Source organism: Psychrobacter sp. PAMC 21119, from assembly GCF_000247495.1.
Classification (GTDB): Bacteria; Pseudomonadota; Gammaproteobacteria; order Pseudomonadales; family Moraxellaceae; genus Psychrobacter; species Psychrobacter glaciei.
Genome location: NZ_AHVZ01000010.1, coordinates 57672 through 115342, shown reverse-complemented (window position 1 = coordinate 115342; position 57671 = coordinate 57672). Strand labels below are relative to the sequence as shown.

Here is a 57671-nt window from a genome sequence, read left to right as displayed (position 1 = left end):
CAAATCGTAGAGTTGCCAGGTATCACAAATACTGCACAGCAGCAGAGCTGTATACTTCATAAACTATATGACGAGGGTGTCATTAAAGACGAATACGAAGACACTCACTTGCTAGCGCTGATAGGCACTGGTCAAGGCGCGCTTCATACGGTTGATAAACCGATTCGCACGCCAGCTGATATGAAAGGTCTGCGTATTCGCCAACCTTCTGCGGTTGCGAGCCACATTATTGAGGCGACGGGCGCTGCACCTGTCGGCATGCCTGCCAGTGATACTTATACCTCGCTTCAGCGCGGTGTCATTGACGGGCTCAGCTTTACTTGGCAACCCATTCAAGCGTTTCGCCTTGATGAGCTGATCAATACGCACACCAATATTCCTTTTTATAACTCTACCTTTGTTATTAGTATGAACAAAGATAAATATAACAGCTTGCCCGATGACCTTAAAAAAGTAATTGATGATAATTCTGGCGCAGAGCTGGCAGCGCATATCTCTAAGGTATTTGACGTCAGCAATGCCAAAGCGATGGCTGCTGCTAAAGAAAAAGGCGATATTATGATTGATATCCCTGATCCACTCAATGACCCAAATTGGAGAGGCCCATTAATGGAGGGCTCTCAGCATTACCTAGATGAAGTAAATGCGACTGGTCTAGACGCTGACAATGTATATGAAAAGGCAAAAGCAGCGAGTAGTGCCTGCATGGTTTAGATGATGTTCGAAAATAAATCTTTTGATGCGATAGCCAGTTAGCTTATAGAATCACATACTGGCTACGCTATTTGATAACGCTGCGCTATTGCGAGTATTTGTTCGACCACGTTATGTTGCTCGCTCATCGGTAATTGCTCTGTGGTTCCAATAATAGTGATGGCGTATTCTAACGGTAGCGCTTCGTTAACAGTTTCATCACTACTCGTAGATGGTTTAGCAGCACTACTGGCAAGCTGCGGTAAGATAACAGGAATTGTAATGGCATTAATACCCATGAGCATGTCGCCCGTCACTGTTGCATAGCCTTGAGTACGAATTTTGGCTTGCAGTTGAGTAAAATATTGCCACATCTCTGGCATGTTAGCGGCGGCATCGCTCGTATGCCATTCGGCCTTAACCAATGGCTGAATGACGGCATCTGGCTGATAACTGGCAAATAACTGCCCTGTCGCCGATGTCGTCAGTGGCATACGCGAACCGATGCGAGTAATGATACTGATTGGACTGTCTGGCTCAACCGACTGAATGATAATAGGGCCTTCACTAAACCATTTGGCGAGTTGCACACCGCAATTTAGGGTATCTTTAATCTCATTAGCCACCTGCGTGAGACGTGCCAAAAGATTGTTTTGGTTGACTCCAGTATGTCCTAATGATGCCAGTGCATTCACTCTATCGCCAAGACCATAGCGACCATCATCGAGCTTACGAGCATAGTCTTTACGAATGAGGCTGACTAAATAGCGATGACACTTCGCCGGATGCATTTGCATGGCTTCAGCGATATCCTTTAGCATCATAGGCTCATTGCGGTCGATCAGCACATCTAGAATCGATAGCCCAATTTCAAGCGACTGAACGCCACTTTGGTTTTTACTGGTGACAGAACTATCTAAAAGGGTTTGGGCTGCTGGCATGATTTGCTCAATGAATAATTTACTTAGTTAAATGTCAATTTAAAGCTGGAATGAAGATTTAACATCATCACGCTTGTTTTAGGGCGTGTTGAACATTCACAACATATCATAATAAAAGGAATTAATAATGATGACACTTTATGGCTACTTTCGTAGCAGCACCTCTTATCGTACCCGTATCGCCATGAACCTAAAAGGTTTAGATTACGATGATATCGCAATCAATTTGGCACAAGATGAGCAGTTAGAGACTGCCTTTAAAGCGATTAACCCGCAAGGATTGGTGCCAGTCCTACAAGTTAATGATTTACTATTATACCAAAGTCCAGCTATCTTGGAATGGTTAGAAGACGTCTACCCTGAGCAGCCATTATTGCCTAAAGATGCTGCTGGACGTATGCATGTGCGCGCGTTGAGCGCCATGATTGGTTGCGATATTCATCCGCTTAACAATCGCCGTATTTTACAATATTTACGTAATGAGTTATCAGTAGACGAGGAAAATGTGATTGCATGGTGCAATCGCTGGATCAGTGAAGGATTTGCCGCTTTAGAGACACGTTTGGCAGCGGATAGTCATCGCGGACAATTCTGCTATGGTGACAATCCTACTTTTGCAGATTGTTATTTGATTCCGCAAGTTTCTTCCGCTCGCCGTTTTAAAGTAGATTTGAGCGCTTATCCTAACATCGTCGCTATTGATGCCCACTGCCGTACCCTAAAAGCCTTTGCAGATGCTGACCCTATGATGCAACCCGATGCCCCTAAGCCCCTAAGCCCCTAAGCCCCTAAGCCTCAATAAATCACGAACCCGTTATTGAAAGAATAAGCACGTTGCAAAATGGGTTCTATAGTCGACTCAATACAAAAAGAACACAGCTTAAAAAGAACATAGCATTGCTGGGATTGATTTTCGAAGCCTCTGTCTGCGCAGGCACAGCAAGCAAGAAAAATTGATATCAGCAGTGCATGATGTATTGATATTACTTTTCACTGACTACACCCTCTTGTTTTATTTTAATAGACCCTATTGATTTTGAACTGATTATAGGCGATAGTTACTGACTTTAGCACAACTGCTTTAATATTGTTTTCAAAGCAGTTTTTTGTAAAAAACCGACGACTGGTATCAGAAAACCGATAAAAGTTCTAATAATGTGAGCTAATTCAGTGTATAGTTTAAATGAACTTGGTAAGGACACTATTTAATTTAATTAATCAAACTTTAGAATCTAATTGAATTCATCAAAGTTCATATGTTATGAAATTTTCACAGCCTCTATCACTTAAGTTTTTCTACAAGGATCCGTATGAAACACACCACAAAGGCTCTAATAGCAGCCATGACTCTATGCGTTAGCGCAAGCGCCGTCGCCTCTAGTCACCGTGAAGCCCCTTCCATTACCAAAACCCCTAAAGTCGATGCCACTGACTTTTATATGTTCAATAGTTATGAAAATAATCGAGCCGATTACGTCACGATTATTGCCAACTATTTACCGCTACAAGACGCTTACGGTGGACCTAATTACTTCGCATTAGACGACGATGCCTTGTATGAAATCCATATCGATAACAACGGTGATGCTGTCGAAGATATTACCTTCCAGTTTGACTTTACCCAAAACTTAAACAGTATCGAAATCGACTCAGATGGCAACCCATCGACAGCAAATGTCGCCATTCCTTTGTCCAACGCTGGTGATGCTTCGGTTGCTGCTAACGTACAAACCAGTGAGAGCTATGACGTCACGATGGTCAAAGGCGATCGCCGTAGTGGCTCACGCACTGATTTGGGCAATTTCAAAAAACCATTTGACTATATCGGTACCAAATCGTTTGCTGACTACCCTACCTATGCACGCAGCTTTATTAAACCGTTAAACTTGGGTAGCTGTGGTCAAGGTCGAGTATTCGTTGGTCAACGTGCTGAGAGCTTTGCAATCGACTTGGGTAGAGTGTTTGATTTAATCAACCTAAACCCATTAGGTGCACGTAATGGTGGTACTAACATTCTGGCAGATAAGAACATTACTTCTATTGCCATGGAAGTGCCTAAAGCTTGCTTAGTCAACGCGACTGGTAACGATCCTGTCATCGGTGCTTGGACAACGGCTAGCGTGCGTCAAGCAACCTTGGTAAATGGCAATCCTGCTTCAGGCATCAGTACAACGGCCAAAAAAGGCGGTGCATGGACGCAAGTGTCACGACTAGGTATGCCATTGGTCAATGAAGTGGTTATTGGACTTAAAGATAAAGATAAATTCAATGCGTCAGAGCCAAAAGATGATGTGGCAAAATTCGCGCCTTATGTCTTTTATCCTACGCTTCCTGCTCTAATTCAGACTTTATATCCGCAAGCACCAGCACCAACGAATTTCCCTCGTCAAGATTTAGTCACCGCCTTTTTAACGGGTGTTCCTACGATCAACAAACCTGCTAATCCAAAGCTCGTACCAGCAGATATGTTACGACTTAACACTAGCACGCCTGCTGTTGCAGCTGCCAATCAAAATGACTTAGGTGTGATTAGTATTATTCCAGGTCAGAACGATGGTCGCCCAAGTGCAACTGCTAAAGATGTGGCAGGATTTCCAAACGGTAGACGTCCTGGTGATGATGTCACTGACATTGCGTTGAGAGTGTCTATGGGTGCTTTATGTCATGCTGGATTGCCTGCAGACGTCACTTGTGTGCCTGCGGATGCTAAAGCTGGCAAAGCATTGTTCACAGATGGTGCAGTCAAACCTGCAACCGAGTTTGACTCTGTCTTTCCTTATCTAAAAACGCCTAACCCAGGTAGCCGATAAGCTGAATCTAACCCAAGGAGAAATACTATGCGCTATATAATGTTAGCCGTATTGATCACTGGATCAGCTGCACTTTCTGGTTGTTTCAATGATAATGACAACAATGACTTTGACTCGTCAAATCAGGTTGATAAGGCTGTTGCGGCAGACCAAGCGAAAGCGAAGTTAGCCGTTAATAATACCTCTGCTGTGATTGATGCTAGTAATAATGTCGACACTGATGAGCCTCAAGATATTGATCGGGTGATGCTGCCTGAAGCCAATTTGGCAGAACCTGTCGCAGTATCAGGCGCCAATGCCTCGCTGTAGTTTGACCTGAAGTTATCCAAGCACCTAATCAGTTTACTGATTGGGTGTTTCTTTATGTTTTGAGCCGAGATATTTTATGCATTGGATTAAATTCCCTATCGGATTATTACTGTTATTACCTCTCAGCAGCCAACTGCTTCACGCTGCCCCCTTTATACCAAAAGACGATCAACAAATTCTAGCGACCCTGCCTACAGATTCCCCAGCGCCGCGCTATCTAAACGCTGCTGACTTTCGCACTGACACACACACAAATAACCCAGCACAAACCAGTCAATTACTAGAGCGCGCTTATCTACAAGGTGATCCTCGAGCATTGGGTCAGGCACGCGCGCAGTTAGATCAGAGCACAGACCAGAGTATAGATACGCTAATGCTACGAGCACGAGCATTGCAATCAGATCATAAATTTGCTCAAGCAAAAGAGTTACTAACACAGATATTAGAACAAGAAGCGACTCATCCAGATGCTCTATTGACTCTTTCTTCTTTACTGGTCGTCCAAGGTCAGTTTAAAGACGCTCTGAGCTACTGCAACAAACTTGATGATCCTGAATTGCGTGTTTATGAGTTGGCTTGTCAAGCTCAGATACAGAGCATGACTGGGCAGCTTGAACAGGCAAAACAAACACTCAGTGGACTGGCGGCGATCGCACCTGGGTTAGATGCATCAACTGCTCGCTGGATATACTTGATGCAAGCAGATGCCGCATTACGTAGCCAAGATACTTCGCTTACCAATCAGATTTTTAGCGTGATGGACGATCAAACCGTACCGGCGCTGATGGCTCGCGCTGACTGGCTATTGAGTATCGGTGAGTATGAAAAAGTGCGCGATATGCTCCGAGAGCATACGGATAAAGACGCCTTGCTACTACGTCTTATCACTGCTCAAATGGAATTAGGCGACCTTCAAGCACAGAAAAACTTGGCATTGATGAAAGAACGCATTGAGGTATGGCAGATACGCAAAGAAAACGCGCACATGCGCGAACAAGCGACTTATGCTTTGCTGGCCAATCAAGTGGACTCAGCACTAAAATTGGCTCAAGATAATTGGCAACAGCAGCGTGAAACGGCTGATATCGTGCTCTATGCGAGCGCAGCTATCAAAGCTGGCAGCCAAGCAGACATCAAGCTAATACGCCAATTTATGACAGACACGCAATTCGAATATCCTGCACTGGAGCAAGCGCTACGCTCAGGTAAAATCAGTGATTGTCTAAATTGCCAAGTTGCCACTACGCAAACGTCCAACACTCAAGCCAAAAGCATGCAAACCGTAAACACGCAAGGTATGAATAAGGAGAAGCTTTTATGAATGCGCTTCGCAAACTTATTGGAAGTCATACTTATCGTTACCTGACGCTGCTGTTATTGGCGCTGACGTGTTCAGTGGCACAAGCGCATGAGTCTAGTACCGCCTACTTAAACCTCAATCTAAGCGACTCTGAGAATACGGCAGAGAGTACGGCAGAGAGTAAATATGATGCAGAGTATGAGCTTTCACTGCGCGACTTAGCATTGCTGATTGATATAGATCCAAACAAAGACAGTCAAGTCAGTTGGGCAGAAGTAAAGTCACAGACATCGCTGATAGAGCAACTGATTCAATCCAAAATAAAACTAGAAAGTAACGCACAAGCGTGTCAAATTACAAAATTTGCGCCATTAGCTATTAATACACGTGGCGGGTTTAATTATTTATATAGCAATTTTGCCTTAAGCTGTGCTCAGCCCATCGATAATCTTGATTATCAGATATTGGCAGGTATCGATGCCAACCACCGACTCATCCTGACTCAGGCTAATGATGACACCGCCCTACAAGTGCTGGCAGTAGGCCAAAGCCCATTAGGAGCGCAGGCAAATACTGGCTGGATGTCTACCGTGACTAATTTTCTCAAAAGCGGTATACACCACTTGCTAATTGGTTGGGATCATCTGCTATTCTTATTTGTACTGCTCATTCCTGCGGTGTACGTGCGCAAACAGAAACAATTGATTGCTGTCACTAAGCCAAAAGCGGCGCTGCTTGAAGTGTTTTGGATTGCGACTTCGTTCACACTCGCTCACTCCATTACACTCAGCTTGGCGGCACTACAAATCGTTAGCATACCGCCACGCTTTATCGAATCTTTGATTGCATTGTCTATTGCCTTTGCCGCGCTCAATAATGTCGTGCCATTACTACGGGTACGAGCAGTCTATCTGGCCTTTGTTTTTGGACTGATTCACGGTTTTGGTTTTGCCAATGTATTGGTAGACTTGCCACTTGCTACCAGTGCACGTGTATTAGCGTTGTTGAGTTTCAACGTAGGCATTGAGATGGGACAGTTGGTATTTATCGCTTTGGTGTTTCCAATAGCGCTACTATTACGTCACACACAATTTTATAAATGGATTATATTTTATATCGGTTCGCTGATTAGTATTTTAGTGGCACTGTGGTGGTTTTTTGAACGGGCATTTTAGATGATTGCCGTTTTCTTCCTTTTAACCTGATTCAAAAAATAAACCCTAGGGCGTGTCATCATTTAGATTGTGAGACTTAAAATGAGGAAAATTGCAGCCAAACAAGGAAGGAATTGCCGTAAATATGAACATATTGACAAGATTTCTGACGATGTTTGGCTAAATTCAGCCATTTTAAGACCACTAAATGTATTGATGTGCTAATTGATGACACGCCCTAGCATCTTCTTGATGGTAGGGCGTCTTTTTTACGGTGATATTCCAAAAGCTTACTCATTGACGAAAGCAACTTTAGTGAGACCTGCATTACTGGCAGCAGCCAAGACTTGCGCCACCATATCGTAGCGAGTGTCTTTGTCTGCACGCAGATGAATACTAGGATCTAGCCCATCACTTGCTGCTTGCGCAAACCGTGTCTGTAGTTGCGGCAATGACAGCGACTCTTCATCCCAAAACAGCCCATTATCTTGGTTAATACTGATTTGTAATATGTCATCAGGCAAATCATTAATCGTAGCACTGGTCTTGGGCAGATCCAATGGCACAGTTGGGTTCATCACTGTCGCCGTCACTAAAAAGATAATCATCAGCACCAGCATGATATCGATGAGCGGTATCAGGTTCATCTCGCTCAAACCTTGAGTGTCATCATCTCCTAGATGAAACGCCATGCGTGTCTCCTTTTTTATAGCCAATAAATTGCAAGGATCTAACCGTTTGTATTCGTTTTATCTGTCGTCACTGCTGGACGCATCGATGCACCTAAGAGACCGTGAGCAATATCATTGGCTAAGAATAACGTTCGACGATTCATACGCGCAATGATGTTATAAAAAATCACAGCGGGAATCGCAACGGCAAGACCAAGCCCCGTCATGATGAGCGCCTCACCTACTGGACCTGCCACTTGCGCAAGCCCTGCCTGCCCGCTTATACCGATACTGCGTAGCGCATGAAATATACCCCATACCGTGCCAAATAATCCAATAAAGGGCGCAATAGCGGCAGTCGTACCTAGTAGCGGCAATCCTTGCTCACTGCGATGTCGATAGCGACCAATCAGTTGCAATAAAGTCTGCTCGGTCATCAATCTGCGCTCCTCTGCACTGGCTTGCAAACTAGGCGGCACTTGTTTTTGCAATTGCTGCGCTAAATCAGCCGCGACAGTTTTAGCCAGTTGGCGACTATAATACAGCCGCAAAATTCCTGTGACCCAAGAAGCAACCGATAACGCAAAAAGTGCAAAAAATAAAGCCTTGGTAATAATATCTGTGTATTGCCAATAATCCATAAGATCCATACATCTTCCTTAACGTAATTATCTTGACGTAATTATAGTAGATTCACTTTAAAAAAATACCATACTGCTGGGATGAGTTTTTCTAAGGCTCTGAAGTACCAAGCACACAGTAAGCAAGGAAATTTATACCAGCTGGATGTTACGCTTGTCGTTTTTTTATATTGATCTGACGATAGATCGTGTTGTTCACTTAAAAACAGCTGCTATCATTGTCATCGGCGAAAGACCTTACAAATTCTATGTTAATTGTTAAATGTCGGTCTCTCATATACCAATGACATCGGTACGATGGCATCCACTGCTACGCCGTTTTGTATAAACGGATTGAGTCGCCCGCCCTCTACTTGCGTGGTTGCGATGGCATCAATGGTGGTACTGCCTGACGACTCAAGTAATTGCGCATCGGTAACAGCCCCTTTTTTGTCCACATGCAGCTCTAATATGACAATGAAGACGTCACCCAAACGAGCATCAATACTGCGCCAGAAAAGCGCTGGGAAACTAGTGAGGGGTTCATGCTCAGCCATCCAACTACCATCATTTGCTAAGAAAGGTGCAGCCTCGTCACTTTTATTGACCTTATTATTTTTATCAGCCTTCTCATCTATAGCGGCCTGATCAGTGACTTGCTTTTCGGCTTGGGCAGCAGCTAACTTCAGCATGTTGGCAATTGCTTCATTGGCTGCTTGTATGCGCCATTGCTCTTGTTCGGCGAGCTTTCGGTTGGTTTGTTTTCCTAGTTCACGTTTCTGTCTGGCTTGATCACGGTTGAAATGCGCTGTCACAGCTCGAGCTCGCATCATTTCCGTTAGATCTTGCTCTGTGTCGTCTGATTCATTTGATGCGTTCGATATTTTTCTTGATTCTACTGTCGTCAATGGTGACACTAATGAGGAGTTTTCGAGAGAATTTTCAGGATTACTTTCTAAATTGGGTGATTTTTTAACCACATCAGTATTTGCTGTTGAAGGTATTGGCGCTTCTTTTGTTTCAGTTTTTAATGTTGCAGCTGATGACGTCTGAGCAGATGCTACGACTTTTTCTAATGGTTTGATTGGTTGAGTCTCAGAGACGGGTTGTTTTTCTGAGACAGGTTTGGATTGAGGTTCTGTACTTGGCCTATTAGTAGGAGGTGACGCTAATGTTATTAGCTCTAGTTGAATGGTCTCTGGTTTATTTTTTATTTCGGGAGGTTTTGGGGCATCGATAGATATCATTGCCCATACCGTGACACCGTGCAAGGCAACCACAAAAATGGTGACCCAAGCATTGAGAGGACGAGTAAATGGATTTGGTAGTATCATGATGATTAGAATACTCATTAAAAACAAACCTGTATATCGATTTCTTTAATAAGTGCTTAGATAGTTGAAAGCGAATGATCTAATACTTTTCACTCTCTATCCTATTGATATACTCACCTTCTTAAACTTGGCAAGTTGATCAAAAAAATGATTGTATGATAATCAAGATTTATACGACTATTATCTTCATTGTATTAGGGTCTGTTGAACATTCAAATGTGGAACTGGCAGTGGCTATTTTTTAGACAATACGCAGTGAAATTTTTGACGCCTAGTCATTCTAGGTTAGACAATTTCGCCATGTATTGGCAAAAAATAGCCACTGCCCTGAAAGGCTGATACTAAAATCACCTCAAACGTTGTTGTAAACCTAGCTAAGGTCTCGACATTATCGTCGGTTTACGCCTAGTTTGATGTAATTTTAGCGATCAGCAGTCCTAATATTTGAATGTTCAATAAACCCTAATATCATTCAAACCTCTACTGGCTTTTTTGTGTCTGGTATTTATGAGCATGTTTATGACATCATTTGTCTTCAGCTTTTAAATGAGGACATGCCCTAATACAAACCACGGCCATCTTCAGGTTTGAGGCGTAAGAAATACAGTCCTGAGAGAATCGTTAGTATTCCCAATATCCAATACGTCGTCTGAAACGCAGCCAAGGTATCAATCTCAAACCGCTCTCGTAATAGATTCAGTAGCGCAGCTCCAAAGGCAATACCAAAGCTAATCGCGAGCTGCTGATTAACAGCCATCAAGCTGTTACCGCTACTGGTTTGTACGCCTTCCAAATCACCAATGGTAATGGTGTTCATCGCGCTAAACTGCATAGAGTTACAAGCACCCATTACGGTCAAAATAGGGATGAACCAAAGCCACTGTGAGGCATCATTAAACTGCGCCAACATAATGATGAGCGTACCCATAAAAAACGTATTGTAGACCAATACCGTGCGATAACTATAACGCTGAATAATTTTACTCACCCAAGGCTTGATACCAATCGCCCCAACCGCGATAGGCGCTAGTAGCCAACCTGCCTGCGACGGTGAGTATTCAAACACCACTTGTAATAGTAACGGTAGTAGAAACGGCACGGCACTAATGCCTAAGCGCGTAAATAAGTTACCCGTAATCCCAATCTTAAAGGTACGAATGTCAAATAGGGTCAAGGGAAATAGCGGCGCTTGACGGCGTTTGGCATACCAGATATAAGCACCTATCAGCAGGCTTGCACCCAAACCACAGAACAATCCATAAAGCTCTCGCCCTGCCTGTGAGCCAAACTCTACCGCCAGCGTAAACCCACAAGCCGCTGCGGCAAACAATAAAAACCCTGTCCAATCTAAGTGCTTAGTATCTTCAAATAAAGCTGGTACCAATTTTTTGCCCATGATAAAACCAAAAATACCCATCGGTATATTGATCAAAAATATCCACTGCCAGCTAGCATATTGCACGATATAACCGCCGAGCACTGGCCCTACCAAGGGTGCTACCAATGCTGGAATCACCGCAAAGTTCATCACGGTCAATAGCTTATTGCGAGGATATGACTTGACCAATATCAACCTAGCAACAGGTGTCATCATCGCACCGCCAATGCCTTGTATCACACGTGAACCAATTAAAAAGTCTAAGGTTGGTGAAGCTGCGCACAGCAATGAACCAATACAGAAGACGATAATCGCGGATAAAAACACCCGACGTGTGCCATATTTGTCCGCTAAAAACCCACTGATTGGAATAAAAACAGCCAAGGTTAACGCATAGCTAATCACAGCCCATTGCATCTTAAGTGGTGACTCACCCAGTGCTTGTGCCATTTGTGGTAGAGAGGTATTCAAAATAGTGGCGTCTAAAATTTGCATGAACAGCGCCACTGCCAGCACATAGGGTAGGTATTTATTTTGTGTGGAGGTTAGCGTTACCATACTGACATCACCATATCTTAAGGCTAAGGTATTCAAAGAGCGTGCTCGTGAGCGACTACCTTTATCTCTAAAGACCGTTAAATTGTGCGTAGTATAGAAACAATGGCAGAGTAGTTAAAGGTGAGCAAAGTAACCAAAGGACTTTTTATCCTAAAAACCACTACATTAATTACACGACAGGACTTTAATAGGTTGAGAGATAGCCGTTATAGTAGAGCACACATTCAGTCAGTCTCATATAAATTGGATACATGAATTAAATAATTCATTAGGTTCGCTCAGTCTACTGTTTATAGTGCTTTTGCCTGATTTTTTTATCCAAATTATCTTGAACGGGCTATTTTTAGTAAAATTATATTTTGTGACACAATAACAAATAGGATCTCTGATGAGTAATGATAACAATCAATCAACGACCAATAATAATGTAAAAGAAGCGACTTATACGCCACCTAAGGTATGGACACAAGATAAAGAAAGTGGCGGTAAATTTTCTAGTATCAACCGCCCAACGGCTGGCGCGCGTCATGAAAAAGAGCTGCCAGTAGGCGAGGCGCCATTACAGCTATATTCACTAAATACGCCAAATGGTGTCAAGGTTAACATCTTATTAGAAGAGCTGGCTGAGCTTGGTGTGGAAGGTGCTGAATATGACGCCTACAAAATTGACATCTCAGAAGGCGATCAATTTGGTTCGGGCTTTGTGGCGATAAACCCTAACTCAAAGATTCCAGCCTTGGTCGATCATTCTGCCGATACCGCTGGCGAGCCTATTGCGCTTTTTGAGTCCGGTGCTATCTTAATGTATTTGGCAGAAAAATTTGGTCAGTTCATACCTGTAGCCGCTGGTAAAGCGAGAGCAGACTGCCTCTCTTGGCTAATGTGGCAAATGGGTAGTGCGCCTTTCTTAGGCGGTGGTTTTGGTCATTTCTATGCCTACGCCCCAGAGCCGATGGAATACCCCATCAATCGCTATGCCATGGAGACCAAGCGCCAGCTCGACGTACTCGATAAACATCTAAAAGCCAGCACATACATGTGCGGCAATGACGAGGCAGATTATAATATTGCGGACATCATTATTTGGGCATGGTACGGACAATTGGTTTTGGGTAAGCTTTATGAAGCTGCTGAATTCTTGCAGGTCGATGATTATAAAAATATACAGCGCTGGGCGAAGCAAATTGCTGAGCGTCCTGCGGTAAAACGGGCAGTCGATCTGTCACTAAAACCAATGGCTTAAGTAATTAAGCATCATAGCTCTTCATTAGAAAAATAAAAATAATGAGACTGTCAAACAAGGCTGGTAGGCAATTTGCTTATCAGCCTTTTTTTAACATATTGATAGTGCTATATTTATGTATCGATATATTAAATTAGCAGTATACTTGTATATTTACATAATGGTACATTAGTACAACAGATAGAAACATTGATACGTTAAGATAACAGGTCACCGTCTTAAAGGGCGTGTGTTTATAATTCTTCTATTGATGAGTAATTATTATGAAGAGGCATAAAGTTCCAAGTGCATTATTGTTAACTGACTACAATGCCAGTTGCTATATCAATATTCATAAAAAATTTAATGCAAAAAATATGACTCATTCTGAAAATCAAGCTAAAACAACAACAAAAATAAGCCTATTAATGTCAAAAAATAAAATTTTATTACCCATACTGACGGCACTGACTATCACATCATTTAGCTCTATGAGCCACGCTCATGCTGCCGCCGTTGAATTTACCAACCAAGATTGGCAGGTTGCTTGTGATAATACCCGTACTTGCCGGCTGGCAGGATACCAAGCAGAGAACAATAGCCAGTTGCCCGTCTCGGTATTGCTGGTGCGCCGTGCGGGGGCCAATGCCACCGTAGACGGTCAGGTTAAGTTTGGCGGTGCTAAAGAAAGCGCTGCGAAAGCCTTGATGCAACTGGGTAATCGCCATCGCATTTCTTTAGTTATCGACGGCAAAGACTTGGGTGAAACCAAGCCTTTCTCCGCAGCAGCAGGCAATGCTGAGCTGACCTCGTCACAGGTGACCGCACTGTTAGATGCCTTGACTAAATCAAGCAAGATCGAGCTGGTACTACGTAACTCACGTTGGCAGTTGTCTGATAAAGGGGCTAGCGCTGTCATGCTCAAGGCAGATGAGGCACAGGGCCGCCTAAGTACATCGAGCGCCTTTATCCATAGCAATGACGCTAAAAAGCCCAATAGTAGTGTCTTGCCACCTAAGCCTGCACCTTCGCTCCGTTTTGTAGCACCCAACCCTGCTGCTATATCTAGCAGCAACAAAAAATTTGTGATGAAATCCTCGCAATTGTCAGTAATGATGAAAAGTACCATGCGAGATGCCGATAGTGACTGTCCAAATTTATTCAATGAAACCTCATGGCGTGTTAGTCGTTTGAACAATACGCAGTTATTAGCACAACACGAGTGCTGGACAGGCGCTTATAATGTAGGCATGGGCGTTTGGGTGATAAATGACAATAAACCCTACAAGCCGACCTTGGTTACCACCAATGCAACCGATTACGACAAAGGCAAAATCACGTCGGTACAAAAAGGTCGCGGGATTGGTGACTGCTTGTCCAAAGTCGACTGGATGTGGACAGGTAAAGCTTTTGAAAAAAGTCATGAAAGTACTACGGGGCTGTGCCGTATGGTCGAAGCAGGCGGGGCATGGCAAATGCCAACTTATGTGACAGAAGTAAAAATGCCACGCTAGAACGTTCGACGTTCATTTTAATGACCAATCGTTTATTTAAAGGCTGAGCCTATCTTCATTAAATAAATGATTGGTTATTAAGAAGATAGCGCTTATTTTGATAGTAAATGGAAAAATAGATACAGATAGTGTTTGTACTGTGCTATACTGCGTCGCCACGTTAGCATTGACTAGCGTGAATTATGAGATTGATAACATCGCCTGCGATTTTGGGTCTAGGATGACCATAAGTAATTGTTGCCGATGATTTTGTGTACTTAAATAACCTTTTAAAAATATCAGTTATTTTTGACTCATATCTTATCTACTGGCCCATAAATAATATGGTCTAGATTGGTTGTTGTTTGCCTTTATCTGCTTTGGACAAAGCATTGATGATGCGCCGATATCAGGCAAGGATAAGACACTCGGCACTACCACCAAAATACGTCAGACAGCACGAACGCATTTATTGAAGAAGTAGAGCTTTATTAGCTTGGCTTCTGATTATCGACATTTTCATATTGCTCGGTAATTATTTTAATAAAAGCAGCGTGGTGAACGGTTATCAGTGGTATGCATCAAGTTTGCTGAATTTACAGCAGCTTATACTTACCAAGGATTCTCATGACTGACATCTTATCTGCAATCGCCGCTGAAAATGGCATTATCGAAGACACCACTCAAGACACAACTACTAATGAAGCAGCTTCTACTGACGCTGACGCTTCTGACGAAAATCAAGTTACTTTTACTGACCTCGGTATTGCCAAGCCAATTTTGACCGCGCTTGATCGCAGTGGTTATACAAACCCAACACCTATTCAAGCACAAGCTATTCCTTTTGCTCTAGCGGGTCGTGACCTTCTCCTATCAGCGCAAACCGGTAGTGGTAAAACGGCAGCTTTCGTTATCCCTGTACTTGATCGTTTAAGCCGCGCCACTAGCTTTGACAAACTAACCAAAGCCCTTATCCTAACGCCAACGCGTGAACTTGCTCAGCAAGTACATGACAGCGTTCGTACCTACTCTAAAGATATGCGCGGTTTGTTCTGTGTGCCATTAGTAGGCGGCGCACCGTACAACGGTCAGATTACTGCTTTGAAAAAAGGTGTACAAGTTATCGTTGCGACCCCTGGTCGTTTACTTGACCATATCAATGCCGGTCGCGTTGACTTGTCAAACCTTGAAGTATTGGTACTTGATGAAGCTGACCGCATGCTAGACATGGGTTTTGCTGATGACATCAGTGATATCCTACGTGCCGCACCAACGGATCGCCAAACAATCATGTGTTCAGCAACTTGGGATGGCCCAGTAGGTAAAATCGCTGCCAGCTTCACTAAGAACCCTGAGCGCGTATCAATCAAAGTAGAATCTGCACATATCGAAGAAAAAGTGTACTACTGTGATGATTTTGATCATAAAAACCGTTTGCTTGACAAAATCGTTTGCCAGCAAGATATGGAACAGATCATTATCTTTGCTGCTACCAAACGTAGTACTGAAAAACTGGCCAAGCAGCTACAAGAAGCGGGTCATAAAGCAAGCTTCCTACATGGTGATTTGCCACAAAGCAAGCGTAACCGTATCGTTCAAGACTTACGTAATGGCAAAATTAAAATCCTAGTAGCGACTGACGTTGCTGCTCGTGGTCTAGATATCCCAGCTATCTCGCACGTTATTAACTATGACTTGCCACGTCAGACTGAAGATTACGTCCATCGTATCGGTCGTTGTGGTCGTGCTGGTCGTACTGGTATCGCTATCAGCTTATGTAGCATGGATGACCGTCCACAGCTAAACGCGATCAACCGTTATTTAGATCGCAAAATGGAAGTATGTATCATCGAAGGCATGGAGCCTAAGAAGACTTATGTACCTAGCGAAAACAAAGGCAATGGTCGTGGCCGTGGTCGTGGTCGTTCAAACGGCGGTGGTGGTAATGGTCAAGGCCGTGGTCGCTCAAGCGGTGGCTATCAAGGTAATCCTGCTAATGCTCGCGGTCGCTCAAGTGACAGCGCTCCAACCGGTCAACGCGCAAGCAATGACAGCGGTTATCAAGGTAAGCCACGTGATTCATCTGGTAAGCCAAATGAGCGTTCAGGTGGCAAGCCGTATCAAGGCAAGCGCACTGGTGCTCCTAGCCGTGGTGATAGCACTGGCGTTCCACGCGGTGAGCGTGCTGCAACGGGTCGTGGTCGTCCAAGTGGCAGCCAAGGTCGCCCAGCTGGTCGTGCTGACAGCCGTGGTCAAGGTCGTTCAAGCGGCGGAAACCGTAGTAACAACTCGTAATACCGTTATATTTAATGATTGATAAAGGTTATTAATAAAATAACCCTGACTTAATCGGATAAAAATAGCGTCAAAAAGCCAGATACTTGTTATCTGGCTTTTTTGTGCGCAGTGGTTTTATGTATATCCAGTTAGGGCGTGTTCTCAAATCAATCCAGCATTCTCCAAATGGGCTAACAAAGAGGACACGCTCTAGTACTGATAAGCTGCCAAAACGAACAAATATATCTTTGTAGTCAATCGTTGCTTGCACCTGTTTTTCGCCTTATCTATACTGATTCACTTTTGCTAGCTGTAACGCTTGGAGTACCTTGATGCCGGATATTTCTCATTTAGCCATTGATAGCTTGCCATTGGCCTTTGGTATCATTATGGCTGTTATCGGATTGGTATTCTACACCCAAGGTTTGCCCGGTAAATTTTGGCGACGGTTTTATGCGGTATTGCCCGGTATTGTACTGTGCTGCTTTATACCGGCAACACTCAACAGCTTGGGCGTATTCGCTGATGGCGTTGGCTCACAGATATATGGTTTTACTGCCACGTATCTGTTGCCAGCAAGTTTGCTGTTGATGACGCTATCAATGGATGTGCCAAAAATACTAGGATTGGGCTGGAAAGCGATTGCGATGTTCTTCGCTGCCAGTATTGCCATTGTCATCAGTGGTCCTATTAGCTTAGGTGTGGCTAAATGGGTGTCGCCTGCGATGTTTACCGATGATACTCTGTGGCGCGGCTTTTCGGCGGTGGCGGGCAGTTGGATCGGTGGTGCAGCAAACCAAGCGGCCATGAAAGAGCTGTTTGGGGTCAGTGATGATTTATTTGGTATGATGATTTTGGTAGATACGACCAATGCATCATTGTGGTTATTGGCGATATTAATCATGGCAAAGCATAGCGATAAGATAGATAGTTTTCTACGCGCTGATACCAGTAGCATCGATAAAGTGGTCAAAGCGGTTGAGAGTTATGAGCGTGATCATGCCCGCCCAGCCACCTTAAATGATTTGATGGTGATGTTTGGTTTATGCTTTGCGATGGTTGGCGTGGCACACTTTGTTGGTGGCCAGATTGCTGATTTTTTTGCGCCATACCAATGGGCGGTGCAATATAGCTTTGCCAGTTCGTTCTTTTGGATGGTGGTGATTATCACCTTAATAGGTGTCATCTTTTCGTTTACTAAAATTCGTCGGCTTGATCATGTGGGTGCATCAAAAATCGGCACCGTATTTATCTTTATATTGATTGCTGCTATTGGTATGCAAATTAATCTGGCCGGTATCGTCTCACAGTGGCGACTATTACTAATCGGTCTGTTATGGATGAGTATTCACGTCGTGATTATCTTTGCTGTCGCTAGACTCATTCGTGCGCCATTTTTCTTTTTGGCAGTTGGCTCTAATGCCAATACTGGCGGGGCATCTTCCGCCCCGATTGTCGCAACGGCTTTTCATCCATCGTTGGCGCCAGTTGGCGTGTTTTTGGGTATTTTAGGTTACGCAGTAGGCACGTTTGGCGGGTATATCAGTACCCAATTGATGCGCTTAGTGGTGTCTTAATCTCCAAGTCACCATCATCCTAGTAATACTTTATTGCTAAATACAACCCGCATCAATGCGGGTTTTTTATTATTAAATACTTGAGGGTTTGAGTTATCGTTTTGTCTATCTATGCTATTGATACGTAAGCCTAGCCATAGCCTCGCATAAGTACGTGTTAACCTTTCTGCTAATTGAATAAAGACAAATAAGCACGTTAGGAATAAATACGACTTAATAGGAAAAGTAGCATTATGGCGATCCAAAAAAAATTAGAAGAAACGCTAAAGAAGACTAATACAGTGAAAAATGCTCTATATAACCCTGACCAAGAAAATATTCAGGTTAGAGGCGCACGCGTTCATAATTTAAAGAACGTTGATGTTGATTTACCTCGTAATGTGCTGGTGGTCTTTACCGGTATATCAGGCTCAGGCAAGTCGTCATTGGCATTTGGTACATTGTTTGCCGAGTCACAACGCCGCTATCTTGATTCGGTATCGCCTTATGCGAGACGCCTGATCGATCAGGTTGATGAGCCAGATGTCGATACCATAGAAGGGTTGCCGCCAGCAGTCGCATTACAGCAGAAGCGGGGTACGCCTTCAGTGCGCTCATCCGTGGGCAGTGTGACGACGATATCCAATGGTCTGCGTATGCTGTACTCACGAGCAGGAGAGTATCCAGTAGAGCAAGAGATGCTGTACGCGGATGCGTTTTCTCCCAATACGCCAGATGGTGCTTGCCCGACTTCGACTTGTTCAGGTATTGGCCGCGTATTTGAAGTCACTGAATATCTGCTGGTGCCAGACAACACTAAGACCATCCGTGAGCGTGCGATTGCGGCATAGCCACCAGCGTGGCAAGGTCAAAACCTTAGCCGTATATTGACTACATTGGGCTATGATATCGATAAGCCTTGGCACACCTTACCGAAAAAAAACATGTGACTGGATTTTGTTTACAGTTGGATGAGCTAATCGCGGCTGGTAACTCGGTGTTTGTCGTTGAGCATGACGTGAGTGTCATTAGACATGCTGACTGGATAGTCGATGTTGGGCCAAAGGCAGGCACGCATGGCGGCGAGATTGTCTATAGTGGTCCTATAGAGGGCCTTCGTGAGGTTAAACAGTCGCATACTGGCCAATATCTCTTTGCCAATGCTACGTCTAACGCACAGTCAAAATATAGTACAAGACAGCCGACAGAGTGGCTCAAGCTTGCCAACATTGAGCGAAACAATATCACAGGATTAGACGTTGAGTTTCCGCTTGGGGTGATGACCAGCGTCACAGGGGTATCAGGCTCAGGAAAATCAAGCCTCGTCAGCCAAGCGTTGGTAGAGCTTATCAGTGAAGCATTGGGTCAAAAGACAGTCACAGAAGCGCCTGTCGGTGAGGCGGACTTACTTGAGCAGGAGCTCGAGTCAGTAACTGGCGGTGAAATTGTCGCTGGCATGGAGCACGTCCGTCGTCTCATTAATATCAATCAAAAAGCAATTGGTCGTACACCGCGCTCTAATTTGGCAACCTATACTGGTTTGTTTGACGATGTACGTAAGCTGTTTGCAGCGATCAAGCAAGCAAAAGCGCAAGGCTATGATGCTGGCAGGTTTTCGTTTAATACTACCAAAGGCCGCTGCCCAAATTGCGAAGGTTTAGGGTTTGTCAGTGTTGAGCTGTTGTTTTTGCCAAGCGTCTATGCGCCTTGTCAGGTATGTCATGGGCAACGCTATGACGATGATACACTAGCAATCACTTATCGAGATAAAAACATCGCTGAAGTCTTGAACTTAACAGTGGAAGCAGCATACAAATTTTTCGTCGATGAAGCGCCTATTTTGCGTGCATTAGAGGCGTTACTACAAGTTGGACTTGGTTACTTACGTTTGGGTCAGTCTGCCACCGAACTATCAGGCGGTGAAGCGCAACGGATTAAGCTTGCCACTGAGCTGCAGCGTGTGCAACGAGGCAACACGCTATACATATTGGATGAGCCAACTACAGGTCTACATCCTGCTGATGTGACCATGCTCATGGCCCAGTTAAACGGTCTTGTCGATGCGGGCAATACTGTCATCATGGTTGAACATGACATGCAAGTGGCTAGCAATAGTGACTGGATCATTGATATTGGGCCAGGGGCAGGGAATGCGGGTGGAGTAATCGTCGCTCAAGGTACGCCATATGATGTTTCTCAGTCAAAAGACAGCCGTACTGCACCGTTTTTATTGGTGTAATGACGCTATAGCTCTGCATCAGTACATGTTACTGAAATAAGTATGAGTATTAGAAATACAATTTTTCTAATACTCATTTTTTTATAAATATCTATGCAGATGTCTTTTGCTGCACTTGCAAACGCTCAATCCTAGTCAAGTAACTGTGTCCTAACTCTGGCTCTGCCGAGGCTATCCAAGCGGCATATCCTGACAGCGTATTTAAAGTCTCATCAGCACGCAATTGCCCGCCTGACTCTAGGTTATGAACGGCTGCTCGCAACATGCGCTTGATTTGACGTGGGACCCTTGGCACACCGCTACCATTGACCACCATGCCAGTAACGTTATGCTGATTACCTGTACGAATCACACGCGTTTTATCATCGTTTAATACAAAACCTTCTTCGCGTAATATCTTATGCACTGATCCTAATAGTTGCCCAATCAGTTTATTGTGCTGCGTATCGGTTTGTTTTTTTGTGGTGCTAGTTTTAGCTTTTGATTTAGTTTTGGTGTCTGCAACAGCGGGCATACTAAAGGTCAAATCATCTGCATAGCGACTATAACGCAGGCCGATTTTGTCAGCCAGTCCTGTTAAACGACGATCCAAATTTAAGCAGACGATGTTCGTTAACGCAGGGCTAGTGGGTGCACCTTGTGGCAAGGCTCTGTCTCCTAGCGCCACGTAATAAGTTTTGCCATCTTGCTGCACCACTTGACGAGGCGATTCGGTACAGAGTAATGACAATAAGGTAGAAATCTGCTCTGGATAGCCGGCATGACGGAACACACCTTTGACACGGCGCCAGCTGACACTAGGAAAGAAGTCTTTAACATCCAACTTGATAAGTAACTCGCTGTTGCTATGTACTGCTGCGTTGGTCACGATAGATTTGCCACGTACGAAGCCATGAGCGGCACCATGCGTTGTTAAGTTATTCAAAATATTGTGCAAAATCCAGCGTTGTACAAACTTTAAACGCGGTATCGGCGACCATATTTGACGCGCTGTCCCATTGCGTTTGGCAATAGTAAAATGCGAATAAGACAGATTGGTGGCGACCTCTCTTTGATAGCACAATCCTTTTAACTGCGGAATGGTAAGGTTAACTGCTTCTGCTAGCTCATTATGTTTACGCAGTAGCGGTAGTTTATTTTCAATTAGCCGATTGGCCGCGTCTTTTACATCCCACTTATCAGTACTGGTATCGTCCGTCCAATATACATGACGACCAAGATAAACCATGTGGTGCGCTTTGTATGCTTGCCAAGCAGATTTTTTGAGGATTCTCTCTTCTACTGCTTCCTTTTTTAAGGCTTTCTTATAGCGTTCACGTTCTTTTGGGCTCATATTGTCGACAGGTTGACGATCAACCATAAAGCCTTGACTGACCAGCTGCTGCCGAACATATTGGTAGCGTCCGCCCGCCAGCTCAATATCTTGCCATAGTTGCTGCCACTGACGCTCAAAAGGAGTGGGTGCTGGCTCAGGGCTGATGTAATCGTTATTGTTGGCTGTGTGTGTGGTCATACCTTACATCCCTTGGTTTTCGATAAAGCCTTTGGCTTCAAATCTGGCAATATGTTGTAAAAATGCGGCTTTGGCTTGGGCAGGCTGATTGAACACCAGCTGCTGGTGCGTATCCTTGTCACCTATTGTTTGTTCAATGGTAATCTTCTTATGGGCAATGGTGATGTAAACATAAGCAATAGCGGTCTCTTGTGTGGTTAACGCTTGTGTCTTATCACTTTCAGTTGCATGTGACTGGGCAGCTGGTTGAGCTAAGGCCGTTAAATCAAGTGTTGGTGCAGAAAGTAATGTCATTAACGAGCTATGGGCTGCTACTTGTACGCTTTCTTGTTTATTCTTAGGTTGATGTAAGCGCTTGCTCGGTACGCGTTTACTCAAGACACGAGTGTCATGCCAGCTATCATTGCCCGTGTTATTTGGGTCGTATTGATTATATCTAAGTCGTAGCGCGATAAGATGCGCGCACACGCCATGAGTGAGACGATGTTGCAAGTACTGCGGACAGCTACATTCTGCTTTAGTTACTAGCCCTTCGTCGCCTAATTGCAGCTGGCTGTGATAGGTTCGTCTGTCTTCTTCGACATGAATATCTGCACGGATGGTAATACCTTTGACAGCGACAGTCTCAACAGAGAATTTCTGCACGGCATCCGTACGGCTCATCAAATCAAAAGCCTGCTTTTCTGCCTCATTGTGGTAAGCAAACTGCGCCATATCAAGCGGCACTTGGGTCAAAGGTCTGTAGTGATACAGCTGCGTCGCTATCTCATAGCGAATCAAGCCTTGCTGAGTACCTGATAACAACCATTGCTGCACTTGTGCTTGTGTGATAGGTGCTGTTTTTAATTCTGGCTCTTGCGTTGTTAGCTGCTGGGTTAATGAATTTACCGTACTGGGGCGGCGAGTAAGTATATCCACTACCTTTACTAAACCACTATCAGTACTTTCTGCTACTTGTTCACTATCTGAGTTGAGCATGTTTTGTTGTGGACGCTTGGGTAGTAACAAGTCAAAGTTCAATGACTGTGACCAATTGGCTTGGCTAAAGCCTGTCATGGCAAAGGTGAAATGAAAGCCTTTGCCTTTTAATGTCCAATAGCTTGGCATGCCTTGACCCAGTATCGATACCGAAACGCTATCAGTATGTGGCAACAGACGTTTTAATAGGCTGAGACGACGGCGACCCCATAAGCGAATCAGCTTCGCTTGTTGACCTTGATAGGGCTTTTGCTGTTGGCTGACTTGGCTTGTGACAGTGATGTCAAAAGGTTCTAATATAATCACTGGCAGCTGCTGAGGTCTAAGCTCAATCAACAGTCCGCGGCGTTTGCCTTTGATGTCAGCATGCATACGCAGCTCAAACAGTACGTTATACAGTGCGATTGGATCAAGATGGATGGTGTCTTGTGGCAATTGACCTGCAGACTGTACTTGTAGCAGCGCTCTGATCCAGCTTTTGGGCACATTGATGCGCTTTTCTATGATCTGTTTTTTTACAGTGGGCTTGGCTACTGCACTATCAGTATCTGCTTCAGCCGTCTCTGGCATAGTTTCGAGTAACTGCAAACCGACCGCTTCATGACCAATGTCTAATATCGTTTGTTGATGATCTCGTATTTTCTCAATACCGTTAAACAAAGCCGCACTGTAATCAATACTTGTGGTACCAAGGGTAGGTTTAGCACTTTGCTCAAAAATCTCATTGGTCAAGGTCAGCTGAGCATAGCAGCCTTCATCACGGCTAAATACCTCAAAGCTGACACCTTGCTCATGCACCTGAATAATAGGATCTAAAATACAAAAAGCCAGTGGGTCGTTATCGAATAGCCATGTGAAATAATCACGCTGCGCAGTAAATAGGTTTTTATTGCTGCTGGCACGGCGCATCTGCATAAATACCGTGTACGCTGAGCGGTCTTTTGGCACATAACGGTAGTCACTACTAACCACATCAAATAAGGCTAGCAAACTGTCACGAAAGACAAGGGGAGATTTGACCTTACCATGGAAGTTAACCTCCGATCGATTCAGCTGAGCAAATAGTGCCACATGCTGAGTGTGTTCGCTTGTTTGCGCCTCCGACAGTGAGTCTGACGATTCGTTAACTTGACTGATTTGGCTAGGGGCGGCGTAGTCCAACTGCATCATCAGGCCATCAGTGTTTGCTACTTCTTCTGATGCTTGGTCTGACGCTTGATCTAATTGGTTGTCTGTAGTCATTGACTGTCTCCTTCACCCTGATTGCTTTTTTGACTGCTGTCCTGACTATATGCCAACGGACGCTTTTGCTGTGCTCGTATCATGGCACGCTGCCAGCGGCGTAGTACTTTATAAGCAAGCTTTTGAATGTCTGAGTTTTCGTGTGTCATGAGTGTCGTCAGCCATTGTTCAATATTTGGATCATGTAGCTGTCCAAGCGCTTCGATAGCGCGGATACGAACCGTCATCTCTACGTTGTCATTATTTGCACAATGATAGAGTGCATCAGCGTCTTTGGCTCTGATCCACTGTAGCAGCTGTTGATTGATTGGTATCTCGGTAGACGAGCCCTTATGTTTTAGCTCATTGTTTTTCAGCGCATTCTTTACTACAGTTATTATGGATTTTTGGGTAGATGTACCGCTTTGTTCAATACGAGCAATCAAATTTTCTAACAAAGTCTGATTATCATAAGCGAGCTGCGGTTGAGCTGTAGCTGATACGCTGCTCAACGTTGGCAAGATACTTGATAGCATCTTATCTTCAGCGACAGGTCTAGCCAGCAATGCTAACAGCGCTTGCTGCCACCAACCGCTAACAGTCGTAGAGAGCAGTGGGACGGAAGTGATGGTCAATGGTTGACGAGCAGCATTGAGCCACTCAAGCATTGCCGCGATCTGCTTAACCGCCACTTTATCGACAGCTCCTTTGGCAGTTTTGATGGACGCATGACGCATGATTAACCACACCAGTTGCGAGATGGTGCCACCCACTTGCTCAACCATATCAATCCACTGACTATTATTGATGGTCGTTGGACTGCGGTTGATGGTATCGATAAGCGTGTGCCATTGCTCGCTTGCAGTGTCAAAACGCTGCTGCAACGTCGCAACCATCTCTTTATCAAGATAGCTGGTCGGATATTGGGTCAGATAGCACAGTCCAATATGCTGTGTCAGTGTGTTACTACTGGTAATCAACGCGGTAAGCTGCGATGTTGGCATGTCTTGCTTGGCCATAATGGCATTTTGCAGTGCCATCAAGGTGTCGGCTGGTAAGTGCGCGCCATGCTGAGTGATAAATGCTGCCAGCTCATCGATGCTGCTATTATCAATGATACGCTTTAGACTCAAACGCTCAGTCTCTTCTATAAAGTCATTATTATGGTTTTGAATGGCTGTCCAATCATAAGGGTAAACCTGCGATGCGAGGCTGCCCCAGGTTTTCTGTGCCGCCGTATAAGCTGCCATAAGCACAGCACGGTCTAAACTGTTCTGCTTTAAGATATCTAAGATTAATGCTTTATTGGCATCGTTATTATTCATCTGCAATAGCCATACCGCATGCCTTTGCGGACGGAAAAATATGGCTTTATCAAGGTGAGTGCGTATATATCTGCGGATTTGTTCCCAAGCAAGCGTTGTGTTGAGCCAGCGCAGTCCATTTAACCAATGGACAATGGCGGGATTGGTGAAATGGACTGCGGGGTCTGACAAGTGCGATTTTAATAGCTCAAAAATATGCGAACTGTGCTCAAAGTCACCACCTTGTGCAAGGCGACCTAAGGCTTCACTGGCCACGTCTTGCAAGTAGTGCTCGTCATCTTCTGCTAGTTTGATTAACTTATCATAGGCTTTGTATAAGGTGTGAACCTGTAAGTTTTTATAAGCGTTGTCCGCAGGCGAACTAGCATTAGGCGAGTCAGAATTTTGATTGTTATTGCTGCCTAGCAACTCACCAATGGCTAACACACTGCAGCTGCGGAATTCAGCATCAGGGTTGTAATCTATAGTTGCCATCAAGATATTGATACCATCAGCGTGACCGCACTTAGCCAATCCTTCAGCCGCGGCAAATTGCACATCAGCGTCTTTATGACGCAAGGCATTTTGTAATGAGGCAATGCTGCTATGTCGTCTTTTGGCACGATATGCCAGTGCCTCGACCAATTTAAAGGTATGGTTGGCTGGCATCTGCTCGTAGGCGAGCGCCAAAGCACTATCAATGCGCGAGGATAAATCACTGTCGCCCGATTGTACCCATGCAAGTGACGGTAATAGCTGCGCGGCAAGCGCATAATCACTATGAGTCATAAGCGTAGTAAACAGTGACAACAAGATTTGCGAGTCCCTAGGGTGCTGACGTTGTAACCAACGCGTGTCTTCACGCTCATCTAGGTAGTCATCGATGTTTTGATCGTAACCGCTGATTTTTACTAAGGTATCAAATAAATATTTACGCTCTTCTTTATTTTTTTGCGGCGTGTGCTCAAACAGACTTTCTAAACGTTGTAGCAATGGCGCCACGAGATTTGTGTTACGCAGGTCAGCGATATCACTATAAATAAACTGCTTAGGTTTGTTGATATGTGGATCATCGAGTAAGGCTAGTAATCGTAAGTGCGCCTCATTGGCGACCTGTTCAGCAGTCGCAATATTAAAGCTGCTCTCTAAACCATTCTTTAAACGACCCTCTAAAGTGTTCTTATGGATGAATTGGTACGACGTGAGTGCATCGATAAGCAGCTGCCAGCTACGATATCTCTCATTACTGGACTGAGCGTCTTCAGCAAAATCAAACAAGTCATCAAATAGCGTGCTGTCCGCAAAGAGTACGTCATGAAACTCGACCAGTTGACTCAGTGCTTGATATTTTGCATTCCAATCATCACTCTTCACAGCGTGCAGCAAAAACGTCAGTTTGTCTTGGCGCTGCACTGACGGCGATTGACTATTTGCAAAGGGCGTGACGATGACTTGTTTCCATTCAGCAACGATCTGAGGCAGTAGCGACTGACAATAGGTCTGTAGCCCAAGCAAGCTGGCTGGCAGATGGCCCAGTCGGCCTTTTAGCAGCTGATAGGTCTCTTCTGCTAAGGTGTGATTATTGGTTTTTAACAAATCAATGAGTTGTTGATCAGCGCTACTGACAGTAGCTGTATCCGATGGTTTGCTTTGCTGCTGTACGGCATTGTTATTTGAGGTATTTAGCAATAAATCCAAGCCGCGTTTGACCATATCGCGGTAGGGCGTGCTCATGGCATAGTCAGCCAGCTTTTTGGCAGGCATGTTCAGCTTATACAAGCATTCCCAAGCCAACTCACGAGTGTCAAAACTACTGTGGTTGAGTAGTGGTAACAACACGCGACTGGTACTGTCTCGCCAGTCCTCATTGTTATTAGTGTTGTTATTGGTGTTAAGCTGCGATGATTGAGTAGCAAGCCACATTAGCCCTCGAATGGCTTGGTCTGTGGTGCTGCTATTCGCATAATAATCATCGCCTGCGCGTATGACGCCAATCCAAGCGCCAAAAGCAAGGGACTGGTATGGATAATGCACCTCAGAACTGTCTTGTTTGTCAGTAGGAGAGCTACCTACTGTTTGCGCATCGTCGTTTGAAACATCCTGAATAGAGGCTGATACAGGGTGAGCACTTAACAATGCCTGCAAACTTCGTTGCCATTTTTGTAGTGTCTCAAAAACATCGTCCTCATCGTCATAATAATCATGAGCGAGTAATTCAGATAAGTGGCAAATGACACTAATGGTTTGTGCGCGTACCAATGGCTGCTGATGTCGACTGAGGTTGGCGAGCTGTTGTAAGTTTTTGGTACTCACCGTCGTTAGAATACTTGCTCGGATAGAGGATGTATTATGCGACTGTCCTTTAACACCACCTTTATCTGCCGTGTTTGGCATGGCACCCATCATCATCGTGATGACTTCAGAGTGAGAAGATAAAATACTGCCTAATTGACGTGACAAGTAATCACTTAGGTACTGCCACGTTGACGATAGGGCTTGTTGGTTATTAGGGTGTTGTACGTCAGTAGGATAACGAGCGAGTATATTGGCGTAGACTACTGCCGTGTCATTATCGGCAAAGCTTAACGCTTCAATCAGCTGGTTAGGTCGACCAGTTCTGGTAGCGGTCTTTTCAGGAGCTTGCAAGCCATTCTGTAAATCATTAAATATCAATAACAGTCTGGCTGCTACGGCATAGGACTCTGCCTCAAACAAAGGCTGTAATTGCCGTGCATGTGTAATACCTAAACCGTGCTGCGCTTGTAGCCAATGCGTAGGCGTCATCGGTGCAACAAGCGTACTCAGATTGTCTGTTTTGTCTCTTATGTTATGAGTAAGGAAGTACTGCCCGCGAGCGTCACCCAAAATAGCCAAACACAAACTGGCTGATTGACTGATAATGTCGCGCTCATCTTTTTGCCATTTGAGCAGCAGATCAATATCGTTTACAGTCACCATGAGCGTGAGTGTTGGAGCAATTGATTTAAAATCGGCGTCAGGGTGGTTTAAATATTTATCGTACCAGTTAAGCGCGTTGTATGTTGAGGGATAAGCTAGCTTTGATAAACCAGACAGTGCTTGGCCTACGTGACTGTACCACTGGGTATAGCTATCACTTTTCTTACCTTGAGAAGGCATAGGCAGATCTAAGTAATGCTTAAAGACTTGGTACGCTTGCTCATCACTCTGCTTTGCCTGTTCTTCATCAGTATATAAGCGTGATTGGCTGGCCAGTAGTTGAGCGACTGTTAGCTGAATATCAGGATAAGGGCTGTTTAAGGCTGCGGTAATTAATGCTTCGTGATGACTTGATTGATCATCGGTGCTACTATCATCTAGGCTACTGTAATCCTCTAAAATAGTAGGCTGTAAGTCTGTCAGCGCCAAAGCAACCGTCAAGGCTTGTTTACGCAGCTCAATACTGTCATCAGCGAACACGGCCACTAGAGCTGGCATCAGTTGTGTCAGCTGAGTCGTATTGGCTCTAGTTTGCGCCGTCGTAAGGGCCAGTTGCTTGGTATCCGCATAAGGGCTGGCAAGCGCGCTTAACATGACATCAGCAAACCCTAAATGTTTACTTTGCTTAAGTGCAATATCAAAGGCTTGCTTACGGATAGCGGCAAACGTATCCGCAAAGAACAGGGTCAGGACAGCTTGATTGGTCTTTTGGTGGCTGGTTTCTTCAGTGTTATTGGCTTTATTTGTTTTATGTTTCGAGTTCATCGCTAGCAGCAGTCGTTGCCATTCTTCTATCGCAACTTGATGTACATCTTCAAAGAGGCTTTGCTGCAATAGCTCAATAATGTCAACGATAGCACTGTCAGAAACGTTTTTAGAAATATTGTCAGATGACTGCTTAAATTGGCGGTTTAATAGCACTTTAACCACTTCTAGCCGAATACTGGTAAAAGGGTTGTTCAATGCCTGTAGTAGTATGTCTGTCATCTCTGACGACATCTGATCGCTTTTGTCACTGCTATTATCACCACTATTTACGCTATCTGGTGCCACATGCTTTAAAAACAGTGCTAAAGACTGCTCATGAATGTCTTGATGTTTAGAGGCAAAACCCATCGCTGCCCAAGATAATGCATTGTCTGCCAATTTTCCATAGGCTTGCATGGCGACTTGGCGCACGCCAGCGTCCTTATCGTCCAGTAATGTCGGTAGGACTGCTTTGGCGTCTTCTATATTTAAATGACCAAGCGCGGTGGCCACACCAGCACGGATGATGGCGCTGTCATCATGGCTCATCAGACTAATCAGGGTGCCAAACGCCCGTTTGTCTTGTAGGCAAGCCAGCGCATAAGCCGCTCGGAAACTGATATCTTCGTGACTATTGCTTAAGCTTTGTAATAAGGGCTCTAACGTGTCATTGCTTAGGTTTATAGATTCAGTAGCAGGCTTCTTGGATTTTGCCGTTTTAGCCTTAGATGCTTGGGTACTATCTGCTTGCGAGATAAAATCTTGCGTGGATAAGGTTAAACGGATCGCCTCATCGGATTCTGATTGTTTAACACTCTTATCATTGGTCGCTGTGCTGCTAGCATTATCTAATAGCGTGCCACGCAGTAAGCGAAAGTCATCAAAATCAGTTAGGGTACGTAATGTTTGCGTGTCACCTTGCTGTTTCAACGCCTCTATCAATTTAGGCTGAGACAGCAATGAGACGTAAAACGCCGTTTGCCTAATCTCTGTATTACGATGATTCTGTAGCAGCATCAATTGACGCGAGACTTCAAGGTGATTTAGCATGCCGCGCTGATACAGACGAATCAGTCCTGATTGGACAATGTCTGACTGATTGCAGTCTAATGCCATCAAATCTGCTTGCGGACTGTTCTCTGGCAACAGCGTCTCAAGGGACGCCAATGCTTGCTTACGAATATTCGCAAAACTATGTGACAACGCGTCTCTTAAAATAGGCAAGATGCGGCGCTGGCTGGTGGCATCCTTCATCGCAACCTTTAGGTAACCTTGTAACGCAGAAGCCACCACTTCTTCGTAGTAACGGTTTTTAAAGGCTTCTTCTAGATAATGCAGCGGGCGCTTCGCCGTACTTGCGCGGTCGGCCAAGGCATGAAAAGCAGCAAGACGTACTTTTGCACTGTGAGCCGAGCTTAGTTGCTGCTCTAAAACCTGTGCAGTTTTATCCAGTTTTGTTGTCGCAATCCACTGTACCAATTGCAATGCTTGATTGGCCGTGAGTGTGTCGCTATCAGCAAGTAATTTTTTAACCAGCTCTAATGTTTGGTTATCTGCTTGCGCCTGTAGCAGCGCTAGGCCTTCTTTAAACGACACATCGTTATTGTTTGAGGCATCTGTCAGTAACTGGCTGATTCTCTGATAGCCGTCTTTGATGATATAAGTAACTGGCAATAGCTTGCTATTTTTTGCCGTACTATTTTGTGAGGTGCTATTCTGTGACGTACTTTGAGTGTGGTCAATAGGTATGAAACGTAGGCTCTGATCGGCACTGACTACGATGAGCGTTGGTTGTTCAGCGTAAGAAGATAAGGCGATCTGTCGAGCCTTGGTCAGATCCTCTTTACAGCTATTTGGTTGACCCTTGTCAAATGCCCATGATTTGACGCTCTTGTCATCGGCGGCAGTGAATAGCCGAGTGTCTGAGACACAAAGCGCTGTGATCATTTCGCTGTGCTGACTAGACTTGGCTCTATCAACTGGGTGCAGGTCGCCTTGGACATGTGTACGGTATAAGCACTTATCTGCGCCTGCTGAGAAGAAGTACTGACCGACCGGCTCAAAACAAAGCGCGTTTACTTTACCTTGGTGGAGCTGTTTGCGACTACTTAGACTGAACTGCGCTTCATCTGATACCCATTGATAGCTACTAACATCCCCTGTTTTATCTGCTACGACTAACCACGAGCCATCACTTGACGTTGCTAGCGCTGTTAATGCGGATTCTTTACTTGATGCTGCTATAGAAGACGAATAAGGCTCAATGATGAGAGTACTGCTGGCTTGGCTGTCTTGATAAGGCCATACCACGATGTGTTTCGTATATAAAATAGCCAGTGCATCTTGTAGTGGTGCCATTGCTACGGCACGACCTATAGTACTGTTATTATTTTCAGGTGCATCGAGCAAGGATTTAGAACTGGTCTTCTTAACTTTCTTGGCTTGCCAATCCGTTTGGTAAAGATGACCATCATCACCAATCATAACAATAGTGCTGTCATCTATCTTGGTGATGGCTTGCATCGCACAAGGCAGCGCAGTTGTCGATAAGCTAAATTGTTCAGTTTTTTGATCAAGGACGTATAAGACCGTAGCAGATGCTTGCTGCTGGCGAGTAATAAAAAGACTGCGCCCATCTTGCTTGGTTGTCTTTTGAGTTGCTGCTTGGGTACTGTTGGCCTTACTGACTAAGCCAATAATTTGACCCCAATAGGGGAGTGTTATTGTTTTCATGGTGTTATCTCAGTTGAGGTGACGTCATATTTTTTAAGTATCTTTTATCTATATCTGTTTGCCAAAGCAGTTAAGCCGATGCCACGGGCCGCAGATTTTTAGATAGCTCAGGATAGCGATGCAATAACCGTGTGACGGCAACCAAACACGCATGACGCTCCATCTTGCCTGCCGAGTGCGTAAAGGTGAATAGGGTGGGCATAATGAGTGCCGCAAAGGCGCTATCAGCCAATGCCACATCACGAAAAGTCTCAATCAACGCCAGTTTGGCACGACTCGCAGATATGGGTTTTAGTGTGATATTGCTATCTGACTCAGCGTGCTCTGATGACTGTGGTGATGCTGATCTTTTATCTGAATAGCGTTGTTGCTTATGCTTACTGCTGTCATTAGCAGTGGGCTCTTGCGAACCGCCTAGACGGCCAGGTGGTAGCTCAAAAAGACCACGGCGTAGCAGCATTAGTAGCTGATCAACTTCTGCAGGCAAGCTTGCCAAACGTTTATCTGACTGCTCTGTTATGACTGGTTGAGCGCTGCTATCTTTATCTTGAGCAGCATCTTTATCTTTACTATCGCTACTGGTTGGCTGCCAGTTTGGAGACACGTGACGCGCCTTGTAATGTTTCCATAGCATGGTCACGGCGGCATAGCGTACTTCACGGTCTGTGCTTTGGGTCAATCGATATAGAGACTGCACATCTTGGAAGTTGGCGTGACGCTGCAGCAAGGTGATGCCGATTTGGCGAGCGACTCGCGCTTTGCTTTCAATCAACGCATTCAACATGCCAGCATTCAATTGTGCTGACTGAACGTGGTAACGTCGATTGGCAACGGATGGCTTGTCCAATAGCGCACGCTTTAGCAGTTGAGTGATATCCGTATAGGGAGATTCTGCCATCATCAGCCATAGGGCTGGCGTTGGTTGCCACGTCGCCATTTCATACTCACTCAGTAATAAGCCAAATTCTCGCAGCTGGATATTACGGTGTTGCAATAAAGGAATGACACGTTCCGCATCAAAGAATGAAGAAGGGATAATCGCATCGGGATCGACTGGTCTGTCTGTCAATGCCATACAGATCTGTTCATGATGATGACTGAGGTAGCTGATCGCAAGCTCACTGATAGGTGCAGTAGCGTCATCTGTTGCCATATGCCATAGTGCATTGGCACCTGCAAAAGTATCGTCTTCAGACACCTCTCTCGATTGACCACTCAGCATCTGTAAAAAGGCGGTTTCGGAAATAATCTTTAGCGGCGCACCATCGGCGATTAAGCTTTCGGCTTTAACTTGCTTGCTACCTTTACGGCCATTACCGTATAACGGCAAACCATCATCACCGATGACCAAGTAATCTAACTTGCCGTTGACAGCACCACTGATGGTACCATTAGCCGCTTTCACAACTTTTTCGGCCTCGCCACGAGTCATGCTTTGCATCTTGCCTGTGAATAAATAGCGTTGGCCGGTTAAATCTACTTCAGTAGTAGCATCGCTATTTGAGTCTTTATTGTCAGTGCCATTACTGGAAGCGTTGTCAGTAGAGTCGCCTTCATTGCTGTCGAGATATGCGATAAAGTCGGCAGGCAAGAACCCTTTGTTAATGCGCTCAATCGCAAATTCACGATAGAGGGCTTGTTCGCTATGCGCAAGATTCATAAGCCAGTCGAAACCTAAATCTATCGGCGCAAACCGGCGCACATCAGACAGCCAATTTCGCACGGTTTCTGCTAAATATTCATCAAAGGCCAAATGCTTTTGCCAGTTTTTAGTAGGCGTGTCAGCAGATTTTAACTGTTCAATATATTCACTCACTTGCCAGTCAGGCTCATAGGCAAGCACATGCCAATAGCCCATATCAAGCGTCGCGGCTGACAGTACATCTTCATCCAACCAATCGGTAATAGTCGCTTGCGATAGTGGATTTAATAATAGCATTTGCCATATTGCCGCATTTACTTGGCTCAAATCTAAACGTCTGAGCTGGCCCAATGCAAAGTCCATGCAGTCGCTGTCATCGTAGTCACTACCATGGCGGTAACTGCCATTATGAGCAGAGAAGTCCTGTTGCTCTGTTATGTCTAGCTGCTGGGCAACGCGAATAAAGTATTCAGTCCCTAGCTCTTTGGCACTATAAAGCTCAGGCAGTTTTTTTATCGCAAAATTTACGCTGTGTGTTCTACCGCTAGTCAATCGTTCAAAAAACCACTCAGGGGTCAAGTCACGTCGCGTAAAGTGTTTGCTAAGTTGTTTGCTCGCGGTTTGATAGTGATGCTCTGTGTCTAATAGCTGCCCCCAACCGTTGACACCGATATCAGAGACAGGATCACGACTCAAGATATTGTTGATGGCAAATACTCTAACAGGCTCATAATCTGACATGGCCAGTAGCATCAGCTCAGTAAGCGATAAGTCCTGAGCGTAGCTTTTTGCATAGCCAATCGCATATTGATAGGCGGCAGGATAGTGTGAATGGAGTAGTTGTAGTACCACTTGATGCAAGCCCAATGTTTGAAATTTAGACTTTTCAAAATGTGGTGCGTTTTCTAATAGCCAAACAATCATCTCATCACGCGCTTTGCTATGCGCTTGTCCGGCAGATAAATATTGTAGCGTCTCACCACTCACATCACGTAATTGGGTTTTGAAATCGTGCTTTAGGCTATCGGTTGCGAACTGTCTGATAGCCTCGTTTTTGGCGATAGCCAGTAACTCAATAAGTGGTTCAGGGTCTCGTTGCCATGCCTCAGCGAACGCACGACCTTTAGCATCAAAGAGCTTGCGAGATGAGCGACTGCTAAATCGATTGACGCCATAATCAAGGCTGTTATGAAAGCAGATGTGATTGAGCACCCAGCTGCTTGTTTGCTCAGGGCTGCCAGCTGTCATGGCTGCGCCATAGCTGGCGAGTACAGAGACGGCAGCATCAATATAGCCAATCGGCATTTGCTGACCCAACTGCCGCAGATAACGCCATGCTCTGAGGCTCATATAGGTTTTGGTGGCTAGGCTGACAGTAGAATTAGCGGTTTGATTGAAGCGCTGTAAATCAATCTTGGCGGCAATTTGTCCAAATATCTCATAATCTTGAGAAAATTCTGCTTGCTTGTAAATGCGCTTCAATCCTTTCCACACACCATAGCTGACTGGCAAAGCCGTAATGGCTTGTTTTAAGATGGCTCTAGAATACGCGCTGCCATCTTCCCACAGTGCGGTCAATATTAGATGGATTTTGTAGCGATCAGGGAGAGGGTATACGCCTTCGTCTGCCTCAAGCTTGGCAATCATTGCCACACGCTCTGCAAACTGTATTTCGGGGTTTTGCTCCCGAAACTGATGACTTAGAATTTTGTCCAAAAATCGCTCAAATGTCAGTTCGTGCTCGGGGATGGGCGCCTCAGGAATATCATCAGCTTGAGTTGCCAATGAATATAATTTATCAACCAAGCTAGGGTCTTGAACTTGCCAAGCTTGTTGGATTTGTGAGAATGACAGACTCATAGAAATTTGCCTTAATTTTTATTTTGTCAGAGCGCGCAATTTTGTAGCACCATGAGAGCGCGTTTCAGAGAAAATATCAAGGACTTTTGTAAGGGAATATATGGGCTGCGACACATAGTGTCGCGCGCGATTTGTTTTTGCAATTATGTATTGACAATAATAACTGTTATGAGGCAAACTTAATGCGTTGTGAGATTTAGCGTTTCGCCGTTTACGGTGAGGGGCGACGTTGCGTCGTCCACGAGTCAAGCCATTACATTTTACCCAAGGAAGACTGTTTCAGTCCTGCTAATACCTAGATAAAGACCCTAGTGTCATTAGCTCGCTGGCGCAATCACGCAATCGTGATTGAGCTAATGCACTAGGGTCTTTATCTAGGTGCAGTCCAGTGAGTCTTCCATGTACCAGGTCATGAGGTAGATTACACAACAATGAATGCAACATCACTATGATGGCATTCAAGGTCTTTAAACCAAAACCGGCGTCAAACTGTTTATGCAGTCTGACGCCGGTTTTTTTATTGATGAATGAATAAACTACATTCCTAAATAATATTTGAGAATAAAAAACTATCCCCAATAACCATCAGGACATTTAGGCAATTCCACCAAAATACGACGTAGCTCCTCTGACCATTGATGGCGAATGCTGTTGAAATACTCATCATTCTCATCAATACGTCGGCCATTTGGTAGAGTTAGGCTGTCATTTTCATATAGTATAAAGTCAATTGGCATGCCCACTGACAAGTTGGATTGAATGGTTGAGTCGAATGACAGCATCAATGCGCGGGCTGCATGTCTCACGTCTGTATTGTAGCTGACAGAGCGATCTAGAATGGGTTTGCCATATTTGCTTTCACCCAACTGAAAAAACGGGGTGTCTTCAGTGGCCCTGATACAATTGCCTGCAGGATAAATCATGTACAACTCAGGCTTCTGGCCTTTTATTTGACCACCCAGCATAAAAGAGCTGGTAAATGCGCCATCGACACTAGCATTAGCGACTTTTTTTGCATGGTTCATTTTTTCACGCATGCATTCACCAACCATTTGCGCGGCATCAAATAAAGTCGGGACCGTATTGAGATTACTCTCAAGACGCTGGTCAATATCGTTTTGCAGCTTGTTAAACACCGCCTGCGATGTCGCTAAGCTGCCAGCTGTCTGTAATACTATAAATCGTTCGCCCTCAACGCCATATTGATAGAGCTTTCTGAAGGTTGAGATGTGATCAACCCCAGCATTGGTACGCGTGTCGCTAGCAAAAACCATCCCTTCTTTCAGACGAATAGCGGCACAATAAGTCATAACTGATCCTTAGTAGAATATGCTTAAAAATAGCCTATGATAGTCTTGAAACCAACACTTGACTGTAAAGATTTTCGTAACCACCGCCCATGCGTACCCCGCGGACAGGAGCTGTGTCTAAATAGTCTCGACCAATGGCGACGTAGACGTGAGAGTTTGGTTGAAACAGCTGATTTGAGATATCAAAGGTGTACCAGTAACCGTCCAGCCATACTTCTGCCCACGCATGACTGGCCATATGGTTTTCGGTATCGTCGTATAGATAGCCTGACACATAGCGGGCTGGGATATGTTGATCACGTAAGCAGCCTAAAAACACATGGGTGTGATCTTGGCACACACCTGCACTGGTCGCAAAAGACTCAGCCGCTGTCGTACCGACATGGGTCACATTCTTGACAAACGGCATCTTCATGATGAGGGCATTGGCCATCGATTTTAGGCTGTCATGAGTGGGTTTTTCTAGATAGGGCGCTGCAAACTCACGCATCTCTTGTGAGCATTTGGTTAATGGCGTTTGTACAGTAAAGAGCAGATAGGGGACATGAGCCATATCCTCCAAACGTTTGGTCTCTGTATCAATCTCAACAATACCTGACGCTTGCATTTGCAGGTTGTTATGCGCCTCATTACGGCTAAGGGTGAGCCAGTCATTGCCAAAGCCGTCCTTTTGATTGGTCGCCACTTTAGGCAGCATGACCTCCCATTTGTGAATAATTTGGTGCGGCATCTGCATGGGCGTCATGCGTATATACTGGACACTACGCTGTGCAAGCTCACCGTAATAATAGTTGGTTTGATGGCTGATTTGAAGTTTCATGATGGCTTCCTATTTTTCTGTTTATTTCATATGTATGGTCAATCCCATATAAATCAGATATGGCGTCAGGCGAGCTTAGTCTACTATTGGTAGTATTGTTACTCGCCTTCCTATTATCTAAATTATCTGGAATCGACTGTATCATTAGCGCCTGTAATCATCTTGTGGCTAGACACCTTGACGCAAGATGATATTGAACTCTTTACTAATCAGCTCAAAATCACTAAATTTCTTCGATCTAATCATCTGATTGGCCAAACGTGTCAGCTCACGCCAGCGTGTGTTTTCAGGCAGCTCATTGATCCAATATTTAAATTCAAGACTGACTTCTATTGAGTCTTCTTCTAGTAGCACAGCCCGCTCAAGCTGCTCGAAATGACGCCCTAATTGCCAAAAACAAGTCACTGTCGGGTGCTCTTGTTTCATCGCAGCATTACACGCATGTAGCTGCAAGGTCGCTGCCCGATAGGTGCCAGCACTTGAGAGCCGTTTAATCAAGTTGTATAACTCAGCAGTGTCTTTACCAATGACACCTTTGGCCTCTTGTACATTGTCATCTATCGATTGAACGATGTTTGGTATGATATTTCGTTCCAGATCAGACAGCATCTGCGCTTTCATGGTCTTAAACGATTCATCCGCATCTGCATCAAAACCTAAATGGCTGATTAAGTGCTTCAGCTGTGATTTTTTGAGATCGTCTTTGACCAGTTGCTTCATGACATTATCATAGTAATACAGGCGCTCGCTGTATCGGCCTAGCCATATGAGATGACTGGCAGTGGAGAGTAGCAAGATCATTGGTGCGTCATCTAGCATCTCATAGCCTGCTTCTTTAGGCTGCACACGATCATAATAGTTGGCGTGATCTGAGTTGTTGGCATCTAAAGGCACAGGCGTGTATTTGCCAGCTTGACCATTACCGTTTGGTTTTTTGGTTTCAGATTGTAGGTGACTGTCATCGACGACCCAAGTGTCTTTGATACCGCCACCTTGAGATGAATTAACGACTAATGAGCCCTCAACCATGGCCACACGAGTCAAGCCACCCGGTACGATATCGACTGTGCCATCGCCGTGACTGAGGATAAAGGGACGCAGATCAATGTGACGCGGCGCAATGCCATCGATCACAGCAGTGGGGTTGGTCGATAACGAAATAGTCGGCTGAGCAATGAAACCGGCTGGGTTTTCAAGTAAGCGCAGGCGATACTCTTCAATTTCCTTTTTGGTGGAGGTTGGGCCAATGAGCATGCCGTAGCCACCTGAGCCTTGGGTTTCTTTGACGACCAGCTTGTCTAAGTTATCAAGCACGTATTTGAGCTCATCAGGCTTGCGGCATTGATAGGTTTCTATATTTGGCAGGATCGGCTCTTCGTTTAGATAGAATTTAATCATGTCCGGCACAAAGGGGTATAGACTCTTGTCATCAGCCACGCCCGTACCTGGTGCATTAACGATAACCACATTGCCAGCACGATAAGCACTCATTAGCCCTGACACACCCAAGATAGAGTCAGACTGAAAGGCTAGCGGGTCGATATATGGATCATCAATGCGGCGGTAGATCACATCGACTTGTACCTTGCCGCGAATGCCTTGCATGTAGACCTTGCCGTCTTCAACGACCAAATCATAACCATGTACCAGTGGTACATTCATCTCGTGCGCTAAAAAGGCATGCTCATAATAGGCACTATTGAAGCGTCCTGGGGTTAAAATAACGACTTGTGGATCATATTTGGATGTTGAGCTGGCAAGACAGGCTTTGAGACGGTTGGGATAATCACTGATGCCCATAATAGGAGTGTCAGCAAATATATCAGCTAAGAGTGTTTCTGATATATTGCGGCTCTCAAGCATATATGAGACGCCTGACGGGGTACGCAAATTATCCTCTAAGACACAAAATTTACCCGTCTCGTCTCGAATCAAGTCAATACCGCTGATGTGCGAGTAGATAGGTTTATCAAGTTCAATGCCCATCATCCATGGCTCATAGCAGCCACTAGCATAAACATAGCTGGCAGGTACAATATCAGCCTTCATAATGGCTTGATCATGATAGATGTCATGCAAAAAAGCATTGAGGGCGGTGATGCGCTGTTTACAGCCTGCTTCTATTTGTTTCCATTCACTCGCTGCAATAATGCGTGGAATGATATCAAACGGAATCATACGCTCGATGTTTTTGGCATCGCTATAGACCGTAAAGGTGACCCCTTTACGGTAAAAGATGTTTTCTGCTTGTTCGTTTAGATAATTGAGGGCATCCATGTTGATGTTATCAAGCCAATTACCAACGGCTTTTGCAACTGGACGATACTGACCTTTACCCGTTTGGAGCTCATCAAAGCTTGGTGCTCGTGATGGGGGAGTATCTGCTAAATTCTTGACGGGTGTATCCTCTGACTGATTCTGTGATTGGCTTTGCGATGGCTCTGAAGCGTTGTTTTTTGTACTCGTTTTAGGGGCAGCCGTGTCCTTATTTGTGTTTTGATTCTGACTTTGGCTTTGGTCTTGCGACTGGTCTTCTTTTGATTGATTTTGGCTCTGAGACTGGGATTGAGATGATTTTTTATTCATAAATACCACACGTATCCTTGGTAGAATCTAGATGATAGTGGACAGACAATAGCGTCAATTCGCCATACATAGCGCCTGTATCTTGTATGAACTATACAACGTCTACTGGGCAATATACAACAATCGTTCTATAATAAAATGGAATATATTCAATATGTTATGAATTAGAATATTATGAATAAGTGTTCTATGGTCCACTAAATAGGACAAGAAATCGTTGAACAAGGCCAATAAAACCATGAAAAAACACCATCGTTCTTTAATACTGGCAGGTATAGGATTGTCAGCGACTATCAGTGTGACTGGCTGTGGTAGCGCACCACAACAAGATATCTTGCCCGCTGGTAGCACAGTGATAGCGCTTGGCGATTCATTGACTTATGGTTATGGCGCGAGTCCAGAAACTGCCTATCCTACGGTACTTGCAGACTTAAGCAAATGGAGAGTCATTAATGCAGGTGTCAATGGCGATACATCCGCAGATGTGCTGGCTCGGGTGGACGAAATCACTAAGCAAAATCCTGATTTGGTGTTGCTCAGCGTCGGCGGCAATGATGTATTGCAGCGTATTGCACCTGATACGACGCGTGCCAATATTACCGAAACGATTAATCAGTTTAAATCCGCTGACATTTCAGTGGTACTGATGGCACAGCCTTATTTTAGTACCAGTGCCTTGTTTGGCAAGGCTAGTGACAACCCTATTTATGAAGACGTTGCAGAGGCTGAAGGCATACCGCTATATTCTGATGGTTGGTCGACTGTGCTGTCGAATGATGATTTAAAATCAGACCGCATACATGCCAATGCTGCAGGCTATAGACAGTTTGCAGAGGGTCTACATGGTTATTTACAAGAGGAAGGCTTGGCACGTTAGAGCCATGAAAGAATAAGTAGAACAGGTATCTGGTTTAAAGCCCTACTACGAAACTAAAAAAGAGAGCTCTTTTGAACTCTCTTTGCCATTCATTACTAATATATTGATTCAGCTGAAATTAATGATGTTAAGCATGCATGTATCACATAACCACGATCAGACCTTCATTAGCGGCTATCTTGCCCTCACAGATGTCTTGATAAATATCTAGTAAGTCACTAATCTCATCAAGCTCTTTAATTTTTAGCCATGCATTGGTTTTTGCGGTGCTGTTCATGATATAGCGCATAGAGCGTTTATTAAATTCTTCAGGGCCCCATTCTTTCATGCATTGCTGTACATGACTGGGCGCAAAAAACTGCTGGCTACGTTCTTGAATGATACCGTCTACATGGCGCGGTTCGTCCCAATGCGTGATACCGACATTGCTGGTGTAGCGCATGTTTTCGCCTAAGTGCTTATGTAGTCTACTCAGTACATCGGTATTGGCCGACATATCGACAATGACTGTTGGTTTGCTGGCGTCAATCTGCTCAAGCGTGTCATAGCTCAATACGCTGTCATAGGCGCCGATTGACTTAACAAAATCTATATGACGGTTTGAAGTTAGGCCGATAACGTGCGGCGCGTCTTTATCATCAGCTAGGCCATATGCTAAGCCTGTACTGGTCTTACTAGAGGCACTGATAATAACCACTTGTTCTGCGCCAAACCAGTCATTACTCTTCAATAAATCATGCAAGCAAAATGAGGTCAGGTGCAAGACAAACAGTAGCATCCGCTGATCATCATGGGCGCGGTCATAACCTCGCTCGTGGTTGACGCGTTGATACATATTATAGCCAGGTGGTAGCTCGGCACGATGGGCACTACCATCGAGTAAGCTGGTTTGCGTGACTCGCTTAGGAGTGATAACCAATTCGCTGGCAGGCGGGAAGTAACCGAATAAGCGCTCACCGATAGGTAGTGCATCGCTATTTGATTCGATGACATCGGCAAAGCCCCATACAGGAATAATGCCCCATTTTTCGGGTTCATTCCCATTTGGCGGAAAAAACTGCCAATAGCGTAATTGGTCACCCATGACTGCATAAGTAATATTATTCGCAGTAAAAGCAAAGCGATCGACTTTGACGCGTACTTCACCATCACCAAGGGTATGAATAGGCGTCTCTTGCAGGCGAGCTTGAGTCAGGTTTGCTTTGTTGGTTTGAAATTCTTGCATAGTCGCTATCCTTGATAGTTATTATTAAATAGTTACTTTTTAGGTATTAGCGGTGTTGGCTTGACGTGCTGCTGTTATTTGAATAACTTCCCCCATCAGTTTAGGCATATTAGCAGCGGCTTTTGGTCCTGCTTCTTTTAGACGTTTAAGGATAGCCAGCTCTTCAGGTGGCGTATCTTCGCTGGCACGTACCAATTTGGTGAAGCCATCTAAGCGATTGTTAATCATCCATTCACGTAGCGCAGGCTCTTTTGACCAACGCATTTGATTCTTCATTTGTTTAACGAGTCCAACCAGAAAGTCCGTATCATGATTTGGGATCGGTACCACTTGGCACAACTCATTTTTGACAGTTTCATCGTCATAGTTGGCTTCAATGTGGGCGATGAACGCCGCACTAAATACAGGCTGATAGGTACGTACGGTTTGTACCACCACAGTATCACCTTTGAATACATCGTACGTCTCTGTCACTGGTACTGCTCGTGCAGAGCAGTCGATATGCATCGTGTTGGGTGTGGTAGCAATGCTGTCCTCACCAAAATAAATATTGTCAGTATCTAAGCGAGTCACGCGTCCTTTGCGCACAATGTTTTCAACTCTACGTAACTGCTTAAGCTCTTCACTACTAATGGTAGCACCATGGAACATTTGCGGGCGTACATTTGGATCAATACGCATTAATACGCCGCCTTTTTCTAAATGATTAAAAAGGTCTTCGATGTTTTCAGCTTCAGCAATCGCTTCTGCTTGAGTAGCCTGCGCCCCTATAGTGTTCACAAAAAAATCACGAGAAGGCTGAGTATTCTGACGATCGATCAGCCAAGCGTCTCTTGGCATAATCCATGTAATGTGGTCTGGGTTGATATGATTTTCTAGTAACCATAAATCTAAAAACGATCGTAATTAGCAGTATAGATATCAAACAGCAATCAATAAATATTCATAATAAGCAGACAAATGGCATTTCAATCAATCGCTGCTTTATTCAAAAAAAATAAATAAAACATGGATTTTTTATCTTGTAAACCATATTTTTTTAGGTTATTTTTTAATATTGATTACATTTCTTTGACCAAGGAGAGGCCGTTTGAATACTATCTTATCACCGCTTACCGTTTCAGTCGTTGCGGCCCTAGCAATGCTGACAGGCTCGCAAACATTTGCAGATGCTCAGTACGGTACTTATGGTGAAGAAACGGCGTTAACGCTTGCCCGCGACTATGCTGGCAGGTATACAGGATCTGACAAAGAAGTCCAAGCTGCTGATTATATGCAGCAGCGCATGACTATCGATGGCAGTAACAACCAAGTCAATCGCCAAACTTTCGATTTCGTAGCGCCTCGTGGTTTATTCAAAGGTGAGACGTTAACGAGCAATAACGTTGTCGTGACCCAAAAAGGTAGTGCTGATACCAACAGAACGCTGTTTGTCGGTGCACATTATGATTCTGCCGTCGCCTATCCAAATTATGAGAATTTAGAGGCGTTGGATGATAACGCTTCTGGATCTGGCGTTTTGACTGAGTTGACCAGAAACCTGACTGGTATTGAAACAGAGCATGACATTCAGTTTGTGGCATTTGGTGCAGAGGAGGGTGGTCTCAATGGTTCAAAGGCGTTTGTTGATCAGCTCACGGACGCAGAAAAAACGACCGCACTGGGTATGATTAACCTAGACAGTCTGATTACAGGCGACAAGATGTATGCCAACGCAGGGCGAAATGCTTACGATAATAACGGCAATGAAGTGGCTGCCAATGTAAGTTTGCGTGAAAATGCGCTGCGTATTGCTAAAGAGCTTGGTATTACAGTGGAGGTCAATCCAGCCATTATCGCACCAGGTAATACAGAACCATACGAGCCTTATGGCGTTGGGTGCTGTAGTGATCAGGAGTCTTTTGATAGTGTCATGCAGGTCGTAGGATTTGAGGCAACCAACTGGAGCCTCGGGCCTGACTATGATGGTTACACACAAACTGAAAACCCAGATATTCCAGGTGGCTATACGTGGCATGACCCTGCATTAGACAACGAGGAAGTACTCACGGCGGCCTTTGGTGCAGAACGACTATCACAAAGAATGCGCGACTACTCTCGTATCATCAGTAGATTGATTGTCGAGCAAACCAATGCTGATATCATCGCATCAGCCAAAAGTGCGCTCAATCTGCAAAACACGATGGGCTTAGCTTTACAGGACAATGCTACCGACTCGCACTCAGCGGTGCTTGAGCGCGCCAATGCTTTGGCATTGCATACTCTCGATGATGCGGAGCCTTTTGATTCCGAGTCGCGTACTCAGGTTTGGGTAGATGGCTCTCAAAGCTATGTGGATGCTGATGATGCACAAGAAGGCACTCGTGCCAATATTGGTCTATATGGCGAGTACGTTATACAACCTAGCTGGCGTGTTGGCGCAGGTGTGCAAGCGGCCAATCAAAACAATAAAAGCGTAGAAAACGGTATTAAAAAAGATACGAATTATGGTGTTCAAGCCTATTCTTTATTGGGCGGCAAAGACACAGCTTGGTGGAATACTACTTCTTTAAGTCTGTCTAAGCATGACTTGGACGTTAATAGAACTGTAAAACTGGATGGTAATGATGGTATCAACATTATCAACAATAGCGAACGCGGTAATGCCGATGCCGATGTGTTTAGCGCACACAATGAGCTTGGATATAATTTTCTTATGCAAAAAAATATCGCCCATGGCGCCTTTTTGGGTCTCAATTACAGTGATACAGACATAGAGGGTTATACCAGTGGCAATGGTAATTCTCGCACTGCGCTCAAGATTGATGACACCTCTAGCGAGGTATGGGATTCAGAGCTTGGTTACCAGTTACAGTATGGTTTTAATTTGATGGGCACGCCTGCCAAGCTTCAAGGCAAAGTCGCTTATGTGCATGTGATCGAAGATGGTCTAATAGATGATTTATCGACCACGTCTTTAGCTGACGGCCGGACAAGAGAGGTTAGCATCACTCAAGCAGATAAAGACGACGATTATGGACGTTTTGAGCTGAGTGTGAGTAACAAGGTTCATAAAAACGTTTATGCATATCTGAATGGCGACACCACCTTTGCACGTGACGATAAAGACAGCTCAGTACAACTAGGCTTGCAATATCAGTTTTAAATATCAATGTATGAATGTCATAATTTGTGAATATAAACCTGCGCTGCTCAATAATTGATTTATGAGCAGCGTTTTTTCTTATATATTTCAATATACCAATTATAATGGCGTATTATTGATTACCGCTATAATATTCAGAGGTGGTAATAAAAAATGTGTTCCAAATATTACAAGAATAAGGATGACGTGTATGTTTGGCATTATAAAAGACTGGCGTGAACAGCGTATATTGGACAACAGCGAGTTTACCCATGCAGATTGGGTACAAGCAGCTGAGCGTATTGTGATACTAGATAGATTAAACAATGACGAGATGACGCATCTGTTTGAGCTGGCGACTTTATTTTTGGCTGATAAATCCATTACTGGTGCGCAAGGGTTTGAAATCACTAATGCTGTTAGGCAGTCTATTGCGCTGCAAGCCTGTTTGCCTATCTTAAACCTAAGCCTTGAATGGTACGCTGGCTGGTCATCTGTCATTATCTATCCAGGTTCATACAAAAGCGACAGCACTACTGTGGATGAGTTTGGTATTGTCCACGAAGGCAGTCAGCACCGTAGCGGGGAAGCATGGCAGCGAGGTCCTGTTATATTGTCATGGAAAGATGCCAAACATTCAGGCGAACGCGATGGTCATAATGTCGTGATTCATGAGTTTGTGCACAAACTTGATATGATGAATGGCCGCGCCAACGGTTTTCCACCGATGCAACCTGATATGGATTCTGCGCGCTGGACTGAGATTATGGCGCGAGATTTTGAGGACTTTCAAACCCATCGCAAGTCAGGGCTAGATCGCTATGGAACGACCAATCCTGCTGAGTTTTTTGCTGTACTCAGTGAGGTGTTTTTTGAGACACCGCAAAAGCTAGTAGACGCGTATCCAGATATTTATGAGATTATGGTGAAATTCTTTAAGCAAACACCACTATGAAGAAAGAGTATAGAACCTAAAGCCTTCAATACGGGCTAATCAATTGAAGGTTTTAGGATTGGGAAGCTGAGATGATTAACGCTATAAATGACGACATGTCAAAAGTAGAGATCTATGAAAGTTCTGATGGAAAGGCGCAAGTAGATGTGCGTTTTGAGCAAGAGACCGTCTGGTTGTCACAAGCCCAAATGACCGAGTTATTTGGGCGTGACCAATCAGTGGTTTCTCGTCATATCGCCAATGCTATAAAAGATGAAGAAATCGATGAAAAAAGCAATATGCAAAAAATGCATATTGCAAATTCAGACCGTCCAGTGACTTTTTATGACCTAGATGTGGTTATATCAGTCGGTTATCGCATTAAATCTCCTCAAGGTGTGCAGTTTAGGCGTTGGGCAACGCAGCGCTTACGTGAATACTTGCTACAAGGCTATACACTCAATCAACAGCGCTTCGATAAAAACTCTACTGAATTGCAACAAGCGCTAAAATTAATCAAAAAAACCGCCCAAAGTCCCGAGCTTAACACCGACGAAGGACGCGGACTAGTTGAGATTATAAGCCGCTATACGCAGACGTTTTTATGGTTACAGCGCTATGATGAAGGTCTACTGGATAGTCCTGCAGGGCAAGATGGTGGTGTCTTACCCAGTACGACTGAGGCGATGGCAGCGCTGACAAACTTGAAAGCGCAGCTGATAGATAGGGGTGAGGCGACTGAATTATTTGCCAAGCCTCGTGGTGATGGTTTGGATAGTGTATTGGGTAATTTGCAACAAACTGTCTTTGGTGAGCCTGCGTACCCAACTATCGAAAGTAAAGCGGCACATCTACTGTATTTTATGGTAAAAAACCATCCTTTTACTGATGGTAATAAACGCAGCGGTGCGTTTCTATTTGTGGATTTTTTGCATCGTAATCATCGACTGCTGACTGATAAAGGTGACATGGTCATCAATAATACTGGGCTTGCGGCACTAACCTTATTGGTCGCTGAATCCGACCCTAATCAAAAAGAGACTTTGATCAAACTGATTATGAATATGTTGTCGTTAGAGGGTCAATAAACAGGATTATTGTCAACAACCCTGTAATATAAGTGGCAACATATATCTTTATATTTGAATATAACCCTAACGATAAACCAAGTAGAGTAGTCTGCTATTCTAAACGCGCCCTATAAAAGTGGTCAGTTAATCGTTTTTCTACGCCCTAAACCGTCCACTGGTCATTAATGACAGCCACGAGATAACGCTTACCTTGATACTCCTCAAACACCAAACGCATCGCACGCCAATCCATACCGCTATATTTTTCACTGCCATTACTGTAAAACTCAACGAAGTCAGAATTTTGATATATTTTGTTTAAGTTGTTAATACTGTTGCCCATCGCTTTACTATTATTAATACTGATCTCTGCGTTCTGATCAAATGCACTAGCAGCGACCCAATTGCTCAAATAGTCAGGTAGCGGCGTGATCAATAAATCACCCGTGCCATCTTTTTCACCCCACGTAAAGCGAATCTTTGACTGCTGCAGATACTGCGTGTATTGGTCGCGACTAAAGGTTTTGTCGGTCTCAGGACGTATATATGCATACATCGAGAACCGGACGCCACGTATGGGATGAATATCATTGGTGATACTGGCATAGTCGCCATTAGCCAGTGCATGCTGAATACGCAATGATTGCTGCTTAAGCGTTTGCTGACTGCTATCAGCATTGCTAGGCATTGATGAGCTACTGGTTGGTTGAGATACAATGGCTTCGCTAGACTCAGTAACGGACTGGCAGCCAGTCGCGGTCAAAGTGAGCAATAAAAGGCTACTAGAAGCCAATGTCGCAGATTTTTTCTTAAAAAAAGCAGGTAATATCGTCATAAAATCATCCTTAACACGATTATCAGAGATAAAAAATCACTCAAAATTGTCATGAGAACAAATAAAAAAGTACCATAAGCGCGCTATGAAATGGTTCTTTTGGTAAGTAAACCTGAATGATACGATAATACAGCAGAGTCCAAATATGGGTATGATGTAATAGGTTGTAACACTTATAGAATAAAAGCTTGTAGAGAACATCATGCCAACATATAAATCACTCATATTTCTGCTGACCATAGGACTGATGCCTGTCGGTAGCGCTACAGCAGATGTGACAAAATCAGATCAGAAACAAGCTGTTAGGGCTGCTATGAAGATTGCGACCATCAAAAAGATGTATCAACAAGACATAGATGATCAAGGTATGAGTGATCCTGTGATGCTACAGCAATATGCAAATACTGACTTACAAGCAGCCATGCAACTTGAACAAGATTATTTTGATAAGAATCAAACGTCCTGCAATATCGATTATGATGTGCTGTGGGATTCTCAAGATCCTAATTATACGCAAGACAAAAAGTTTTCGATGACTGAGCAAGGTTTGGTTCAGGTTAGCTTGGCGCAAGGTAGCGATATCTATTATGAGTTGTCATGTGATGACAATGATAAGCGTGCTGATTGCCAAGTCGCAGATGTAAGTTTAAATGAGGATGGTAAAACTTTGCGTAAGCATTTGCTTGATACTTGTCGTTAGCAGAAATCTGGAACTGATATCAAAAATGTCTAAGCTAAGATAGTTTTTAAGTATGGGATACTTACCTTCTAAGACCGTTGGTTTGTTTTCGCATAATGTATATTATGTTAAATGAAGTCTATGTGCTACTAAGTTCATAGAACTATAATTTTATAAAGTTAGGTTTGCGGTGCTAAATGACTATTGAATCTTTGCAGTCTCACGGTTTTTAGCGGCATAATACCTACACATCAGTTAGATGAATCTTGACTTCATAGGTTAAAAAACCCTGCATGCTATTACTTATATAGCATGCAGGGCTGAGCCTTCATCAGTTATACAATTTCGAAAACCCTTGGGTCAAATCAAAAATCCATCGTTGCTGACAGCAAGAACGTACGCGGCTCACCTATGGCCAAATCGTTGTAATGTGCCGTTGTCCAATAGGCCTTATTCATCACGTTTTCGACACTACCGCGCAGTGTCAGTGGCTTGTCATTAACAGAAGTCAAATAGCGCGCACCCACACCATATATAGTACGACCTGGTAGGGACTGTATATTGTCATTTTCGAGATATTGTTTAGACACCGCATTTGCATTTGCTGTTAGCGTCAAATTTTCTACGAGAGGTAAATCCCACTCTACGCCGATTTTAGATTGCCACTTTGGCACACCTGCCGCTTGATTACCTTCATTAACCCCATCATTCATTTTAGTCAACTTAGCATCAATATAGCTGATACCACCCATTAAGCGTACATTTTCAGCAGGCGAGCCAAACACGCCCCACTCCACGCCTCGATTACGCTGAGCGCCAGCATAAGAAAAAATATTGGTATCGGTATCGGTATAACTGTTGGGTTTTTCGATTTCATAAGCACTTAGAGTATGAGAGAAATTACCAAGATCGATTTTTATACCGACTTCTTTTTGTTTGGTCTTATAAGGCGCAAATATCTCGCCAGCATTTTCTGCATCTGTTGGTGCTGTATCTCCTTTACTTAGTCCTTCTATATAATTTGCATACAAAGACGTCTGGTCGGTTATCTTTACTGAGAGCGCCACTGACGGCGTTATGGCATTTTCATCATATTTGGTACCTGTTGATAACATGCCGCCTGTTTGTTTTGTTTTTAGCTGTTGATAGCGAGCCCCTAAGGTGAGTTGGTATTTATCCTGATCAAACGATAACGTGTCTGCAATGCCATAGCTGGTCAATTCGGTGTCTGTCGCAGTTAAAAGTGGCGGATTCAGATCTAAATCAGGTCTGGATCCCCACACAGGGTCGTAGATATTGGTATCAACACTGACACCACGGAATCTTGCTGCATACAAATTGTATTCCTCTTCATAGCGGGTGGCATTGACTGCTATTTGGTGTCCAATATTGCCCGTTTGGAATTGACCATTTAAGCCGACTTCGAACGACTGTCTTTCGTTGTCATCGCCTACGTATCCAACGGTGGTACTGATATCTCCATCAGTATTAGATATCTGAGCATTATCTGCACTGAGTCCGTCATAATTCCATTTGGTTACCCCCATGGAGGCATACGTTGTCAATTGGTCATTGATATCAAATTCAGCGCGTCCAATGGCCCCTTTGGTTTGAGTCTCAAAATAGGCCCAACTGGGATTTAATAATGTATCTGGATCTGGAACACTAGGAATATCAACACCTGATGCTAATGTAACTCCTCGAGTCGGCCCATCCACATGGTCTGTTGTCGTATAAAGGTCGGCGGATACTCGTGCACGCTCACCGCGCCAGTCCAGTGCAATAGCTGCTGATTGCGCTTGCTTTTCTTGATCATCAACGGCGCTATCACCCTCTCTATAAGCCCCATTTACACGAAAACCAAATTGCTTGTCTTCACCAAAGCGGCGACCTATATCGACATGCGCGCCCAGTTGTGAGTCTGATAGATATCTAGTGGTCAGCTGTGTCAGCGGCTCATCCCCTGCTCGTTTGGTGACTAGGTTGACAGAACCGCCGATAGAGCCGTTGGGAGACATGCCATTGAGCATTGCTGATGGACCTTTAAGCACCTCAACACGCTCAAACATTTCAGGTGAGCTACGATAGTAAGGTGCCATACCAGTCAATCCATTGACGGTCACATCATTACTACTCGACGCAAAACCACGAATATAATAACTTTCAAGACTCTCTCCACTGGCACCGCTGGTATAAAAAGCGGGATCCGTTGCAGCAATAACATCGGTAATATCTACCGCTTGTTGGTCAGCGATGAATTTATCGGTGTAACTGATGGCACTAAATGGCGTGTCTAAAAAGTCTTTATTACCCAAAAATCCCATATTATTGGTGTATGTCACCTGCCCGCCAGCATAGTTAGAGTTCTCCTCAACGTCAGCTTCAACCGTGATTGCTGGTAGTGTGACCGTTGGTAGGTCTTGATCCGCTTCTGTGCTCTGGTTTTGTGCAGTAATGGTCATATCAGTGGCTTGTGTACTACTGACTGGCGTACCGTTGGTCTGGGCATAAGCGGCGGGCATGCCCAAAAATACAGTACCAGCAGCTGCCCCACATAAAAGTGCCAGTTTTGCTGAGACAAAATAATTGAGAACAAAAAATGGTTTGTGCTCTGTGAAAGATTGCTTGACGTTGGGGTGTTGGCTTAAATGTTGTTGAAGTTGAGACATAGCGATATCCTGTCGTTTTGATAAACAAATAAGTATTAAGTTAATAAAAAATAATGATAATAAAAATACAAATGATAACTATTTACATAAAGAAGCTAAAAAATAACTTATTTTAGCTTCGATTGAGCAACTTGCCTGCCTTTCTTGGCAATACTAATTATCTGATATAGTCAATCCACTATAAAAGCGTTACAGCGTTAACCTCGCTTGAAATATGACATATACATCTGTACTCAGTTGCCTTGTACCACTCTTAAATTAGATCAACGATAGTATCCGTGATGCATTGATGTCTTTAAGAGATTGCTGTCTTTAAGAGGTCGTCTGATAACCCTTTAACACATCATCCATCATAATGTTCAACGAGGTCGGACTGGCTGCAGTGATATACCATGCATCGGCATCAACAAACACAACGTGGCCGTTTTTCCATGCTTTGGTTTGACGCAGTAACGGATTGCTCACGTCATCAGGGCTGATGGTCGCGCGATGCTCCATAACCGCAGTACGGTCGACGATATAGATGATGTCAGGATCTGCTTGCTGTATAAACTCACTAGAAATAGGCTGACCGTGCAGGCTGGTATCGTCAAGTGTGCTTGCTGGCTTGACACCTAAGTCATTAAAGATAAAACCATAGCGAGAATGCACGCCAAAATTACTAAAAGCCCCATTGTTATGCAGTACCACCAGCGCTTTTTCTGGGCGATTTTTTGTTACTGCTTGTACGTCTTGCACTCTTGCTTCTAGCTGCGCGACCTGCTCTTTTGCCAAAGCTTCTTTATCAAAAATCTTACCCAAGGCTAATAAGTGATTTTCAACATTTTCGACATGATGCGCCTGACTGTCATTAAAGCTCACATCGAAGTGTAGCGTTGGTGCAATCTCGGACAGCTCTTGATAGTTTGCTGCATGTAGCGGAGTCATCAAAATAAGGTCAGGATGTAGCGCATATATGCGTTCCATATTGGGCTGAACAATAGCCCCTAAATCCTCTATATCAGCATTTTGTTTGTATTGAGCCAAAAAATGCGGCACGTAGTCTTTGACCATGCCTGCAATCGGTACACCAAGCTGGTCTAGAAAGTCAGCTTCGTTCATATCGAGCACGGCAACCCGCTGCGGACGATGATCGAGCACGGTCGTACCAAGTTCATGCTCGATGGTGATGGGCGTCTTTAGCGTCTGCGACGCAGCAGACTCATGAGATGCTTTTTCACAGCCCTGTAGAGGCATAGATGCCATAATGGCAAGCATCCACACACAGCCTTGTTTTCTTACATTCATATACTCACTCCTGATAAATTAAAGTAATTGCACAAACAACCACGTTCACTACGAATAATCTCAAACTCAAGATCATACAATTCGCTTAAGTTGCTTTCTGTCACCACCTGCTCAGATGAGCCACTAAAACTCAGTGTCCCATTTTTCAATGCTACGATATGATCTGAATAATTGGCCGCAAAATTGATATCATGAATCACCAAAATGACCGTCCTACCCTGTTCATCACATAAACGCCGTAGCGCTTGCATAATGTGTACCGCATGCTTCATATCCAAATTATTCAAAGGCTCATCCAGCAATAATACATCCGTCTGTTGCGCGATGGTCATTGCCAAAAAAGCCATCTGCCGTTGACCACCACTCAATTCATCCAAATAAGCGTGGCGCAAAGGCGCTAACGCCAAAAACTCAATAGCCTCATCAATGATATGATGGTCTTCTGCCGTCAACGCACCACGGCTATACGGAAAGCGCCCAAACGAAATCAGCTCCTCTACCGTTAAGCGCAGGTTAAACCCGGGCGACTGACGCAGAGTGGCGACGTGATGAGCGTACTCAGAAGTACGAATATCACTAATGTTACGACCTTCAAATAAAACCTCACCGCCACTTGGTTCTAACAGTCTGGCCATCACCATCAGTAGCGTAGATTTTCCAGCCCCATTAGGGCCAATCAAAGAGGTCACTTCGCCTTTAGGAAAAGCCAAACTGATCTGAGAAAGAACACTTTTGTTGCTATAGCTTTTATACACATTGTTAATCGTAATCATGTAAACCCTCTGGTACGAACCGTCAGCGCTAGAAAATAAATCCCACCCACAAGGTTGACAAGAATACTGACGCTGGTTTTGTAATTAAAGACATGCTCAACAAAAATCTGAGCCACTAAAAAGATAGCAATCGTAATGGCGCAGGCCATTGGTAACGTGACCTTATGACGGTTACTACCTGCAAGCACATACGCGATATTGGCAACAAACACCCCCATAAACACCGTAGGGCCAATCAAGCTTGTGGACACTGCCACCAAAATAGCAATGAGTGCCAAATACCGTTTGACATACTTGGTGTGATTCACCCCAAGGGACTGTGCCTGCTCACGACCCAAAGCCAGTACATCTAATATAGGTAAGGTTTTACGGCCAACCCACAGCGCGGTTGTAACCGCAAGCACCCCATAAAACAACGTCTCAGGCTGAGATCGATTGAATGAGGTATAACTCAAACCCTGAAAAATAGAAAACTCGCCAGGGCTGATACGCAATTGAATAAACTGAGTCACCGTGCCAATCACCATGGTTAGTACCAAGCCAAATAACAGCAAGGTGTAAACATCGTTTTTACAGCGTGGAAATAGCCAGTGGTGCAGTGCCCACGAATACACCAGCATCAACGCGATAGAGACTATAAAATTGCCGCTCACCCCCAAAAACAGTAGCCCTTGTGTGCCCATCAAAAAGAGCAAGAGCACTTGAAACAATAGATAAACCGCTTCGTATCCCATGATCGAAGGCGCTAAAATCCGATTGCCTACAATCGTCTGAAAAATGATGGCTGAAAAGGCCAAGCAAACACTACCCAAAATAATGGTGGCCAAGCGAATCAAGCGCTTAGGAATCAGATAATCAAAATCCAAACCTGAACCGATGAATAAAAAAATAAGCGCCAAGACGATAATCAATACAAACATCGTCCGAAACTTTATAGTTACCGTCATCTGACACCCCTCATAATCAGCATGAGGAAGACCACGCCACCAAGCCCGCCTGCCGTAAGACCAATGGGCACCTCAAAGGGATAAATGACCAATCTGCCAAACACATCACACAGCAGCAGCAGACAGGCGCCGCCGAGCGCCACAATGGGCAGCGTGCGCGATAGGTTCTCTCCATACTTTAGTGCCACCAAATTGGGTACGACCAACCCCACAAAAGGTATCGCTCCGATGGTGATGACTGACGCGGCGACGGTCACTGACACCAGTATGAGACCCAAAGCGGCAGTAGTGACATAACTCAACCCCAAACTGGCAGCCATCTCTTCACCCATACCGACCACCGTAAAGCGATGCGCGTAAAAATAAGCGAGAACAATAATGGGCAAGATAATATAAATCAGCTCATAGTGACCTTGAACCACCCGCGAAAAATCCCCCAATAACCAGCCTTGCATGCTTTGCAAAATATTGTGTTGGTAGGCATAAAACTCAGCGATGGCGCTGAGCACACTGCCATACATCAAGCCAAGCACAGGAATCAGCACAGAACGCTTAAGCTGAATGCGGCTGATGATATAAATAAAAATCAAACTCGCAGCAAAACAAAAGCCCAGCGCAAACATCATCTTACTGCCCGTACTCGCACTAGGAATCATCGTCAGTGACACTAAAATGCCAAGCTTGGCGGCATCCATCCCCCCTGATGTTGCAGGCTCAACAAATTTGTTACGCACGATATGCTGCAAAATAACGCCACTGACCGATAGCCCTATCCCTGTCAGTATCAGCGCAATCAGCCGTGGTATACGACTGGCCGTGAGCGTCAGCCATGCGTCCGTAGAAAAAGAGAATAATTCCGACCACATTATCTGTTTGGTACCAATCATAAGAGAGGCCAGACATAACGTGGCAAATAAAACCGATAACCTAAATATCATGAAAAATCTGCTGCGTTTGAGAATAGAGTTTCACTCATAAGTATTAGTGGTGAAAAGCTGTGTCAGTGATGCGCCAAACTACAAATATGGTCAACAACAACAAATATCGCTGTAAATATAGCCGTACTTAGCAGATGTTTGGCACTGTCTAACAAAACTCAGCTGTTTTGACATACCTTGTTGGCATCATAAGACCGATATGGACATGCCCCACTATACTTATAATAAAAAACAGAAAAAAAGGCTGTGCTTACCGTCAGTAAGACAGCATTCCCGTTTATTCACCACCAAACACATAAGTGGTTCACTTCTTTATCCTGATCAACATACCCTAAGCGTCATTACCGATCTAAGAGCGCATCTTCAGGAATACCATACGTTTGAAAAGCTGTGCAGCTAGCAATGCGATACGCCTCGCGACCCAATAACTGATTGATAATCACTGCATTTCGATTGGCACCAATACCCAAATCTGGAGAACCAACCCCTTGTTGGAATATTTCTGAATTTTGTATAAATATTCGTCCCAAACCTGCATCACACCTAAGTGCCGTAAAGTCTTCTTGCACTATAAAATCCTCATTACTATCCGTTGCCAGTACCGACCCTTTTAATTGCGTCAGCCATTGTGGCCAGTCATGCACATAACCGACAGCAGCAATCACGGCGTCTGTCTCTAGGCTAAAGCGCTGCGCTAGCTGCGTGTGCAAACACTTGATCTCAAGCGCCCCTGATTGGACATTTTTTGCAATAGATTCCACTTCGCAGTTGGGATGTAGAGATAAGCCCGTAGGCTTGCCACCGATGGAACGCTCATACAGCAGATCATATATATCGGCGATGGTTGAGTAGCTAATTCCTTTATATAACAGCCCTTGACCCCCTGCGATGTCACGGCGTTTTTCTCGAGACAGGCTTTGGAAGTACTGCATATAAGCGGGTGTAAAGCACTCTTGACCAAGCTTTGAGGACTCCATAGGATGAAATCCTGCTGAGCGGCTGATCCAGCGAACGCCTGCCCCTGCGGCAACTTGAGTAGGCGTCAATGATCTTAGCAGTGCCAGTACACACTCAGCCGCACTTTGTCCTGAACCAACGACGGTCACTTTTTTGCATTTCGCTAAAGCCTGTTGTAAGGAGGCAAACTCTGCCGCATGCTTGACCAAAGGATGATTACTTTTGGCCAGCCATTTGGGTACATTTGGTTTCGTGCCAATCCCAATGACCAGATTGGTGCTGCGATACTGTTTTTTCCCTCCTGATGCTAATGTACTGTCGATAACAAAGTGATCTTGCTTGGCATCATAAGTGACATCGTCAACATACTCACCAAAATGGCAGCTGGGTAACTGCGTGGCGGCCCAGCGGCAATAGTGATTGTATTCAACGCGCGGGATTAAAAAGTGCTCATAGTAATAAAACTGGTATAAGCGGTCATGCTGATGCAAATAGTTTAAATAGCTCAGCCTATGACACGGATCTGCCATCGTGACAAGATCGGCAAAAAAAGGGACTTGCAGCGTCGCACCAGACAAAAGCAGCCCTTTATGCCACTGAAACTCGTGCTTACGCTCTAAAAATCTCGCCTGAATAGTGCGATGCTCTAAGAGCAATGCCGCCAAGCCCAAATTAAAGGGTCCAATACCAATACCTATAATGTCGGCAATTTTTTTATTCATTGTGCATAAGCCTTTAATGTCAAACGATTCCAATATTCAATAGTGCTGATTTTTAAGCAGCATGTCTCTTTTGCAGCGCTTTGTTGCGCGTGCTACCCAGTCTTTAAGAGCCGTTGCACCTCGGTCACATCGCGGCAATGCAGTAGCTGCGCTGGCGAGAGCTGCACTGCATAAGTATCATAAAGGCGCTTTGAGATGGTTTTGAGGTGCTGAGGACGCAGACCGATGGTCATAAAATTCATGGTTTTATCGATAGGTGTATCACTCACCTGACCGATGGTATCCAAGTAAATATCAAATAAGGCTTGCTGACAAAACGTGGTAGTCACATCAGCGTTTTGCTCTGTAGCGACAGGCAGATATGACGAGACATCAAAGCGAAAGGCTTGTGAGGCAACCATTTGATG

35 protein-coding genes and 3 pseudogenes (2 of these 38 cut by a window edge) are annotated in these 57671 nt (G+C 44.5%); 16 read left to right on the top strand and 22 right to left on the bottom strand.

The genetic code is table 11. The features are described from left to right. Positions 1-714, top strand: partial view of a TRAP transporter substrate-binding protein gene (locus tag RH96_RS03805; RefSeq protein WP_010197489.1) — the 3' portion only. Its footprint begins 339 nt before the window's first position; the window shows 714 of its 1053 coding nt (coding positions 340-1053); its start codon lies beyond the left edge, outside the window; it ends in the stop codon at positions 712-714. Between the two features lie 62 nt (positions 715-776). Here the strand turns inward: RH96_RS03805 and RH96_RS03800 are convergent, their stop codons facing one another. After that, positions 777-1634, bottom strand: coding sequence for an IclR family transcriptional regulator (locus RH96_RS03800; protein WP_010197487.1), 858 nt, complete (start codon positions 1632-1634; stop codon positions 777-779). 127 nt (positions 1635-1761) lie between these two features. On the opposite strand from RH96_RS03800, the gene maiA reads away from it, so the two are divergent. The 5 genes from maiA to RH96_RS03775 all read left to right on the top strand — a co-directional run bounded on the left by maiA (position 1762) and on the right by RH96_RS03775 (position 7228). Next, positions 1762-2418, top strand: coding sequence for a maleylacetoacetate isomerase (gene maiA / locus RH96_RS03795; RefSeq protein WP_010197485.1), 657 nt, complete (start codon positions 1762-1764; stop codon positions 2416-2418). 526 nt (positions 2419-2944) lie between these two features. Further along, positions 2945-4444, top strand: coding sequence for a DUF4331 domain-containing protein (locus tag RH96_RS03790; protein ID WP_010197482.1), 1500 nt, complete (start codon positions 2945-2947; stop codon positions 4442-4444). 27 nt (positions 4445-4471) lie between these two features. Continuing rightward, entirely contained in the window at positions 4472-4753 is a 282-nt protein-coding gene (locus tag RH96_RS03785) for a hypothetical protein (protein WP_010197479.1), read from the top strand. Between the two features lie 76 nt (positions 4754-4829). Then, complete coding sequence (locus RH96_RS03780; protein WP_010197477.1) at positions 4830-6074, top strand: tetratricopeptide repeat protein; 1245 nt, start codon at positions 4830-4832, stop codon at positions 6072-6074. Continuing rightward, entirely contained in the window at positions 6071-7228 is a 1158-nt protein-coding gene (locus RH96_RS03775; protein ID WP_010197476.1) for a HupE/UreJ family protein, read from the top strand. Before RH96_RS03780 ends, RH96_RS03775 begins: the two co-directional genes overlap by 4 nt. Positions 7229-7497: 269 nt before the next feature. On the opposite strand, the gene RH96_RS03770 is transcribed toward RH96_RS03775, so the two are convergent. The 4 genes from RH96_RS03770 to RH96_RS03755 form a co-directional block, all read right to left on the bottom strand. Then, the gene (locus tag RH96_RS03770) at positions 7498-7899 is read right to left on the bottom strand and encodes an ExbD/TolR family protein (protein ID WP_010197474.1); all 402 of its coding nucleotides are present in this window, start codon (positions 7897-7899) and stop codon (positions 7498-7500) included. Between the two features lie 38 nt (positions 7900-7937). Then, positions 7938-8528, bottom strand: a complete 591-nt coding sequence (locus tag RH96_RS03765; protein ID WP_010197473.1) for a MotA/TolQ/ExbB proton channel family protein — start codon at positions 8526-8528, stop codon at positions 7938-7940. A gap of 242 nt (positions 8529-8770) precedes the next feature. Beyond that, the gene (locus tag RH96_RS03760; RefSeq protein WP_010197472.1) at positions 8771-9850 is read right to left on the bottom strand and encodes an energy transducer TonB; all 1080 of its coding nucleotides are present in this window, start codon (positions 9848-9850) and stop codon (positions 8771-8773) included. Positions 9851-10391: 541 nt separating this feature from the next. Next, the gene (locus RH96_RS03755; protein WP_010197471.1) at positions 10392-11768 is read right to left on the bottom strand and encodes a DHA2 family efflux MFS transporter permease subunit; all 1377 of its coding nucleotides are present in this window, start codon (positions 11766-11768) and stop codon (positions 10392-10394) included. A gap of 388 nt (positions 11769-12156) precedes the next feature. Between RH96_RS03755 and yghU the strand changes: the two genes are divergently transcribed. From yghU to RH96_RS03730, 5 genes and pseudogenes are all read left to right on the top strand, one after another. Next, positions 12157-13011, top strand: coding sequence for a glutathione-dependent disulfide-bond oxidoreductase (yghU, locus tag RH96_RS03750; protein ID WP_010197470.1), 855 nt, complete (start codon positions 12157-12159; stop codon positions 13009-13011). Between the two features lie 407 nt (positions 13012-13418). Beyond that, positions 13419-14504 carry a DUF1176 domain-containing protein gene (locus RH96_RS03745; RefSeq protein WP_227500935.1) on the top strand — a complete coding sequence of 362 codons (1086 nt, stop codon included), beginning with the start codon at positions 13419-13421 and terminating at the stop codon, positions 14502-14504. Between the two features lie 606 nt (positions 14505-15110). Continuing rightward, positions 15111-16778, top strand: coding sequence for a DEAD/DEAH box helicase (locus tag RH96_RS03740; RefSeq protein ID WP_010197464.1), 1668 nt, complete (start codon positions 15111-15113; stop codon positions 16776-16778). Between the two features lie 314 nt (positions 16779-17092). Continuing rightward, complete coding sequence (locus RH96_RS03735) at positions 17093-18337, top strand: DUF819 domain-containing protein (protein WP_010197462.1); 1245 nt, start codon at positions 17093-17095, stop codon at positions 18335-18337. Positions 18338-18801: 464 nt separating this feature from the next. Next, positions 18802-20555 (top strand): annotated as a pseudogene (locus RH96_RS03730) (hypothetical protein); the annotation flags it as partial. A gap of 91 nt (positions 20556-20646) precedes the next feature. Here RH96_RS03730 and RH96_RS03725 read toward each other — a convergent pair. From RH96_RS03725 to RH96_RS15330, 7 genes and pseudogenes are all read right to left on the bottom strand, one after another. After that, positions 20647-22068, bottom strand: coding sequence for a reverse transcriptase family protein (locus RH96_RS03725; protein ID WP_010197460.1), 1422 nt, complete (start codon positions 22066-22068; stop codon positions 20647-20649). Positions 22069-22071: 3 nt separating this feature from the next. After that, the gene (locus tag RH96_RS03720) at positions 22072-24288 is read right to left on the bottom strand and encodes a hypothetical protein (RefSeq protein ID WP_010197456.1); all 2217 of its coding nucleotides are present in this window, start codon (positions 24286-24288) and stop codon (positions 22072-22074) included. Next, positions 24285-32009, bottom strand: a complete 7725-nt coding sequence (locus tag RH96_RS03715) for a HEAT repeat domain-containing protein (protein WP_010197454.1) — start codon at positions 32007-32009, stop codon at positions 24285-24287. The genes RH96_RS03720 and RH96_RS03715 overlap by 4 nt, the downstream gene beginning before the upstream one ends. Before the next feature lie 70 nt (positions 32010-32079). Further along, positions 32080-35511 (bottom strand): BRCT domain-containing protein, encoded by a 3432-nt coding sequence (locus tag RH96_RS03710; protein WP_010197450.1) that lies wholly within the window; start codon positions 35509-35511, stop codon positions 32080-32082. A gap of 569 nt (positions 35512-36080) precedes the next feature. Further along, positions 36081-36821 carry a peptidase gene (locus RH96_RS03705; RefSeq protein WP_010197448.1) on the bottom strand — a complete coding sequence of 247 codons (741 nt, stop codon included), beginning with the start codon at positions 36819-36821 and terminating at the stop codon, positions 36081-36083. Between the two features lie 34 nt (positions 36822-36855). After that, positions 36856-37641 (bottom strand): transglutaminase family protein, encoded by a 786-nt coding sequence (locus RH96_RS03700; protein WP_010197446.1) that lies wholly within the window; start codon positions 37639-37641, stop codon positions 36856-36858. 957 nt (positions 37642-38598) lie between these two features. Next, positions 38599-40227: pseudogene (locus RH96_RS15330) on the bottom strand (circularly permuted type 2 ATP-grasp protein); the annotation flags it as partial. Positions 40228-40465: 238 nt separating this feature from the next. On the opposite strand from RH96_RS15330, the gene RH96_RS03690 reads away from it, so the two are divergent. After that, a complete protein-coding gene (locus RH96_RS03690; RefSeq protein ID WP_010197443.1) occupies positions 40466-41104 on the top strand; it encodes a GDSL-type esterase/lipase family protein in 639 nt (212 codons plus the stop codon). A 142-nt stretch (positions 41105-41246) separates the two neighbouring features. Here RH96_RS03690 and RH96_RS03685 read toward each other — a convergent pair whose 3' ends face one another. Both RH96_RS03685 and RH96_RS03680 read right to left on the bottom strand, forming a co-directional pair. Beyond that, positions 41247-42329 carry a DUF2855 family protein gene (locus RH96_RS03685; RefSeq protein WP_010197441.1) on the bottom strand — a complete coding sequence of 361 codons (1083 nt, stop codon included), beginning with the start codon at positions 42327-42329 and terminating at the stop codon, positions 41247-41249. A gap of 39 nt (positions 42330-42368) precedes the next feature. Beyond that, entirely contained in the window at positions 42369-43169 is an 801-nt protein-coding gene (locus RH96_RS03680) for a hypothetical protein (RefSeq protein ID WP_010197439.1), read from the bottom strand. A gap of 250 nt (positions 43170-43419) precedes the next feature. Between RH96_RS03680 and RH96_RS03675 the strand changes: the two genes are divergently transcribed. The 3 genes from RH96_RS03675 to rhuM all read left to right on the top strand — a co-directional run bounded on the left by RH96_RS03675 (position 43420) and on the right by rhuM (position 47475). Beyond that, positions 43420-45474, top strand: a complete 2055-nt coding sequence (locus RH96_RS03675; RefSeq protein WP_010197436.1) for an autotransporter domain-containing protein — start codon at positions 43420-43422, stop codon at positions 45472-45474. Between the two features lie 190 nt (positions 45475-45664). After that, positions 45665-46408, top strand: a complete 744-nt coding sequence (locus RH96_RS03670) for a zinc-dependent peptidase (RefSeq protein WP_010197433.1) — start codon at positions 45665-45667, stop codon at positions 46406-46408. 71 nt (positions 46409-46479) lie between these two features. Continuing rightward, positions 46480-47475 carry a RhuM family protein gene (gene rhuM, locus RH96_RS03665; RefSeq protein ID WP_010197432.1) on the top strand — a complete coding sequence of 332 codons (996 nt, stop codon included), beginning with the start codon at positions 46480-46482 and terminating at the stop codon, positions 47473-47475. 145 nt (positions 47476-47620) lie between these two features. On the opposite strand, the gene RH96_RS03660 is transcribed toward rhuM, so the two are convergent. Continuing rightward, a complete protein-coding gene (locus tag RH96_RS03660) occupies positions 47621-48292 on the bottom strand; it encodes a hypothetical protein (RefSeq protein WP_010197431.1) in 672 nt (223 codons plus the stop codon). A 202-nt stretch (positions 48293-48494) separates the two neighbouring features. Here RH96_RS03660 and RH96_RS03655 point away from each other — a divergent pair, with 202 nt between their 5' ends. After that, positions 48495-48992, top strand: a complete 498-nt coding sequence (locus RH96_RS03655) for a hypothetical protein (RefSeq protein WP_037033087.1) — start codon at positions 48495-48497, stop codon at positions 48990-48992. Positions 48993-49336: 344 nt separating this feature from the next. On the opposite strand, the gene RH96_RS03650 is transcribed toward RH96_RS03655, so the two are convergent. The 7 genes and pseudogenes from RH96_RS03650 to RH96_RS03620 form a co-directional block, all read right to left on the bottom strand. Continuing rightward, positions 49337-51640 (bottom strand): TonB-dependent receptor, encoded by a 2304-nt coding sequence (locus RH96_RS03650; protein WP_010197429.1) that lies wholly within the window; start codon positions 51638-51640, stop codon positions 49337-49339. A 312-nt stretch (positions 51641-51952) separates the two neighbouring features. Continuing rightward, positions 51953-52927 (bottom strand): siderophore ABC transporter substrate-binding protein, encoded by a 975-nt coding sequence (locus tag RH96_RS03645; protein ID WP_010197428.1) that lies wholly within the window; start codon positions 52925-52927, stop codon positions 51953-51955. Then, entirely contained in the window at positions 52924-53700 is a 777-nt protein-coding gene (locus tag RH96_RS03640; protein WP_010197427.1) for an ABC transporter ATP-binding protein, read from the bottom strand. The genes RH96_RS03645 and RH96_RS03640 overlap by 4 nt, the downstream gene beginning before the upstream one ends. After that, entirely contained in the window at positions 53697-54620 is a 924-nt protein-coding gene (locus RH96_RS03635) for an iron chelate uptake ABC transporter family permease subunit (protein ID WP_010197425.1), read from the bottom strand. The genes RH96_RS03640 and RH96_RS03635 overlap by 4 nt, the downstream gene beginning before the upstream one ends. A 23-nt stretch (positions 54621-54643) precedes the next feature. Beyond that, entirely contained in the window at positions 54644-55585 is a 942-nt protein-coding gene (locus tag RH96_RS03630; protein WP_026037111.1) for an ABC transporter permease, read from the bottom strand. 341 nt (positions 55586-55926) lie between these two features. Further along, a complete protein-coding gene (gene basC / locus RH96_RS03625) occupies positions 55927-57264 on the bottom strand; it encodes a putative histamine N-monooxygenase (protein WP_010197422.1) in 1338 nt (445 codons plus the stop codon). Positions 57265-57356: 92 nt separating this feature from the next. Next, positions 57357-57671, bottom strand: a pseudogene (locus tag RH96_RS03620) (condensation domain-containing protein); it runs 2657 nt beyond the window's last position.

Coding starts and splice junctions, on each gene's coding strand:
- RH96_RS03635 (WP_010197425.1), bottom strand. CDS start 54,620: ATGTTTGTATTGATTATCGTCTTGGCGCTTATTTTTTTATTCATCGGT.
- RH96_RS03705 (WP_010197448.1), bottom strand. CDS start 36,821: ATGACTTATTGTGCCGCTATTCGTCTGAAAGAAGGGATGGTTTTTGCT.
- RH96_RS03800 (WP_010197487.1), bottom strand. CDS start 1,634: ATGCCAGCAGCCCAAACCCTTTTAGATAGTTCTGTCACCAGTAAAAAC.
- rhuM (WP_010197432.1), top strand. CDS start 46,480: ATGATTAACGCTATAAATGACGACATGTCAAAAGTAGAGATCTATGAA.
- basC (WP_010197422.1), bottom strand. CDS start 57,264: ATGAATAAAAAAATTGCCGACATTATAGGTATTGGTATTGGACCCTTT.
- RH96_RS03640 (WP_010197427.1), bottom strand. CDS start 53,700: ATGATTACGATTAACAATGTGTATAAAAGCTATAGCAACAAAAGTGTT.
- RH96_RS03735 (WP_010197462.1), top strand. CDS start 17,093: ATGCCGGATATTTCTCATTTAGCCATTGATAGCTTGCCATTGGCCTTT.
- RH96_RS03715 (WP_010197454.1), bottom strand. CDS start 32,009: ATGAAAACAATAACACTCCCCTATTGGGGTCAAATTATTGGCTTAGTC.
- RH96_RS03780 (WP_010197477.1), top strand. CDS start 4,830: ATGCATTGGATTAAATTCCCTATCGGATTATTACTGTTATTACCTCTC.
- RH96_RS03655 (WP_037033087.1), top strand. CDS start 48,495: ATGCCAACATATAAATCACTCATATTTCTGCTGACCATAGGACTGATG.
- RH96_RS03690 (WP_010197443.1), top strand. CDS start 40,466: ATGAAAAAACACCATCGTTCTTTAATACTGGCAGGTATAGGATTGTCA.
- RH96_RS03760 (WP_010197472.1), bottom strand. CDS start 9,850: ATGAGTATTCTAATCATCATGATACTACCAAATCCATTTACTCGTCCT.
- RH96_RS03670 (WP_010197433.1), top strand. CDS start 45,665: ATGTTTGGCATTATAAAAGACTGGCGTGAACAGCGTATATTGGACAAC.
- RH96_RS03740 (WP_010197464.1), top strand. CDS start 15,111: ATGACTGACATCTTATCTGCAATCGCCGCTGAAAATGGCATTATCGAA.
- RH96_RS03685 (WP_010197441.1), bottom strand. CDS start 42,329: ATGCAAGAATTTCAAACCAACAAAGCAAACCTGACTCAAGCTCGCCTG.
- RH96_RS03785 (WP_010197479.1), top strand. CDS start 4,472: ATGCGCTATATAATGTTAGCCGTATTGATCACTGGATCAGCTGCACTT.
- RH96_RS03680 (WP_010197439.1), bottom strand. CDS start 43,169: ATGCCAAGAGACGCTTGGCTGATCGATCGTCAGAATACTCAGCCTTCT.
- RH96_RS03720 (WP_010197456.1), bottom strand. CDS start 24,288: ATGACTACAGACAACCAATTAGATCAAGCGTCAGACCAAGCATCAGAA.
- yghU (WP_010197470.1), top strand. CDS start 12,157: ATGAGTAATGATAACAATCAATCAACGACCAATAATAATGTAAAAGAA.
- RH96_RS03645 (WP_010197428.1), bottom strand. CDS start 52,927: ATGAATGTAAGAAAACAAGGCTGTGTGTGGATGCTTGCCATTATGGCA.
- RH96_RS03660 (WP_010197431.1), bottom strand. CDS start 48,292: ATGACGATATTACCTGCTTTTTTTAAGAAAAAATCTGCGACATTGGCT.
- RH96_RS03765 (WP_010197473.1), bottom strand. CDS start 8,528: ATGGATCTTATGGATTATTGGCAATACACAGATATTATTACCAAGGCT.
- RH96_RS03790 (WP_010197482.1), top strand. CDS start 2,945: ATGAAACACACCACAAAGGCTCTAATAGCAGCCATGACTCTATGCGTT.
- RH96_RS03755 (WP_010197471.1), bottom strand. CDS start 11,768: ATGGTAACGCTAACCTCCACACAAAATAAATACCTACCCTATGTGCTG.
- maiA (WP_010197485.1), top strand. CDS start 1,762: ATGATGACACTTTATGGCTACTTTCGTAGCAGCACCTCTTATCGTACC.
- RH96_RS03770 (WP_010197474.1), bottom strand. CDS start 7,899: ATGGCGTTTCATCTAGGAGATGATGACACTCAAGGTTTGAGCGAGATG.
- RH96_RS03775 (WP_010197476.1), top strand. CDS start 6,071: ATGAATGCGCTTCGCAAACTTATTGGAAGTCATACTTATCGTTACCTG.
- RH96_RS03630 (WP_026037111.1), bottom strand. CDS start 55,585: ATGATATTTAGGTTATCGGTTTTATTTGCCACGTTATGTCTGGCCTCT.
- RH96_RS03745 (WP_227500935.1), top strand. CDS start 13,419: ATGTCAAAAAATAAAATTTTATTACCCATACTGACGGCACTGACTATC.
- RH96_RS03725 (WP_010197460.1), bottom strand. CDS start 22,068: ATGACCACACACACAGCCAACAATAACGATTACATCAGCCCTGAGCCA.
- RH96_RS03650 (WP_010197429.1), bottom strand. CDS start 51,640: ATGTCTCAACTTCAACAACATTTAAGCCAACACCCCAACGTCAAGCAA.
- RH96_RS03710 (WP_010197450.1), bottom strand. CDS start 35,511: ATGAGTCTGTCATTCTCACAAATCCAACAAGCTTGGCAAGTTCAAGAC.
- RH96_RS03700 (WP_010197446.1), bottom strand. CDS start 37,641: ATGAAACTTCAAATCAGCCATCAAACCAACTATTATTACGGTGAGCTT.